45 protein-coding genes and 4 pseudogenes (1 of these 49 only partly in view) are annotated in these 56,758 nt (G+C 71.9%); 19 read left to right on the forward strand and 30 right to left on the reverse strand.

Annotated elements, in window-relative coordinates; translation table 11 throughout:
* From AC07DS_RS21600 to AC07DS_RS21610, 3 genes and pseudogenes are all read right to left on the reverse strand, one after another.
* On the reverse strand, positions 1–1,681 hold a 1,681-nt coding region (locus AC07DS_RS21600; protein ID WP_479147534.1), incomplete at its 3' end, for a putative T7SS-secreted protein.
* A gap of 190 nt (positions 1,682–1,871) precedes the next feature.
* Positions 1,872–2,272 (reverse strand): annotated as a pseudogene (locus AC07DS_RS21605) (helix-turn-helix domain-containing protein); the annotation flags it as partial.
* Positions 2,273–2,356: 84 nt separating this feature from the next.
* Positions 2,357–2,485, reverse strand: coding sequence for a hypothetical protein (locus AC07DS_RS21610; RefSeq protein ID WP_479147902.1), 129 nt, complete (start codon positions 2,483–2,485; stop codon positions 2,357–2,359).
* Positions 2,486–3,425: 940 nt separating this feature from the next.
* Here AC07DS_RS21610 and AC07DS_RS21615 point away from each other — a divergent pair.
* On the forward strand, positions 3,426–4,775 hold the full coding sequence (locus AC07DS_RS21615) for an FAD-binding oxidoreductase (protein WP_479147536.1): 1,350 nt from the start codon (positions 3,426–3,428) through the stop codon (positions 4,773–4,775).
* A gap of 209 nt (positions 4,776–4,984) precedes the next feature.
* Here AC07DS_RS21615 and AC07DS_RS21620 read toward each other — a convergent pair.
* Positions 4,985–5,191 (reverse strand): annotated as a pseudogene (locus AC07DS_RS21620) (hypothetical protein); the annotation flags it as partial.
* A 256-nt stretch (positions 5,192–5,447) separates the two neighbouring features.
* On the opposite strand from AC07DS_RS21620, the gene AC07DS_RS21625 reads away from it, so the two are divergent.
* On the forward strand, positions 5,448–6,572 hold the full coding sequence (locus tag AC07DS_RS21625) for a helix-turn-helix transcriptional regulator (RefSeq protein ID WP_479147538.1): 1,125 nt from the start codon (positions 5,448–5,450) through the stop codon (positions 6,570–6,572).
* Between the two features lie 44 nt (positions 6,573–6,616).
* Here the strand turns inward: AC07DS_RS21625 and AC07DS_RS21630 are convergent.
* Positions 6,617–7,016, reverse strand: a pseudogene (locus AC07DS_RS21630) (ATP-binding protein); the annotation flags it as partial.
* A 118-nt stretch (positions 7,017–7,134) separates the two neighbouring features.
* Here AC07DS_RS21630 and AC07DS_RS21635 point away from each other — a divergent pair.
* Positions 7,135–7,770 carry a hypothetical protein gene (locus AC07DS_RS21635; RefSeq protein ID WP_479147541.1) on the forward strand — a complete coding sequence of 212 codons (636 nt, stop codon included), beginning with the start codon at positions 7,135–7,137 and terminating at the stop codon, positions 7,768–7,770.
* Positions 7,771–7,773: 3 nt separating this feature from the next.
* Positions 7,774–8,936, forward strand: a pseudogene (locus AC07DS_RS21640) (hypothetical protein).
* Between the two features lie 42 nt (positions 8,937–8,978).
* Here AC07DS_RS21640 and AC07DS_RS21645 read toward each other — a convergent pair.
* From AC07DS_RS21645 to AC07DS_RS21670, 6 genes are all read right to left on the reverse strand, one after another.
* Positions 8,979–9,302, reverse strand: a complete 324-nt coding sequence (locus tag AC07DS_RS21645) for a hypothetical protein (protein WP_145885305.1) — start codon at positions 9,300–9,302, stop codon at positions 8,979–8,981.
* Between the two features lie 45 nt (positions 9,303–9,347).
* Positions 9,348–10,814 carry a hypothetical protein gene (locus AC07DS_RS21650; protein WP_479147543.1) on the reverse strand — a complete coding sequence of 489 codons (1,467 nt, stop codon included), beginning with the start codon at positions 10,812–10,814 and terminating at the stop codon, positions 9,348–9,350.
* Positions 10,815–11,108: 294 nt separating this feature from the next.
* A complete protein-coding gene (locus AC07DS_RS21655) occupies positions 11,109–11,750 on the reverse strand; it encodes a mycothiol-dependent nitroreductase Rv2466c family protein (protein ID WP_479147545.1) in 642 nt (213 codons plus the stop codon).
* A gap of 55 nt (positions 11,751–11,805) precedes the next feature.
* Positions 11,806–12,717, reverse strand: a complete 912-nt coding sequence (locus AC07DS_RS21660) for a sigma-70 family RNA polymerase sigma factor (RefSeq protein ID WP_479147547.1) — start codon at positions 12,715–12,717, stop codon at positions 11,806–11,808.
* 157 nt (positions 12,718–12,874) lie between these two features.
* Positions 12,875–13,894, reverse strand: coding sequence for a ketopantoate reductase family protein (locus tag AC07DS_RS21665; RefSeq protein WP_479147549.1), 1,020 nt, complete (start codon positions 13,892–13,894; stop codon positions 12,875–12,877).
* A 48-nt stretch (positions 13,895–13,942) separates the two neighbouring features.
* Entirely contained in the window at positions 13,943–14,494 is a 552-nt protein-coding gene (locus tag AC07DS_RS21670) for a DUF1697 domain-containing protein (protein ID WP_479147551.1), read from the reverse strand.
* A gap of 388 nt (positions 14,495–14,882) precedes the next feature.
* Between AC07DS_RS21670 and AC07DS_RS21675 the strand changes: the two genes are divergently transcribed.
* Positions 14,883–17,135 carry an MMPL family transporter gene (locus AC07DS_RS21675; RefSeq protein WP_479147552.1) on the forward strand — a complete coding sequence of 751 codons (2,253 nt, stop codon included), beginning with the start codon at positions 14,883–14,885 and terminating at the stop codon, positions 17,133–17,135.
* Between the two features lie 136 nt (positions 17,136–17,271).
* On the opposite strand, the gene mgt is transcribed toward AC07DS_RS21675, so the two are convergent.
* Positions 17,272–18,471, reverse strand: a complete 1,200-nt coding sequence (mgt, locus tag AC07DS_RS21680; RefSeq protein ID WP_479147553.1) for a macrolide-inactivating glycosyltransferase — start codon at positions 18,469–18,471, stop codon at positions 17,272–17,274.
* Between the two features lie 242 nt (positions 18,472–18,713).
* Between mgt and AC07DS_RS21685 the strand changes: the two genes are divergently transcribed.
* Together AC07DS_RS21685 and AC07DS_RS21690 are read left to right on the forward strand one after the other, a co-directional pair.
* Entirely contained in the window at positions 18,714–19,229 is a 516-nt protein-coding gene (locus tag AC07DS_RS21685; protein ID WP_479147554.1) for a hypothetical protein, read from the forward strand.
* Between the two features lie 119 nt (positions 19,230–19,348).
* Positions 19,349–20,212, forward strand: coding sequence for a phosphotransferase (locus tag AC07DS_RS21690; RefSeq protein ID WP_479147555.1), 864 nt, complete (start codon positions 19,349–19,351; stop codon positions 20,210–20,212).
* Positions 20,213–20,233: 21 nt separating this feature from the next.
* On the opposite strand, the gene AC07DS_RS21695 is transcribed toward AC07DS_RS21690, so the two are convergent.
* A complete protein-coding gene (locus AC07DS_RS21695; protein ID WP_479147557.1) occupies positions 20,234–21,142 on the reverse strand; it encodes a LysR family transcriptional regulator in 909 nt (302 codons plus the stop codon).
* A gap of 94 nt (positions 21,143–21,236) precedes the next feature.
* Between AC07DS_RS21695 and AC07DS_RS21700 the strand changes: the two genes are divergently transcribed.
* Both AC07DS_RS21700 and AC07DS_RS21705 read left to right on the forward strand, forming a co-directional pair.
* Positions 21,237–22,232 (forward strand): DMT family transporter, encoded by a 996-nt coding sequence (locus AC07DS_RS21700; RefSeq protein ID WP_479147559.1) that lies wholly within the window; start codon positions 21,237–21,239, stop codon positions 22,230–22,232.
* On the forward strand, positions 22,202–22,699 hold the full coding sequence (locus tag AC07DS_RS21705) for a YbaK/EbsC family protein (protein WP_479147562.1): 498 nt from the start codon (positions 22,202–22,204) through the stop codon (positions 22,697–22,699). The genes AC07DS_RS21700 and AC07DS_RS21705 overlap by 31 nt, the downstream gene beginning before the upstream one ends.
* 10 nt (positions 22,700–22,709) lie before the next feature.
* Here the strand turns inward: AC07DS_RS21705 and AC07DS_RS21710 are convergent, their stop codons facing one another.
* The 4 genes from AC07DS_RS21710 to AC07DS_RS21725 all read right to left on the reverse strand — a co-directional run bounded on the left by AC07DS_RS21710 (position 22,710) and on the right by AC07DS_RS21725 (position 27,079).
* Complete coding sequence (locus tag AC07DS_RS21710) at positions 22,710–23,441, reverse strand: exonuclease domain-containing protein (RefSeq protein WP_479147563.1); 732 nt, start codon at positions 23,439–23,441, stop codon at positions 22,710–22,712.
* Positions 23,442–23,543: 102 nt separating this feature from the next.
* Positions 23,544–24,785 (reverse strand): SAV2148 family HEPN domain-containing protein, encoded by a 1,242-nt coding sequence (locus AC07DS_RS21715; protein WP_479147565.1) that lies wholly within the window; start codon positions 24,783–24,785, stop codon positions 23,544–23,546.
* A 103-nt stretch (positions 24,786–24,888) separates the two neighbouring features.
* On the reverse strand, positions 24,889–26,208 hold the full coding sequence (locus AC07DS_RS21720) for a copper amine oxidase (protein ID WP_479147567.1): 1,320 nt from the start codon (positions 26,206–26,208) through the stop codon (positions 24,889–24,891).
* 61 nt (positions 26,209–26,269) lie between these two features.
* Positions 26,270–27,079 (reverse strand): Tat pathway signal sequence domain protein, encoded by an 810-nt coding sequence (locus tag AC07DS_RS21725; protein WP_479147569.1) that lies wholly within the window; start codon positions 27,077–27,079, stop codon positions 26,270–26,272.
* Between the two features lie 197 nt (positions 27,080–27,276).
* On the opposite strand from AC07DS_RS21725, the gene glgX reads away from it, so the two are divergent.
* Positions 27,277–29,421 carry a glycogen debranching protein GlgX gene (glgX, locus tag AC07DS_RS21730; protein WP_479147571.1) on the forward strand — a complete coding sequence of 715 codons (2,145 nt, stop codon included), beginning with the start codon at positions 27,277–27,279 and terminating at the stop codon, positions 29,419–29,421.
* Positions 29,422–29,548: 127 nt separating this feature from the next.
* Here the strand turns inward: glgX and AC07DS_RS21735 are convergent, their stop codons facing one another.
* Positions 29,549–30,937: an MFS transporter gene (locus AC07DS_RS21735; protein WP_479147573.1), complete on the reverse strand. Its 1,389-nt coding sequence runs from the start codon at positions 30,935–30,937 to the stop codon at positions 29,549–29,551.
* Between the two features lie 81 nt (positions 30,938–31,018).
* On the opposite strand from AC07DS_RS21735, the gene treY reads away from it, so the two are divergent.
* Positions 31,019–33,388, forward strand: a complete 2,370-nt coding sequence (treY, locus tag AC07DS_RS21740; RefSeq protein WP_479147575.1) for a malto-oligosyltrehalose synthase — start codon at positions 31,019–31,021, stop codon at positions 33,386–33,388.
* A gap of 115 nt (positions 33,389–33,503) precedes the next feature.
* Here the strand turns inward: treY and AC07DS_RS21745 are convergent, their stop codons facing one another.
* Positions 33,504–34,445: a LysR family transcriptional regulator gene (locus AC07DS_RS21745; protein WP_479147577.1), complete on the reverse strand. Its 942-nt coding sequence runs from the start codon at positions 34,443–34,445 to the stop codon at positions 33,504–33,506.
* A gap of 142 nt (positions 34,446–34,587) precedes the next feature.
* On the opposite strand from AC07DS_RS21745, the gene lpdA reads away from it, so the two are divergent.
* Positions 34,588–36,066 (forward strand): dihydrolipoyl dehydrogenase, encoded by a 1,479-nt coding sequence (gene lpdA, locus AC07DS_RS21750; protein WP_479147882.1) that lies wholly within the window; start codon positions 34,588–34,590, stop codon positions 36,064–36,066.
* Between the two features lie 134 nt (positions 36,067–36,200).
* Positions 36,201–37,451: a M14 family zinc carboxypeptidase gene (locus AC07DS_RS21755; protein ID WP_479147579.1), complete on the forward strand. Its 1,251-nt coding sequence runs from the start codon at positions 36,201–36,203 to the stop codon at positions 37,449–37,451.
* A gap of 75 nt (positions 37,452–37,526) precedes the next feature.
* On the opposite strand, the gene AC07DS_RS21760 is transcribed toward AC07DS_RS21755, so the two are convergent.
* Positions 37,527–37,940, reverse strand: coding sequence for an SSI family serine proteinase inhibitor (locus AC07DS_RS21760; RefSeq protein ID WP_479147580.1), 414 nt, complete (start codon positions 37,938–37,940; stop codon positions 37,527–37,529).
* A gap of 103 nt (positions 37,941–38,043) precedes the next feature.
* The gene (locus AC07DS_RS21765; RefSeq protein ID WP_479147582.1) at positions 38,044–38,595 is read right to left on the reverse strand and encodes an FHA domain-containing protein; all 552 of its coding nucleotides are present in this window, start codon (positions 38,593–38,595) and stop codon (positions 38,044–38,046) included.
* 174 nt (positions 38,596–38,769) lie between these two features.
* Here AC07DS_RS21765 and treZ point away from each other — a divergent pair, with 174 nt between their 5' ends.
* Positions 38,770–40,515 carry a malto-oligosyltrehalose trehalohydrolase gene (treZ, locus tag AC07DS_RS21770; RefSeq protein ID WP_479147584.1) on the forward strand — a complete coding sequence of 582 codons (1,746 nt, stop codon included), beginning with the start codon at positions 38,770–38,772 and terminating at the stop codon, positions 40,513–40,515.
* A gap of 18 nt (positions 40,516–40,533) precedes the next feature.
* On the opposite strand, the gene AC07DS_RS21775 is transcribed toward treZ, so the two are convergent.
* The 4 genes from AC07DS_RS21775 to AC07DS_RS21790 all read right to left on the reverse strand — a co-directional run bounded on the left by AC07DS_RS21775 (position 40,534) and on the right by AC07DS_RS21790 (position 44,420).
* On the reverse strand, positions 40,534–41,478 hold the full coding sequence (locus AC07DS_RS21775) for an aminoglycoside phosphotransferase family protein (RefSeq protein ID WP_479147585.1): 945 nt from the start codon (positions 41,476–41,478) through the stop codon (positions 40,534–40,536).
* Positions 41,479–41,532: 54 nt separating this feature from the next.
* Complete coding sequence (locus AC07DS_RS21780; RefSeq protein WP_479147587.1) at positions 41,533–42,660, reverse strand: M24 family metallopeptidase; 1,128 nt, start codon at positions 42,658–42,660, stop codon at positions 41,533–41,535.
* Positions 42,661–42,874: 214 nt separating this feature from the next.
* Positions 42,875–43,426 carry a PDZ domain-containing protein gene (locus AC07DS_RS21785; protein WP_479147589.1) on the reverse strand — a complete coding sequence of 184 codons (552 nt, stop codon included), beginning with the start codon at positions 43,424–43,426 and terminating at the stop codon, positions 42,875–42,877.
* Positions 43,427–43,553: 127 nt separating this feature from the next.
* Positions 43,554–44,420, reverse strand: coding sequence for a LysR family transcriptional regulator (locus AC07DS_RS21790; RefSeq protein ID WP_479147591.1), 867 nt, complete (start codon positions 44,418–44,420; stop codon positions 43,554–43,556).
* Between the two features lie 93 nt (positions 44,421–44,513).
* Here AC07DS_RS21790 and AC07DS_RS21795 point away from each other — a divergent pair, with 93 nt between their 5' ends.
* On the forward strand, positions 44,514–45,248 hold the full coding sequence (locus tag AC07DS_RS21795; protein WP_479147593.1) for a CTP synthase C-terminal region-related (seleno)protein: 735 nt from the start codon (positions 44,514–44,516) through the stop codon (positions 45,246–45,248).
* 11 nt (positions 45,249–45,259) lie between these two features.
* Here AC07DS_RS21795 and phsA read toward each other — a convergent pair whose 3' ends face one another.
* Together phsA and cyc2 are read right to left on the reverse strand one after the other, a co-directional pair.
* Entirely contained in the window at positions 45,260–47,149 is a 1,890-nt protein-coding gene (gene phsA / locus AC07DS_RS21800) for an O-aminophenol oxidase PhsA (RefSeq protein WP_479147595.1), read from the reverse strand.
* Positions 47,150–47,270: 121 nt separating this feature from the next.
* Positions 47,271–49,427, reverse strand: a complete 2,157-nt coding sequence (cyc2, locus tag AC07DS_RS21805) for a germacradienol/geosmin synthase Cyc2 (protein WP_479147596.1) — start codon at positions 49,425–49,427, stop codon at positions 47,271–47,273.
* A gap of 221 nt (positions 49,428–49,648) precedes the next feature.
* Between cyc2 and AC07DS_RS21810 the strand changes: the two genes are divergently transcribed.
* Both AC07DS_RS21810 and AC07DS_RS21815 read left to right on the forward strand, forming a co-directional pair.
* The gene (locus AC07DS_RS21810; RefSeq protein ID WP_479147598.1) at positions 49,649–50,431 is read left to right on the forward strand and encodes an alpha/beta fold hydrolase; all 783 of its coding nucleotides are present in this window, start codon (positions 49,649–49,651) and stop codon (positions 50,429–50,431) included.
* Positions 50,428–51,702, forward strand: a complete 1,275-nt coding sequence (locus tag AC07DS_RS21815; protein ID WP_479147600.1) for a cytochrome P450 — start codon at positions 50,428–50,430, stop codon at positions 51,700–51,702. The genes AC07DS_RS21810 and AC07DS_RS21815 overlap by 4 nt, the downstream gene beginning before the upstream one ends.
* Here AC07DS_RS21815 and AC07DS_RS21820 read toward each other — a convergent pair.
* A complete protein-coding gene (locus AC07DS_RS21820) occupies positions 51,679–52,887 on the reverse strand; it encodes a damage-control phosphatase ARMT1 family protein (protein ID WP_479147602.1) in 1,209 nt (402 codons plus the stop codon). The two genes, AC07DS_RS21815 and AC07DS_RS21820, sit on opposite strands and share 24 nt — an antisense overlap.
* Positions 52,888–52,909: 22 nt before the next feature.
* Entirely contained in the window at positions 52,910–53,557 is a 648-nt protein-coding gene (locus AC07DS_RS21825) for a ScbR family autoregulator-binding transcription factor (protein WP_479147603.1), read from the reverse strand.
* A gap of 437 nt (positions 53,558–53,994) precedes the next feature.
* Between AC07DS_RS21825 and AC07DS_RS21830 the strand changes: the two genes are divergently transcribed.
* Positions 53,995–54,951 carry a lytic polysaccharide monooxygenase auxiliary activity family 9 protein gene (locus AC07DS_RS21830; protein WP_479147606.1) on the forward strand — a complete coding sequence of 319 codons (957 nt, stop codon included), beginning with the start codon at positions 53,995–53,997 and terminating at the stop codon, positions 54,949–54,951.
* 18 nt (positions 54,952–54,969) lie between these two features.
* Here AC07DS_RS21830 and AC07DS_RS21835 read toward each other — a convergent pair whose 3' ends face one another.
* The gene (locus AC07DS_RS21835; RefSeq protein ID WP_392282188.1) at positions 54,970–55,623 is read right to left on the reverse strand and encodes a Tat pathway signal sequence domain protein; all 654 of its coding nucleotides are present in this window, start codon (positions 55,621–55,623) and stop codon (positions 54,970–54,972) included.
* Positions 55,624–56,346: 723 nt separating this feature from the next.
* On the opposite strand from AC07DS_RS21835, the gene AC07DS_RS21840 reads away from it, so the two are divergent.
* Positions 56,347–56,758 carry the 5' portion of a DUF6230 family protein gene (locus AC07DS_RS21840; protein ID WP_479147608.1) on the forward strand. Its footprint extends 287 nt past the window's final position, so only the first 412 of its 699 coding nucleotides appear in the window; its start codon is at positions 56,347–56,349; its stop codon lies beyond the right edge, outside the window.

A 56,758-nucleotide genomic window follows, 5' to 3' on the forward strand; every position in this document is an offset into this window, starting at 1 on the left:
CCCCCGGCACCGGACTCGACGGACGCGACCCAACCGGCGACACCGGACTCGACGAACCCGACCCACTCGCCGGATCCCCCGGCACCGGACTCGACGAACCCGACCCACTCGCCGGATCCCCCGGCACCGGACTCGACGGACGCGACCCAACCGGCGACACCGGACTCGACGAACCCGACCCACTCGCCGGATCCCCCGGCACCGGACTCGACGGACGCGACCCAACCGGCGACACCGGACTCGACCCGGCCGACGGCCTGGGGCTGCCCTTGACGGGGATCTTGTCGGTGAGGCCGTCGATCGTACGGCCGAAGCCTGACTTTCCGACCGGGCCCGCGCCGAGCTTCGGTGCGGAGTTGGCGATCTCGCCGGCCGCGACCTCGTTGAGGTCGCCGCCCTGGGCGACGCCCACGCCGATCTTGGTGCCGAGGGCGGCGCCCTCCTCGACGAAGCCGCCGACCTGGTCCGCGGCCCGCTTGCCCACGGTGTCCCCGGCCGCGGGTGCCGTGGTGTCGCCGAACCGGCCGCCCTTGCCCCCCTGCACCAGCGGGTTCCCGCGGGCCTTCCCGACCTTGTCGATGCCGCCCTTGAAGGCGGCCCCGGCCACTGCCCCGGCCGCGGCCCCCGCGAACACGCCCGCGGCCGTGATCTTGTCGTGGTTGGCCGCCTTGGCGCCCACTTCCAGCGCCGAGTTCTTCAGGAAGTCGCCGGTGATCTCCGCGCCCACCTTGCCGACGGGGTTGGCGAGGACACCGCTCACGACCTTGCTGTTAGTGAAGGACTCCCCGATCTTGGTGATCGAGGCGGTGCTCTTGGCGATGAAGCCGGAGTTCTTCACAGCGGCCACGGCGGCCGGAGCGATCGCCTCGATCGCCCTGCCGCCGAGCTTCAGCAGGGAGCCGCCGGGGACGATCCCGAGCAGACCGACGACGAAGTCACCGGCCTTGATCCCGCCGGTCTGACTGGCCACGACTTGGTTGAAGAGGAACAGTGCTCCGGCGAGCAGTGCCCCGACCACCGGGAAGAACACCGCCACGACGGCGACCAGGGCGGCCAGCAGGATCTGGACGAACGGGAAGTCCTTGAAGAAGTCAGCGATCTTCTGGAAGACGTTCCGCTCCGGAATCGCCTCCTTCGCGGCTCGGTCCAGTACGTCGGCGCACTGGCGCTGCGCGCTCTCCCGCATGGACTTGGCCTGTTCGGCCAGGCTCTTGGCCGCGCTCAGCTCGGCCTGGCCGGCGTCGATGGCGTCCTGGGTCCTGCGTGCCTCGGACTTCTCCTGGTCCGTGGGGTTGGCGCCGAGTTCCTTGGGCGCCTGGTTCGCCTGTGATGCGGCGGACCGCGCCTGCTCCACCGCCCGGTCGAAGGTGTCCTGGGCCTCGCGCAGCCGCGGCATGTAGTCGCTGTAGGCCTGGGCTGCGTCGTGGTAGGAGGTCATGGTCTTGGTCAGCTTGTCGGGAAGATCGTCGCCGATCTTCTCCTTCAGCTGGTCCATCGCCGAACCGCGGCCCTGCGAGATGGTGCCGTCCTTCTTCAGGACGTTCAGCGCCTTCTCCGCGGCGTCCCCGATGTCCCGGTACCGCTGCATCACTCCCTGGATCAGGTCAGGGTCGCCGGGTGTCGGGTCCGAGTCCATGCCAACGAGCTGGAAGTTCTCGGGACTCGCGTGCCGACGTGCCATTGGGATCCCCCGTCCGGTTCCTGTGTGTGCTGTTCGCCAGTTACACGGGGTCGGGCTCACGAAAGGTTCAAACCGAGTTCTAGCCGTAGCCCGCCTCGCACCCAGATCCGACGTCGCTTCGGACTCTTTCGCCAGTCGGTTCCGTGAAGTCGGTGCAACGGAACCAGAGGGGGCAGACCACGGGTCCGGTGCCCTTGGCCTGGGCATAGGCGAACACGTCCTCCAGGGTCCGAAGCCGCAGGCCGGGCCCGTCGGGAACCGGGAACAGCAAAGCCCCGATCGGCAAGCAGCCGACGCATCTCACCGACGGCTCGGGTAACTGTCGAGCGATCGACGCTGAACAGCACAGCCAAGACCGCGTGAGGTAGATCGTGTCGCAGGTGGATCCGCGTGTTCATCAGCCGGCCGATGAACACCAGCCGGTACTGAGACCCGGCACCCGCCGTTCGTCTCCGCGCTCCACCACGCACTCGCCCCGACTGCTCTCCGCCGCAGCTGCCCACTGCGGGACCAACTTCTCAACCAACGAGGCCAAATGCACCCTCGAGACAGCGTGAGCAACGGATGCGCCGTCACCGCCTGATCGACCATGCCCCTCACCACGAGAGCATGTCTCCACCCGCTCTCACGCACCAACTCGTAAGCGTTCGCAGAGAATCAACGTGTTGATTTGATCTACGTGGGACTGCCGTTCGCGAGGAACTTGGTGACGTCAGCGGGCGTCCGGAACTTGGCTGTCGATGGCGGGATGGCGTAGACGCGCTCGGTCAGGAGGGACTCGCGGTCACCGTGCTCGACGAGCAAGGCGGTGAGTTGGGCGAAGCCAACGGCATCGTCACCGGTTCGCTGCTTGGCGAGCTGATTCCCGCCGGCGCTGGCCGGTGGAGGCCGAGGACGCGTGCTTCCGCATGGTCTACCTGCCGGTAAACGATGAGACCCAACGCGCCCCGGATCGCCCACCGCTGGGCGCCCCCCCCCAGGAGACGCTCCCGATGACCGAGGCAGACCTCCTGCACGGGCGGGCGCACTTCGAAGAGCCCGACGCGGCGGAGCCGGGAGGCCGCAGGGCCGCCAACCGGTGGCCGTCGTTCGCGTGACTGTCTCGGCCAACACGGTGTGACTCGGCTCTGGGGGCTGGGTCCTTGGTCAGCCATGCGCGCACCCTGAAAACTCGACGACGCAGCCCTGCCGAACGTACCCGCCAGCCCGCAAAGATCCGCCGGACAGGCCCTAACCATGGACGGATCGGATGCCCCGCCGCCGAGCCTAGAGTTGCTGGTCGCGGTCGCCACCAGTAGCAGTTAATCGTCGAGCCCCCACTCCAGGTGCAAGTTGCGGGTGAAGTGGGCAGATAGTTCCGCGTGATCGGCGGCCTCGGCTGACAGAGAGGCGACCAAGCCGGCCTTTGATCCGTCATGCCGTTGCGGAGCGGTGGGCTGGGCCCACGCAGCCACGAGCTGCTCGAACGTATGGCGCAGGACACCAGGCTGAGTGCGAAGTGGGCGAGCCCACGCGTCCAAGCCGACAACCGCCGACTACGTGAGGGGCATGCGGATCCGACCCGCATGCGTTATCGGCATGAACCGCGCTGTGCACGCCGGAGAGCCAAGTTGCGTACCTCCAGATTTCTGGGGCGTTGATTCCCCTCCGCCCTGGGATACAACTCGCTCGGGGCGGGGGCGAGGGTGAGGCACGTGACCGGTGTCCGATCCGTGGCACCTACATGGACGAAAGAGCCTGCGAGATGACTACTGCCTTGGGGACCGAAGAGCTGTCGGCCGTATTGGATGGACGCCTGCTGACAGAGCCGGACTTCGTGGCGTTCAATCCGGCCTTCCCGCTGCGTCCGGCAGTCCTGGTGTCGGCTGCGAACACTCAGGACGTAGCCTCCGCGGTGGCATGGGCCGCGGGTCGGCGCCTGCGGGTGGCCGTGATGGCCACCGGGCACGGAACCAATGCCTCCGTCGATGGCAGCATGCTGATCACCACCGAACGGATGGCCGGAGTGAGGGTCGATCCCAGCACACGTACTGCCACCGTCCAGGCCGGCACTAGGTGGGCGCAGGTCATCGAAGCCGCCGCGGCCTATGGTCTGGCCCCGATCAACGGCTCGTCCAGCGCGGTTGGCGCCGTCGGCTACACACTCGGGGGTGGCAGCGGTCCGCTGTCGCGCACGTACGGGTTCGCCGCCGATCATGTTCATCGCGCCCGCCTGGTCGACGGCGAGGGTATGGTCCGCGACATCGATGTTGACTGCGACCCGGAACTGTTCTGGGCACTGCGCGGCGGCAAGGGAAACTTCGGGATCGTGACCGAGCTGGAGCTCGGGCTAATGCCAGTGGCAAGCCTCTACGGCGGTTCGGTGTTCTATCCGGGCGCTGCTGCTCATGACGTTCTGCACGCCTTCGCCGATTGGTCGTCCGGCTTGTCCGAGCGGGTATCCACCACTTCGGTGGCGATCCTGCGTCTGCCGCCGCTGCCGGAGCTCCCCGAGCCGTTGCGTGGCCAGTGTGTGGTGCAGCTCCGCTACGCCCACCTCGACGGTCCCGGGCCCGGCGCCGCGGCGCTCGAGCCGATGCGGAAGGTGGCCGAACCCCTCATCGACGGCGTCCAGGAGATCCCCTACACCGCGGTCGACTCCATCCACCAGGACCCCACCGATCCGATGCCGTTCTGGGACGGCGGGACTGGTCTGACCAGCTTTCCGGACGCCGCTGTCGATTCCCTCCTCGAAGCCGCCGGGCCCGGACTTGACATCCCGATCCCGCTGGTCGAGGTACGCCTGCAGGGCGGGGCGATGGCCCGGCCGGCAGCGATCCCCAACGCGGTGTCCGGCCGTGACGCCGCCTACGCCCTCTCGGTCGTCGGTCTGATGACGGAAGAGACCGCCCCGGTCGTTCCCGGCTTCGTCGACGGCATCCTCGACGCCGTCTCCCCCTGGCGTGCCGCTTCGGACCCGTTCAACTTCATCGGCCCCGCCTCCCCCGCCCGGGTCGCGGGCCTGTGGAGCGAGCAGGACAGAGATCGACTCCTGGCCGTCAAGCGCCGTCTGGATCCGGCGGGCATGTTCGGCGCTGGCCACACGCTGACCTGAGCAGGCACAACGACCATAACCGCCAGGCTGTGGTTGAACCGGTGGAGGCCATAACCGCGGCGAGCACCAGACTGGACCAGGATGCCTCCGCCCTTGGCCGCATATGCTGACACAACGTCAGCCTAACCTGCGACTAACAGGCTGTTCTCTATCCGCTCTCGTGGTCGGTGGCGCTCGAACAGCGCCTGGTTCGGGTGAGTCGGCCGGTCCGAAAGGTCCTCGACCCCGGCCGAGTTCTCCCGATGAGGCACCGCGCGTCGCGGTCCGACCGGCTTCCTCTGCGACCCGCTGACCACCACGGCGGGCGCTTCCTCCTCAGCCGGCGCCTCCAGATACTGCTCGAGGCCGATCACTCGGCGCCTGAGTACCTCTTCCGCGACAGCTACGATCTCATGTCTGGCCAGCGGAATCCGCACACGAGGTTCGGAAAGAGAACGACCTTTAACCCGTGGGCTATAAGGGAAACGATGATTCCTGTGCGCAATCGCAGCGCAATTCACCTCGGCGGTCCTGACATGGAGTGAACGGCGCCAGGATGGTCCTGAGTCAAGAGCGGTCACGGCCTCACTTGGCAAGCCCCCTTCCGGGGAAGTGAACCCAACAGACGCCGAGAACCGGCACCCCAGGACTCTGGGAGTGCACAACCGGTCTCGTATAGGGCATATTCAGACCATGCTCACGACATACGCCGACGGGGTCCGCGCGCACCTCGCGCAACTGGCCTCTACCGGTCTGGACGTGCGTTCCTTCACCAGTTCCGCCCTCGGCCTGATGGTTCGCACCATCCCTTTCGGATCGGCGTGCATGGCCACCGCCGACCCTGCCACACATCTCCTCACTGGCACCACCAAGTGGGGCGACCTCGGGAAAGCCTGTGACATCGAATGGGCGCGCTTCGAATACCAGGTACCCGATGTGTACGACTTTCGCGGTGTCGCCCAGCGGCCCGGCCAGGTCACATCTCTTCGGGCGGAAACCGCCGAGCATCCCGAAAGATCCACGCGTTTCGCCAACTACCTGAAGCCGGTGTGGGGATTCAACGACGAGTTGCGCGCCGCCCTGCAGACCGACGACGGCACACTTTGGGGCTACCTGGCTCTATACCGCAGCGACAGCACGTCCTTCAGCTACGCTGACCAGCAGTTTGTCAGCGCCGTCGCCCCTGTGCTGGCAGCCGGACTACGCGCCGGTCTGCTTGCCGCGGCAGCCACCGCCCCAACGCTGAACGGCCCCGTGGTCCTGATCATCGATGCCGATGGCCAGGTCATCCAGACCGGACCCGGCGCCGAGGAACTGGCAGCCGACCTGGACGCAGGCCCCCTGGACGGGCCGCTACTCCCGGTAGCCCTGCGTTCGCTCATCGATGCCGCACATGCCGTCCGCGACCACATGCGGCCTGCGGTCCCTCGCATGCGACTGCGCGGCCTGTCTGGCCAGTGGCTCGTTGCACATGCCGCCCCGCTGCGCTCCCGCGACGGGAACAGCCGCAACGTGGTGGTCACCATCGAGGAAGCCCGGCCCCCGGAGATCATCCCTCTCGTTGTCGCCGCTTTCGGCCTCACCTCGCGCGAACAGGACGTCGTCCGACTGGTACTGCAGGGTCAAAACACCGGCATGATCGCCAAAGCTCTGAGTCTGTCGCCCTACACGGTCCAGGACCACCTCAAGGTGATCTTCGACAAAACCGGTGTCCGTAGCCGCCGCGAGCTCAGCGCCAAGGTCTTCTACGACCAGTACGCACCGCGCATGGGCAGTAGCCTCGCCCCCAACGGCTGGTTCAACCCGCCCTCCCCCTGACCACGCCGCACCTCGCGCGCCGTTGCCCTGAACAAGGGGGACCGCAATGGTCTGGCCGGCCCGGCAGGCCGCGACAGCGAGCGAGACGGCGATATGTGTCTTGCCGACCCCGGGCGGTCCCAGCAGGGCGGCATTCGCCTTGGCGTCGACGAAGGAGAGGGTGGCGAGGTCCTCGACCTTGCGCGGGTCAAGCTCGGGCTGGAACGAGAAGTCGTACTCCTCCAGCGTCTTGTGGTGCGGCAAATTCGACAGCCGCAGGCCCTGGCGAAAGCGGCGGTCGTCGCGGACCGCCTGTTCCTCGGACAGCGCCAGGTCGACGAAGTCGAGACAGCCCATCTTCGCCTCGTCCGCCCGGCGGGTGTACTCGTTGATGGTCTCCGCCAGCTGAGGCAGGCCGAGCTTGCCAGCCGTGGTGAGGATGCGGTTGCCGGTCCGCTCGCTCAAGAGGATTCCTTCGTTGCGGAGTCGGTGGTGAAGGGACGGGTGCCGGTCAGCTCGTCATAGACCGACAGCGGGCGGCCGACCTCGACCCGGGTGGCCGCGGCCCGGTCCGGCCGTCGGCGTGGAGGCCGTACACGCCGTGCCCGGGCTCACCGTCGAGCGGCTGCCGGACGGGCAGGCGCGGATCACCCTCCACTGGCCCGAGGGCGTCGGGCACCTCGCGGTCGGCTGGGCGGCCCTGGACGGCGTGGGGAGCGGCGGGGAGCGGATCCTGACCGCGCACGCCTACCGGCGCGGCGGGCTGCTGCTGCCCGTGGGCCCGGGGGCCGTGCGGATCCGGGCGGCGACCGTGCCCCGGGTGCCGGGCGCCGTCGTGGTGGTGCCGGACGCGGCCGAGATGCTGCTGCCGCCCGACGCCGCCGTCCGGTACCAACTGATACGTGCGCCACGGCGGTTCCTGGGCCGGGGCGCCCGCACCCTGCTCCGGATCACCCTGGCCGCGCGCGGCGCGCCCGGGGACGTACCGGAGTTCGTGTGCGTCGCGCGCAACGGCATCCTGCCCCCGCGCAGCGCCGCCGGTGGCACGACCGTGCTGCGGATACCCGAGCCCGACCTGGCGCGGCACGGGACCATCGAACAGGAGCTGCCGGCCTCCCCCTGCCCGGCCCCCTACACCCTGCGCGGCTTCCTGCTCGGGGAGCACGCGGCCTCGGTGCGACTCGAAGAACCCTCTCTCGCCAGCCTGGTGGTGCGCTGAGCCATGACGACCGTGATCTGCCCCTACTGCTTCGCCCGCGCGTCGGCGGCCAAGCTGACGTACCGCTGTCTGATGACCCCGAGCGGGTGCGCGGCGGCGCGCCCTGCGGACCCGAACGTGACGACACCTGGGCCGGATTCATGGGTCCCGGCGTACCTCCGGCGGCCCGGATGCGCGGGCCCGTGTTCACCCCCGCGCGCAAGGTCGTCGGGCTCGGCGGCGCGGGCAGCAGCGTGCCCTGCCCGCAGTGCGGGGTGCCGACGCTCTTCTTCGATCCGGCCACCGGTGACGTGCTGGTCTGCGACAACGACAACGCGGTGGTGGAGGGTGACGCCAGCGGCATCTCGGGGACCATGGAGTTCATGGCGCCGGAGCTGGTGCGCGGCGCCCCGGGGGCGCGTCCCGGCACCCAGTCCGATCTGCACTCGCTCGCCGTACTGCTGTTCATGTTCCTGATGAACCATCATCCGCTGAAGGGCAGGCGGGAGTTGGGGATTCGCTGCCTGGACGAGGCGGCCGAGCGCAAGCTGTACGGCAGGAGCCCGCTGTTCGTGTTCGACCCGGCGGACGACTCCAACGCGCCGGACCCGATGGAACACGCGACCGTGCTGGCCACCTGGGACGCGGCGGCGGGGACGTTGCAGGAGCTGTTCCGGCGGTCCTTCACGGTCGGGCTGCGCGACCCGGCGGCCCGGGTGCGGGAGACCGAGTGGCGCAACGCGCTGCGCGCGGTGCTGGACTCGGTGGTCGAGTGCGCCTCCTGCGGGCGGCAGAACATGACCGAGCCGGGCGAGAACCCGCCGCCCCGGCCCTGTTGGGGCTGTGGGGCGCTGCTGGTGCTCCCGCCGCGGCTGACGGTGACCACTCCCCCACCCCGCACCGAGCACCACGTCCGGCTGCGCCGGGGTGCCCGGGTGCAGGAGCATCATCTGCTGCCCGAGCCGGCGCGGCACGACTGCTCGGATGCCGCGCTGGTCGCGGAGCTGGTCGAACACCCCAAGAAGCCGGGCCGGTTCGGCATCGCGAACCGGTCGCGGCAGACCTGGACGGGCACCCGCTCCGACGGCACCGCGCAGCAGGTCGAGCCCGGTCAGACCGTGCCGCTCAGGGCGGGCCTGGAACTGGACCTCGGTGACGGGGTACGGGCGGTGGTGCGGGCCGAGTGAGGTGTGGACGGGACCCCGTGACGGCGGCGGGGTCCCGTCCGCTCACAGGCCCATGACATGCATGAGCTGCTGGGTGAACGTGAGGCTGCCGGTGCCGGCGGCGGCGCCGATGCTGATGGCCTCCAGTGCGGAGCGGATGCGGCCGCGGTTCGGCGGACCGCCGTCCCCGACGGACTCCATCATCGCGCCCCGGATGGTCTCTCCGTGCCGCACGAGGCCCGGGTACTCGGCGTGCAGTTGCTCGAGCAGTCCGTCCGAGAGCCGGACCAGGGCCTCCGAGGCCGGCGCGTAGGGGTTGATCTCGATACGGCCGTGATCGCCGATGTTGGCGGGGCCGTTGATGTTCCCGAAGTTGTATGTGCTCATCGTCCTGTCCTGACTCCTGCTTCGTGAGGGCCGGCGGGGCTGAGGTTATGACGTGGGCGGGCCGGCGCCGGCGGGTCCCGGTCCGCCCTGGGGTCCCGGTCCGCCGTGCGGCCCGGGACCCTGCTGACCGCCCGTGGCGATCGTGCCGTTGTTGCCGAAGATGCTGGGACCGCTGACGTTACCGATGTTGTAGGTCTGTGTGCTGATGACCTGTAAAGCCTTGTCGTACGAGCTGGTGTCGACATGGTGGTCCCGGAGGAAGCGCTCCGTGGCGACGAGGACGCCCTGCTGGAGCCGGAACAGGAAGTCCTGCGCGTCGGTCCGCTCGGTGTAGCCCGCCTCGTCCCAGGCGCCCAGGTCCTCGCGCAGGCTGCCCCTGGCTCCGTAGTCGTGGCGGACGTGCTGCCTGGTGATCGCCTTGCGCTGCCTGGTCAGCCATCGGTCCTGGTCATGCCGCCAGCGGCGGTGCGCGGTCAACCGGCCCAAGGCCGCGCGCAGTTGCGGGCCGGTGTGGGAGGTGGCGTACCTGACGAGGTCCCACCAGCGCTCGCGAGGGGCCACCGGAAGGCGGTCCACGCGGTGGAAGCGGCCGTCCAGCGGGGGTATCGCGTAGGCGGCGACCTCCCAGGTCAGGCTGGGTGGCTGCAGGATCGCCCGCAGGTACATGGAGACGATCATCCGGCCGCCCTCGCCGATGCGTTCCAGGCAGAGGTGGGTGCGCATGCCCGCGCCGGGGCTCTGCAGCCCTGCCTGCACCAGCTGCCTGGGTATCCGGGCGCGGGGTCTGCGGGTGCTGTCGGGGACCAGTTCGGGCAGGTAGCAGGCGTTGCTCCCGATGACGTAGAGCCGGTTCTGCGCCCGCAGGTCCGGCAGCCCGGAGATGGTCTCCAGGTGGCGGGCCACGTAGGTGTGCAGGTCGACGGCGTCGGAGGGCAGCAGCGGGAGCTTGCCGCCTGCGGGGTCGTCGGCGGGTCTGCTGACGTCGATGGGCTGCCAGACCAGCTCCTTGATCTTCTCGCCGCTGCCGACGAACGGCTTGGTCTGCGCGGACGCGTCCGTGTACGGCAGGACGTTGGCGCGTTTCAGCTCGTTCAGCCAGTCCTCCGCCCCGGCCTCCACGGGCGGCGCCGTCCGCTCGGGCTTCTCGGCGGAGTGGAACACCTCGCGTGCCGTGTCACGCCCCACGGACTCCTTGTGGTGGACCAGGGCCCAGGCGATCACGTACGCGCCGAGAGGGCCGAAAATCGCCACCCATCCGAGTGATCCGTGCCCGTTGACCAGAGCCCACCCTCCTGCCAGAACGGCGACCGGCACGACCACCGCGAGACACGCGAGGCGGCGGTCGAGTGCGGCTCGGCGGCGGGTGGCCACGCGCGCGTGCCGGGCGAGGGCGACCAGGTTGATGCCGAGGCTCAGCCCCAGGGCGTCCAGCCGGTCCCCGGTGAGCGCCCGGTCCACGTACAGGGCGAAGTCGTCGTCGAGGTGCACCGAGGCGCACAGGCGCCGGGTCACCGAGTCCTTCCGGTACTGCGGCAGCGTGGGTAATGGTCTTCCCGACACCCTCATCCGCCCCCCTCGGCCGTTCCGCGCGCTTCACCCTAGGGACAACCCGTGGGGTTTGTCGCGGGGTTCCGGGGAGCCGGGCCGCCGCGGTCCGGCGCTCCCCTGTGACGTCGGACCGCGGTCGGCTCTTGGTTCTGCGTCGTCCGGGCCGGATGTGTCACTGGCAAGGTGAGTCCAGCGCACCGGACGGGTGTATATCAGCCAACCCTCCCTCTCCGCCGCGCAGTTGCCGCGCCGGTCCGGTCAGTCGAAGCGGAGGCCTCCCGTGCGGGTGCGCTTGAGTTCGAAGAAGTCGGGGTGACGGGCCAGCACCCGGAAGCTGTCGAAGAGTTCGGCCGCTTCGGCGCCGCGCGGAATCGCGCGCAGGACGGGGCCGAACCACACCGTGCCGTCGACGTGGATCGTGGGTGTGCCCACGTAGGCACCCGAGTCCGCTTCGGCGCCCGCCTCATGGCTGCGGCGCACCGCGTCGTCGTACGACGGATCGTGCGCGGCGGCCGACAGGTCTGCGGGGAGACCGAGTTCGGCCAGGGACTCGGTGATCACGGCGTCGAAGTCCTTGTTCCCCCGCTCGTGGATCCGGCTGCCGAACGCGGTGTACAGGTCGCACAGCACCTTCTCGCCGTGCCGCTCGGCGGCGGCCACCGCGACCCGGACCGGCCCGATCGAACGGTCGACCAAGTCCCGGTACCAGTCCGGGAGTTCGTTGCCGATGTTGTGCAGATACAGGCTCATGGCGTGGAAGCGGAGGTCGAGCGGCCGGGAGCGCTCGACCTCCAGCAGCCAGCGCGAGGTGATCCAGGCGAAGGGGCAGGCGGGGTCGAAGTAGAAGTCGACACGGGTCGGGTCGGGGTTCGTCGTACGGCTGTGCTCGCTGCGCGTCATGGCGTCGACGCTAGTCGGCCAATGGCGCAGAATCCCGACCCAATCCGATCCTCTCTCAGTGGTCCATTTTCCACTCCCCCGGGGCGGTGATCTCGATCTCCCGCAGCCGGTCGGGCTCGGCCACGACCTCGACCCGGGTGATCCGGCCGTCGTCACCGAAGGTGAAGGCCAGGACCACCCGCGGCCGGCCGTACGGCGCCATGACGAGGCCGAACCGGCCGTCCAGCAGGGCGAGACCGGTGAACTTGGCGCGGGCCACGGCGGCCATGGCTCCCTGGGCGACGGGCTCGGCGCCGTGGACCGTGACCGGTTCGGGCGTGGGGACGACCCGGGCGTCGGCGTGCAGCACCACGTCCGGGGCGAGCAGGGCGACCAGGGCCGCGAAGTCGCCGCCCCGGGTCGCGGCCAGGAAGGTCTCGACGGCCTCCCGGCGGCGGCCCGCGTCCGCGGTGGGCGCGGGGGTCCGGCCCCGGACCCGGCGGCGGGCCCGGCTGGCCAGCTGCCGGGTGGCGGCCGGGGTCTTCTCCAGCAGCGGGGCGATGTCGTCGAAGGGCACGTCGAACAGGTCGTGCAGGACGAAGGCGACCCGCTCGGCGGGGGCCAGGGTGTCCAGGACGACGAGCAGGGCGACACCGACCTCGTCGGCCAGCAGCGCCTCACGGGCCGGGTCGCCCGCGGCGCCGCCCTGGGCCGCGTCCGGATCCCGGTGGTCGAGGGGGTCCTCCCGGCGGTTGCGGCGCGTGCGCAGCTGGTTCAGGCACACCCGGGTCACCACGGTGGTCAGCCAGCCGGTGAGGTTCTCGACCTCGCCGAGGTCGGCCTGCTGGACGCGCAGCCAGGCGTCCTGCAGGGCGTCGTCCGCCTCGGCGGCCGAGCCGAGCAGCCGGTACGCCACGGCCGCGAGATGCGGCCGGTCCGCCTGGAACCGTGCCGCAAGCCGTGCGCTGTCCCCCGTGACGCCGTCCACCGTGTCCCCGTCCCTTCCTTCGCGCCCGCGCGCCGCGAGCCCGCGGGACACGAAACGCCAACCCGGCCGGAAGATCAACCGCCTTTGCGGTCAGTGGCACACCGGCCGGCGGCTCACAAGTCGGCCGCTCACCGCTCGTCCGCACCCGGCCGGCAGCTCACAAGTCGGCCGCCCGCTGTGCCTCTTCGGCCAGGCGTGCCAACTCCGCGACCGGCAAGGAGCCCGCCGGCCGGTGTTCCCGGGCGAACCGGTTGGCGAGGCGCTGCAGCAGTTCGTTCAGCGGGGTCGGTACGCCGTGCAGGCGGCCGAGAAGGACGATCTCGCCGTTGAGGTGGTCCGCCTCGATGGTGCCGGTGCCGCGGACGAGGGACTGCCAGGAGGAGCCGCCGCCGCGCGTGGCCCCGTCGAGCGGGACCAGGGTGACCTTGTCCCCGCGCGCCTCCTTCTGCTCCTCGGCGCTCGCGTACCCGATCCCGGCGGCGTCGAGCACGGCCTCCCCCTCGGCCCGCACGCTCGCGTACAGGGCCCTGGCCTGCTCGCTGTCGACGGGACCGCTGACGGCCTCCAGGGCGTTGCCGAGGTTGCCGAGCAGCTTGGCGTACTGCCAGCGGGCCACGTCCGGCACGACCGGCGCCTCGAAGCGGGCGGCCGCCAGGTCGGCGGCGATGCGCCGGGCGGTGTCGTCGGTGCCGTGCGGATACCGGCCCAGGTGCAGGATGCCGGTGAGCGGGGTGCCGGCGGCGGAGACGACTCCGGGTTCCACGAAGGTCGAGGGCAGCCAGACGCAGACGCCGTACACGTGCCGGAAGCGGCGCAGCGCCAGGCGCGGGCTCTCCACACCGTTCTGCAGGCAGACCAGCGGCAGCTTCTCCGCCGCCGTCCCGCCGCCCGCGACCGGGGCCTCGCCCCAGGTCTCCAGGGCGGCCACGGTGTCCTGTGTCTTCACGGCCAGGACGAGGACGTCGTCGGCGCGCAGTTCGCCGAGCCGGTCCGGTCCGTCGACGGCGGGCAGCCGGAACGTCGACTCGCCCTCCGGTACCCGCAGCCTCAGCCCCCGCTCGGCGAGTGCCGCCAGGTGCCGGCCGCGGGCGACGAGCGCGACCTCACGCCCGGCCTCGGCCAGCCGCCCGCCGACGGTGCCGCCGACCGCCCCTGCCCCGATGATGACGTAACGCATGGGGCAGAGCCTCGCACACCGGCCGGCGCCCCCGGTCCGGGGCTCCCGTCACGCTTGCGGAGCGGTCAACTCGACCAGCTTGAGCACGGTGTTCCAGTTCCGGCTGGTGGCGATCACGTCCTTGGTGATCCGCGGCCGTGACAGGGCCTCGCCGAGCTTGGAGCGGCCGAGCCCGTCCGGGGCGTACAGGTACAGGCACCGGTCGCCGAGGCGGAACTCCTCGGGGAGATGGGCGGCGGGGTCGATCTCCGCGAAGCGCTCCGCGGTGACCGGTGCGGAGAAGTACGTGACGTGCAGCTGCTTGGCCTCCAGTTCGGCGGCCGGGAACGGGCAGGCCTCGGCCACCGCCCGCAGATAGGTGTGGTCGAGCACGATGACGTCCACCTTGAAGCCGAACCGCTCCTCGACCGCCCGGGCCAACTCGGCCGCCAGGGACTCCTCGTCACCCCGGCCGGTGGTGAAGACGGCCTGCCCGCTCTGCAGATGGGTCCGTACGCCGTCGTGGCCGAGGCCGGTCATGAGCGTGCGCAGATCGGCCATCGGGAGCTTCTTGCTGCCGCCGACGTTGATTCCGCGCAGCAGCGCCGCATAGGTCGTCATCCGGCCAGCCTAGAGCGGCCGCCGTGCCCCGTGGGGGTGGGCACGGCGGCCGTACCCGTGCGTACGCCGGGCTGCACGAAACTCTGTCCGATCCGGAGGGTGCGGATCAACTCCTGAACACAGCTGTGACTTGTTCAACAACCTTTCGTAATCACAAAGTGGATCTCTGTCGGCGGATCGGACATCCCTGAGCCCCGCCCCCGAGAACCGACCGCGACAACCCCGATAGATGTAAGGGGCCGTTGTCCTCCCCAGCGGTGACCCGGGCGCCCGGCACTTCACCGGGCAGCACGACGAGACGTCCTTATCCGGCCCATACCGTCGAAGTCGAGCAAGTGAAGACGTGGCGGCAGGGGGCCGTCACCGCACACGAGGGGGACATCCCGTCATGGGGAACACGGACGTGCGCGTGCGGGGCCTGGCCGCCCGTGCCGGCGGCTGGAGCGCCCGGCACCGCTGGGCCGCCGTCGGCATATGGGTGTTGTTCGTCGTCCTGGCCATGGGACTCGGCTCGGCGGCAGGCCGGGTCGATGTGGACGAGAGCGACCAGCTCAAGGGCGAGACGCACACCGCCGCACGCATCATCGACGACGCGGGCATCAAGCAGCCGGCCGGGGAGACCGTGCTGATCCAGTCCGGGGACGGCGCCGTGAAGGCCACGAGCGGCGAGTTCCGGGCCGCCGTCACCGACGTCGTCAAGGCCGTCGGCGCCACCGGCAAGGTCATCGACGTGACGTCGCCGTACGACACCCGCACCATCTCCCGGGACGGCCGCAGCGCGCTGGTGCAGTTCGACATGCGCGGCGACGCGGACACCGCCGCCGACCGGGTCGAGCCGGTGCTGAAGGCCGTGGCCGGGGTCCAGAAGGACCATGGCTCGCTGCGGATCGAGGAGATCGGCGGCGCCAGTATGAAGAAGCAGTACGACGACGCGTTCGGCAATGACTTCCAGCAGGCCGAGTACTCGGCCGTGCCGGTGGCCCTCGGCATCTTGCTGATCGCCTTCGGCGCGCTGGTGGCCGCGCTGCTGCCGGTGGGGCTGGCGATCACCGCGATCATGGCGACGATGGGTCTGATGGGCCTGATCAGCCATGTGCAGCCGATGAGCGACACCGCCAACTCCGTGATGCTGCTGGTCGGTATGGCCGTCGGTGTCGACTACTGCCTGTTCTACCTGCGCCGCGAGCGCGAGGAGCGGGACGCCGGGCGGGACCCGGGCACCGCGCTCAGGATCGCCGCCGCCACCAGCGGCCGCGCGGTCATCGTCTCCGGTGTCACGGTGTGCGTGGCCATGGCGGGCATGCTGTTCACCGGTCTCGCCACGTTCGAGGCGATGGGCCTGGCCTCGCTGATGGTGGTGGCCGTGGCCATGGTCGGCTCGGTGACGGTGCTCCCCGCGCTGCTGTCGCTGCTTGGCGAGCGGGTCGAGAAGGGCCGTATCCCGTTCCTGGGCCGGCGTCGGCGCCGGCAGGGCGCGCCCGCGGAGAGCCGGTTCTGGACGGCCGTCCTGCGGGGCGTGCTCGCCAGGCCCCTGGTCTCCGTCGTCGTCGCGGCCGGCGCGCTGCTTGCGGTGGCCGCGCCCGCACTGGGCATGAAGACCCAGCAGCTCACGCTGGACCAGGAGTTCGGCGACACGCTGCCGATCGTGCAGACCTACAACCGCATCAACGACGCGTTCCCGGGCGGCTCCGAGCCCGCCCAGGTGGTCGTCAGGGCCAAGGACATCAACGCACCCGAGGTGCGGCGGGCGCTGGCCGACTTCAAGCAGCAGGCGATCTCCTCGGGCGCCTCGCGCGGCCCGGTCGACGTCAAGGTGCACGAGGCGCAGAACGTCGCCCTGGTCTCCGTGCCGCTGGTCGGCGGTTCCGACATGGACCAGGCGGTCAAGAGCCTCGACAGGCTGCGCGACGAGGTACGGCCCGCCACCCTCGGCAAGGTCGCCGGCGTCGAGGCGCCGGTCACGGGTCAGGTCGCGGGCAACAAGGACTTCAACGACCAGCTGCTCGGCTCGGTCGTCCCGGTCTTCGCGTTCGTGGTCGTCTTCGCCTTCCTGCTGATGCTGCTGTCGTTCCGCTCGCTGACCGTCGCGATCACGTCGATCGTGCTCAACCTGCTGTCGGTGGGCGCCGCCTACGGCATCCTCGTCGCCGTCTTCCAGCACGGCTGGGGCGCCTCGCTGGTGGGCGCGGAGGGCGTGGGCGCGGTCGTCACCTGGCTGCCGCTGTTCCTCTTCGTGATCCTGTTCGGCCTGTCCATGGACTACCACGTGTTCGTGGTCTCCCGGATCCGCGAGGCACGGATGCGCGGCCGTACGACGAAGGAGGCCATCCAGCACGGTGTGGTCACCACGGCCGGTGTCGTCACCAGCGCCGCGGTCATCATGGTCGCCGTGTTCGCGATCTTCGGCACGTTGTCCATGCAGTCCATGAAGCAGATGGGCGTGGGCCTGGCCGCCGCCGTCCTCATCGACGCGACGATCATCCGCGGCGTGCTGCTGCCGGCCGTGATGGCGCTGCTCGGCGAGCGCAACTGGTACCTGCCCAAGTGGCTGCACCGGCTGCCCGACCTGACCCACGACGAGTCGCCGGAACCGGTCGCGACGGCCCCGGTGCGCGGTGAGGGCGAGCGACTGAGTGTCTGATCGCGCCCGCTGACACAGGGCCCGTTGGTTTCCGGGGGAACCAACGGGCCCTGGCACGCCGGTGTCTTCCGGCGTCGGAACTCGACCGGGTCACCTCCCGGCCGGTCGTCCACGGGGCACGCCTCGACGACTGCGGCTACCTCTGCCGGCGCAGCTCGGCCCCGATCAGGTCGGCCGCCCGCCGGGTGCCGCCCTCCCCGGCCATGCCCGCCCGGATCTCCTTCAGGCGCCGGGCCACCTCCGGGTCGCCGGAGAGGGCGAGGGCGGCTTCGCGGAGGCGGTCGGCGGTGGCCTCCTCGGTGGCCAGGCGGCGGGCGACGCCGAGGGACCGGAGCATGTCGGCGTTGCCGAACTGGTCGACGGCCTGCGGTACGGCGATCATCGGCGTGGCGGTGGCCAGCCCCTCCTGGCTGCCGCCCGCACCGGCGTGCGTGACGAACAGGTCGGCCTGCCGCAGCACCGCCAACTGCGGTACCCAGCTGTGCACTTCGACGTTCGCGGGTACGTCGCCCAGCTCGGCCGGATCGATGTGCCGGCCGATCTGCAGGACCAGGTGCCAGCCAGGCAGGTCCGTGAACGCGCGCACGCACTCGCGGTAGAAGTCGGGCTGCTTGGTGAAGGCCGAGCCGAGGGAGACCAGGGCCACCTTCTCGGCGCCGGCGGGCCGCTGCCAGTCGCCCTGGTCGGCACGGTCCCCCTGGCAGGCGCCGACGAAGGTGTGCACCCGCTCGTCGACCCGGTCGGCGTTGGGCTGGAGCGCCTTCGGGATCAGGACCAGGGAGCGGGCGGGACGGCCGACGAACGGGTCCGGGTGCTCGGTGATCCCGTTCTGCGCCAGCCAGGCCTCGAAGCGGGCGTAGTAGGCCTGCCCGCGCTCGGTCTGCTTCGGCTCCGCCCACATGGGCTCGGCGACCTCCTCCTCGTATCCCTCCCAGGCGACGAGGTTCGGCGAGAGGGAGATCGCGGGGACGCCCCAGCGGCGGGCCAGGACTCGGGCCGGGTAGGAGGTGATGTCGTGCAGGACGAGGTCGGGCTCGTCACCCTCGTAGGCCCGGATCAGCTGTGGCAGTGCCTGGATCGCGTCCTCCAGGAAGGGTTCGACGTTGTCCAGCAGTGTGCTCCCCCAGGCCGCGGGATCGGCATCGGGCCCGGGCAGTGTGGAGGTGTACGGCACGGGCCGGGCCCCGGTCGCGGCCACCTTCTCCGCGAAGGCGGGTGGAATCGCGTACGTCACCCGGTGCCCCCGGGCGACGAGTTCACGGATCACCTCCAGGCTGGGGTTCACATGTCCGTGGGCGGCGATGGAGAACATGGCGATGTGGGCAGGTGTGTTCATGCCGCCAAGGCTAGGCGAGACGATACGTCTCGTTCAATCGAATTACCGCGGAGCGCATCGCGCCGGAGCGCCTCCCACCTACGCTGGTGGGGTGGACGACCGGCAGGCGGACTTCATCGGGCTGTCTCTCGTTGCGGAGATCCGGGCGTGGCAACGGGACGAGCTGCCTCAACTACGGACGATGCTGGGGAACTTCGTCGGGAACAACGCGACCTACGCGATCATCGAGGACCACGGCCGTCGTGATCGCTCTGGTGACCGTCCTGTTGGCGCTGCCCTGGCTCAGAGGCATGAACCTCGGCCTGCCGGACCTTCCCGGCCTGCCCGGCCCTCCCCATGACTCGGCCACCCCCGAACCACAGCCGACGGCGATCACAGCGCGCGCCCATGGGAGGGGCCCCTGGACGGTCCGTGGTTACGGGTACGAGTTCACCGTCTTGCGCATCTCGCACGAGATCGGCCCGTTCGGGCCCAACGAGGGGCGTCGTTGCCTGCGGGTGGTCGCGCGGGTCGAGCGGTTCGCCGAGGACGACCACCGTGCCATGAAGGTCACCGTCTTCGACGACCGCGGCCGGCTGCTGGGGCTCGACCCGTTCTCGAACCGGGGCACCCTCGAGCCGCCCATGCACCGCCGGACCGAGGCCCAGATGCTCGCGGTCCCGCAGGAGGGGGGCGCCCGGACTCTCTCCTTCAACCTCAGGGCCGCGTTCTGGCCCGACGGCAAGGACCTCTTCCTGGAAGATGTCCCGGTGCCCTGATGAGACCTCGACCCCGACGCCGGCACATGCTCCGACCTGTGTGAATGCGAGACTTGCCGAAGGCCGGACACGCACGGCACGGGACGCACGGCACGGGACGCACGGCACGGAGGCGGACGATGGACGAGGCACGGGCACGGGACGTACTGGCCGTGGCGCAGGTGCTGCCGGGCCCGGCGCGGGACGCGCGGCTCCTCGCCCTCGGTGAGAACGCGGTGTTCGCCGCCGGCGACCTCGTCGTCAAGGTGGGACGTGACGCCGAACTGCTGGAGCGGGCCCGGCGTGAGCTGGACATCGCCGGCTGGCTGGCGGAGGCGGACGTACCCGCGGTGCGGGCGGCCGAGCCGAAGCCGCTGCTGGTCGAGGGGCACCCGGTGACCGTGTGGCACCGGCTGGCCGAGCCGGTGCGGCCGGCCGAGCCCCGGGATCTCGCGCAGCTGCTGCGGATCGTGCACGCGCTCCCCTCGCCCCCCTTCGCGCTGCCGCCCCGCGATCTGCTGGGCGGTGTGGAGCGCTGGCTGCGGCTCGCGGGCACCGCGGTCGACCCCGAGGACGCGGCCTACCTGCGGGCCCGCCGGGACGGCTTCGCCGCGGCCGCGGCCGCGCTGACACCCCGTCTGGAGCCGGGGCCGATCCACGGCGACGCGCTGCCGCGCAACGTGCACGTCGGCCCCGCCGGCCCGGTCCTGGTCGACCTGGAGACCTTCTCCGCCGACCTGCGCGAGCACGACCTGGTGGTCATGGCTCTCTCCCGCGACCGCTACGGCCTGCCCGCCGAGGCGTACGACTCCTTCACCGGGACCTACGGCTGGGACGTACGGGAGTGGGAGGGCTGCGGGGTGCTCCGCGGCGCTCGTGAGACGGCCAGCTGTGCGTGGGTGGCCCAGCACGCGCCGAGCAACCCCAAGGCGCTGACCGAGTTCGAGCGCCGGGTGGCGTCCCTGCGGGAGGGGGACGAGACGGTGCGGTGGTATCCCTTCTGAGTGCCGGTCGACCCGGACCCCTCAGGGAGTCCCCTCGCCCTGGATCGTCCGCGCCGCCCGCCTCAGTTCCGTCAGGACCGTGCGCACCGCCCTCCTGGCCGTGCGCTCGGGGCGGCACAGGACGTCGATGTGCCGCGTCGCCCGGACGCCGCTGAGCGGCCGTAGGACCAGCGCCGGATGCGGGCGCATGGTCCAGCGCGGCATCAGCGCGATCCCGCCTCCGGCGGCGACGGCCTCGGCGACCACCGCGAACTCGTTGATGCGATGGGCCAGACGGAGCCGTCGGCCGGCCACCGCGGCGATGGCCTCGATGGTGGCCATGACCGGGAACCCGTCGTGCACGGTGATCCACGGCAGGTCGGCGACATCGCCCGGTGTCACCCGCCGCTTGGCGGCGAGCGGATGCCCGGCGGGCATCGCCACGTCGAGCGGCTCGTGCAGCAGGGTGGTCACGGTCACCGTGCGCGGCCAGGGCGGGGCGTGGTCCAGACGGTGGGCGAGGACGAGGTCGTAGGCACGGGTCAGCCGCGGGAAGTCCTCCTGCGGTACGTCCTCGTCGGCGAGCGCCACCGTCGGCGCGCCCGGCCCGGCGAGGCCGCGCAGCAGCAGTGGGAAGAACGCCGCGCCCGCGCTGTGGAACGCCGCCACCGACACCTCGCCGTCCGGCCTGCCGGCGAACTCCTCGACCGCGTGCCGGGCCCGGGCCAGCGCCGACTCCACCTCGACGGCCGCGTCCGCCAGCGCCTGGCCGGCGTCGGTGAGCACCAGGCGCCGCCCCTGCCGTTCGGTGAGCGGCACGGGGATCGAGCGCTGCAGCAACCGCAGCTGCTGCGAGATCGCCGACGGCGTCACCAGCAGCGCCTCGGCGACCGCGGTGACGCTGCCCAGCTCGCCCAGCTCCCGCAGGATCCTCAGCTGCCGTTCGTCCACGCCGTCAGTGTAGGACGACGATGAAGGTTCGCTAAAAGATCGTTTAAGGAAGTGGCTCTGGGCTTCAGATACCCCGGCGGTGCACCGTGGGCGGGTGACCGACGCACGCCGTACCGACGCGGTACTCCTGCTCGTCGCGCTCGTCTGGGGTTCCAGCTATCTGTCCGCCCAGACGGCCGCGAGTGCCCTGCCCGTCCTCCTCGTCCTGTTCGCGCGCTACGCCCTCGCCGCGCTCCCCTGCCTCGGTCTCGTCGCCGCGCGGGGCGGTCTGCGCGGGTGGACCCGCGACGAGGTGCGCGTGGGGCTGCCGCTCGGGGTCACCCAGGCCGCCGTCCTGGTCGTGGAGACGTACGGCGTCGCCCACACCACGGCCGCCAACGCGGGTCTGATCATCAGCCTCACCATCGTGCTCACCCCGCTCCTCGACCGCGCCGGGCGCCGTGGCGGTCCGCCTCCCGCCTTCTTCGCCGCGGCCGGCGTGTGTGTCCTGGCCGTCGGTCTGCTCATGTCCGGAAACGGCTTCCACGCACCGCGCCTCGGGGACCTGCTGATGCTCGCCGCGGCCGGCGTCCGGGCGGTGCACGTGGCCCTCGTGGGCCGGCTCACCGCGGGCCGGGCGATCCGTCCGCTGCACCTGACGACGGTGCAGACCCTGGTCGGCACCGCGCTGTTCCTCGTGCCCGCCGCCCGCGATCTGCCGGCGCTGGCCCGAGCCGACGCGGCGACCTGGACCCAGCTGGTCTATCTCGCCCTCTTCTGCAGCGTGTTCGCCTTCCTCGTCCAGACCTGGGCGGTGCAGCGCACCTCCGCCAGCCGGGCCAGTCTGCTGCTCGGCACCGAGCCCGTCTGGGCCGCGGCGGTGGGCATCGCCCTCGGCGGCGAACATCTCACCCCGCTCACCGCTTTGGGCGCGGCCCTGATGGTCACCGGCACATACTGGGGCCAGGCCGTGGAACGCACCCACCGGACCGCCGAGACCGCCCTCGGTCCCGGAACCACCGACACCGCCGGCGCATCCGCGCCCGCCACGTCCCCCGAGAGGACCGGAGCAGAAGCCCCATGCCGGACCACGACACCTACCAGCAGCTGATCTCCCTGCTCGACGCATCCCGCGTCGACTACCGCCTCATCGACCATGCGCCCGAGGGCGCCACCGAGACCGTCAGCGCGCTGCGCGGCCATCCGATGAGCGAGGCCGCGAAGTGCATCGTGCTGCGGGTCAAGGTCGACCGCCGCACCACGCGCCACGTCCTCGCGGTCGTGCCCGGGGACCGGCGGGTGGATCTGGACGCCGTGAAGGCGCTGTTCGAGGCACGGTACGTCGGCTTCAGCGACGCCGAGACCGCCGAGCGGCTCGCCCGCTCGGTGCCCGGCACCGTGCTGCCGTTCAGCTTCGATCCCGAACTGGAGCTCGTCGCCGATCCGGACGTCGTCGCCGGGCCGCGGCTGTACTTCAACGCCGCCCGGCTCGACCGCTCGCTGTGTCTCGCCGGCGCCGACTACGCGCGGCTCGCCGGCCCGCGGGTGGCCCGCATCGCGAGCCCCGCGCCCGCGTGACCTGCCCGGCTCAGACCTTCTCGTCCGCCAGGTCCGCCGGCTCCCGCAGCGGCCACACCCCGTCGACCACCGCGTCCGCGTCCCCCTTGCGGCGCAGGAACGCCTGGAAGTCCGCCGCCCACTCGGCATACCAGTCGATCTGTCTGCGGTGCAGTTCGGCCGGGCCCAGGGACGCGATCTTCGGGTGGCGGTCGGCTATCGCGGAGGCGAGCCGGGCCGCGGCGAGGGCGTCGGCCGAGGCGTTGTGGGCCGCGTCGAGGACTATGCCGTACTCGGCGCAGACCGCTTCCAGGTTCCGCTTGCCGCGGCGGTAGCGGTCGACCCAGCGGTCGATGGTGTAGGGGTCGACGACCGGGGCCGGGGCACCGCCGCCGAGCCGGTCGGAGAGCGAGGGCAGGCCGTACCTGCGCAGCTCAGCGGAGAGCAGGCTGAGGTCGAAGGCCGCGTTGTAGGCGACGACCGGGACGCCCGTCTTCCAGTAGGAGACCAGGACGTCCGCGATGGCGTCGGCCACCTGGTCGGCGGGGCTGCCCTCGGCGGCCGCGCGTTCGTTGCTGATGCCGTGGACCGCGACCGCGTCGGCCGGGATCTCCACGCCCGGATCCGCCAGCCATTCCCGGCGCCCGAGGGGCTCTCCGGCCCTGACTTCGATCACCGAACCGGTGACGATGCGCGCCTCGCGCGGATCGGTCCCGGTCGTCTCCAGGTCGAAGCCGATCAGCAGCTCCCGGTGCCAGCCCATGGGCGGCCCCCCTTCTTGGTGGTGCTTTCCCCCAGTGGCCTCCACCATCGCACGCGGCACTGACAATCCGAGGACCACGTTCCGCTTGCCGGGGTGGACAGTTCAGGACACCGGGCGCGAATCCGCCCAGGCCAGCTCGAATTCCTCGCGATATATCGGGAAGAGTCCGGTTTCGACCACATCGTTCGACTTGACCAGTCGGCTGCCGTTGCGCAGCACGAGCACCGGCGACTCCATCCCGCGCGCCCCGCGCAGATAGGACTGCACCACGGCGATGCCGTCGGCGCCGTCGCCGTCCACGAGGTAGGCGGTGAAGCGGGGCGTCTCGTCGTAGACCTGGATCTCGAAGGCGCCGGGGTCGCGCAGCCGGGACCGCACCCGGCGCATGTGCAGGATGTTCATCTCGACCGACCGGCTCAGTTCGCCCCGCTTCATCCCGAGCTCGCGCTCGCGGCGCTTCACCGCGCTGGAGGCCGGGTTGAGGAAGAGCAGCCGCACGCGGCAGCCGGACTCGGCGAGCCGGACCAGACGGCGTCCGGAGAAGTTCTGCACCAGCAGGTTGAGGCCGATACCGATGGCGTCGAGGCGGCGGGCGCCCCCGAAGATGTCCTCGGCCGGGAACTGACGCATCAGGCGCACCCGGTCGGGATGGACGGCCACGACGTCCGCGTACCGGTCGCCGACCAGGTCCTCGACCGCGTCGACGGGCAGCCGGCGCGCGGAGGGAACGTCGCCGCCCGCGCCCAGCGTCTCCAGCAGCCGGGCCGAGGCCCGCTCGGCCTGGTCCAGGACCGCGCCGGACAGCGCCCGGTTGCGGGAGACGACGTTACGGGTCACCTCCAGCTCGTCCAGGGCGAGTTCGAGGTCGCGGCGCTCGTCGAAGTACGGCTCGAAGCACGGCCAGTGCTGCACCATCAGCTCGCGCAGCTGCGGCAGCGTGAGGAAGCTGAGCACGTTGTCGTCGGCCGGGTCGAGCAGATAGCCCTTGCGGCGGCTGACCTCACGGACGGCGACGGCCCGCTGCACCCACTCCTGCCCGGCGGGCCCGGCCGCGGCCACCACCCACTCGTCGCCGTGGACGGGCTCGTAGATGGGGCGCAGCACGGCGGCCACGACCGCGCGCAGCCGCTGTTCGACGAGGTTCAGCCAGATGTAGGCCCGGCCCGCCCGCTGGGCGCGGGTGCGCACCTCGAGCCAGGCGTCGGCGTCCCAGTCCAGTTCCGGCCCGATGGACCCCGTGGCGTCCATCGGGCGCGCCAGGGACACCGCGCCGGGCGGGACGTCTGTGGAGTTTCCCTCGTGACCCTCGTCACCAGGGGGCAGCTCCAGCCCTCCCGAGCCCACCCGTGCACCGCCTTCCGCCACCCCGGGCCTTCCCCGTCTCAACGATCAAGGAAGGGTACTCCGGGAGCGGTCGGCGATGCAGCCGGATGGACAGGTCGGTTTCTCAACTACGCGGTCGCCAGTGGCCGTTCTGCCACGCCAACGCGTCCGGAGTGAGCGGATTCATAGCCGTGACGTCCCTCGGGGAGATGGCGAAACCCTGCCAGTGGATCGGCATGGGCTGCTGGTCCTCGTCCCGGGCGATGTGGTGGAAGCCGACGTTCATCCAGACCACCGGGTGAGTGAGCGTCTGGCCGTTGACCCACTTGTCGACGGACTTGCCCGCACCGGCCGGGCAGGCGCCCGGGTTGTTGCTGGCGAACTGCTCGCACTTGTTGTACTCGGTGAAGTACACGTCGTGCTTGGTGAAGCTGCGGCCCGGGTACTTCGTGGTGGGGCCGGGGACGATCTCGTACGAACGGGCGTGCCCGTCCTGGTTCTTGCCGGTCGCGCTGACCATCCGCCACCAGCGGTAGGTCTTGTAGTCGCCCGCGAGTTCCTTGGTGACCTTGGTGCGGGTGGTCTTGTTGGTGGGCGCCTGCTGGCCGTGCGCGGGGGCGGTGACGGCCGAGTCGTACTGCTCGACCTTCGTCTTGGAGGAGCCGTCGAGGCCGAAGTCCAGCCGCCAGAAGACGTTGTGGCTGTGGCTGGTGGCGTAGGCCTTGGCGCCCTTGCCGATGGGCCAGCCGCGTCCGTCGCCGGCGTCGTAGTCGTCGTAGGAGAGGCTGCCGGTGGCGCCGACGTTCATGTTGACGGTGCCGTCGTCCTGGAAGCGCCACTCGGTCATGTACTCGTACCAGCCGACCTGGTTGACCGTGTAGACGAGCAGGTCCTTGCCCTGTGCCTGGAAGACCTTGTTGGCGCTGTCGCCCTGCATGCGGTAGGCGTGGCCGCGCGAACGCGTCGTCGTGCACAGGCCGTTGACGTCCGGGTGCTGCGGGTCCCAGGCGTCCGGGACCCGGACGCTCTTGATGGTGCCGCCCGGACACTCGCCCGGCGCCAGGTTGACCAGGCCCTGGGCGAACCCGAAGCCGGTCAGGTCGTCGTACTCGACGCTGCCGTCGTCGTAGGGGACGTCGATCTGGGCGAGGCGGGCGCTGTTGAGGACCTTGATCGGCTTGGTCTCGCCCTTGGGCTGGTACGAGACGTTCTCCAGGACGAGGCCGGCCTTGCTGTCGTAGCGCCAGCACATCCGCCAGGTGGTGCCGCTGGAGAGTTTCTGCTCGATCTTGTAGGCCGTGCTGCAGTCGGCGGCCGCCGCGGGCGCGGACCTGGGCTGGGCGACGGCCGGTCCGGCACCGGCCGTGGCACCGGCGGCCAGTGCCGCCACGGTGACGCCGACGGCCGCCCGCGCGCGGGCACGGCTGATTCGGTTGACGGGCATGACGAAGAGGCTCCCTTGCAGGACGGGCAAGTTGGAAAAGTGAACGGTTGGCTGCCGTCGCTCAGCGGCGGTCGAGCTCGGCGACCTTGCGGGCGCTCAGGTCGACGACCAGCCACCGGGCGTCGATCCAGGGGCCGTTCTTGACCTTCGGGAACAGCCGCACACAGCGGTGTTCGCCGCACTTGTCGAGCGCGGCGGGCCGGCCGCCCGGAGTGGCCCGGTAGACGGCGCCGTTGAGCAGCAGCTGGTCCGGAGAGGTCAGCTCGTGGCCGGTGGCGTCCTTGTAGTCCGCCTTGAGGCCCGCGCCCAGCGGGTCGGCGATCAGCAGCTTCGCCGCCTCGGCGTTCTCGGCACGGCTCAGCGGCGGCTGGACGCCGTGCTGGGTGCCGGTCTGCTCGACCTTGCCGGTCTCCAGGTCGACCGTCTTGGTGACGAGCGTGTCGGTCTTGTAGTCGTAGAACGTCACGTCGGCCCGGCGCGGCGCGTTCGGGTCGTCCAGTTCGTTCGCTTCCGGGTCGGCCAGATCGACGCTCAACCGCTGCGGGCCGTGGCCGCCGTCGACGTTCTCGCCCGTGTTCAGCAGCTGCTGGTTCATGGCGAGCTTCGCGACGCGGTTGATCTCGTCGTCGGTCAGCGGGTCACGGCCCGTGCCCTTCTTCCCCTCGGCGGGCGCCTGCTCCACGACACCCGGCTGGACCGCGTCCGGGCCCTGTCCCGCCTGCTGCGCGGCCTGCGTGCCGTTCGGTCCTCCCGACTCGTCGGCCCCTGCCGTGCCCGGCAGGGTGATCCCCACCATCACCGCGGTCCCGGCCACTGCCAGGGCCGCACCCGCCACCACCTTGCCCAGATGGCGGTGCACTATCTCGCGCACATCTTCCCCCTACTCCCCCAACGTCCCCGGGAGTACGTGTCTGCCCCACTGGTTCGGCACACGGCAGGTAGTGCGTTCACCGCATGCACTGGTCGGCCGGTAAGAGGGGCGTAAGTCACAGGTGGTTCCCTCACTTTCGGGCAGACTCGGAGTCAACGCGGCCCCGGCGGGGCGGCCCACCTGAAAGAGTCGTGACCATGCAGGTCTGGCCTGGCGAGGCGTATCCGCTCGGCGCCACCTATGACGGCGCCGGAACCAACTTCGCGGCCTTCACGGAGGCCGCGGACCGAGTAGAGCTGTGTCTGCTCCACGACGACGGCTCGGAGACGGCGGTGGAACTGCGCGAGAGCGACGCGTTCGTGCGGCACGCGTACCTGCCGGGCGTCATGCCGGGACAGCGGTACGGGTTCCGGGTGCACGGCCCGTACGACCCCGGGCGCGGACTGCGCTGCAACTCGGCGAAGCTGCTGCTCGACCCGTACGCGAAGGCGATCAGCGGTGCCGTCCAGTGGGGCGAGGAGGTGTACGGCTACCACTTCGGGGCCCCGGAGCGGCGCAACGACCTGGACTCGGCGCCGCACACCATGACCTCGGTGGTGATCAACCCGTACTTCGACTGGGGCGACGACCGGCTCCCGCGCACCGAGTACCACCACACGGTGATCTACGAGGCCCATGTGAAGGGCCTGACCATGCGCCACCCGGGCCTGCCCGAGGAGCTGCGCGGCACGTACGCGGCGCTCGCGCACCCGGCGATCATCGAGCACCTGACCAAGCTGGGCGTGACGGCGCTGGAGCTGATGCCCGTACACCAGTTCGTGAACGACCACCGGCTGGCCGATCTGGGGCTGAGCAACTACTGGGGCTACAACACCATCGGCTTCTTCGCCCCGCACAACGCCTATGCCTCCTGGGGCGACCGCGGCCAGCAGGTCCTGGAGTTCAAGTCGGCGGTCCGCGCGCTGCACGAGGCGGGCATCGAGGTCATCCTGGACGTCGTCTACAACCACACCGCCGAGGGCAACCACCTGGGCCCGACGCTGTCCTTCAAGGGCCTCGACAACCCGTCGTACTACCGTCTCGCGAACGACCCCCGCTACTACACGGACACCACGGGCACCGGGAACTCGCTGCTCATGCGGTCCCCGCACGTCCTCCAGCTGATCATGGACTCGCTGCGCTACTGGGTCACCGAGATGCACGTCGACGGCTTCCGCTTCGACCTCGCGGCGACCCTGGCCCGGCAGTTCCACGAGGTGGACCGGCTGTCGTCGTTCTTCGACCTGGTGCAGCAGGACCCGGTGGTCTCCCAGGTGAAGCTGATCGCCGAACCGTGGGACGTGGGCGAGGGCGGCTACCAGGTGGGCAACTTCCCGCCGCTGTGGACCGAGTGGAACGGCAAGTACCGCGACACCGTCCGGGACCTGTGGCGGGGCGAGCCGCGGGCGCTCGCCGAGTTCGCCTCCCGGCTGACCGGCTCCTCGGACCTCTACCAGGACGACGGCCGCCGCCCGCTCGCCTCCATCAACTTCGTCACCTGCCACGACGGTTTCACGCTGCGCGACCTCGTCTCCTACAACGGCAAGCACAACAGGGCCAACGGCGAGGACGACCGGGACGGCGAGAGCCACAACCGGTCCTGGAACTGCGGTGCGGAGGGCGAGACCGACGACCCGGCCGTGCTCGGGCTGCGCGCCCGCCAGATGCGCAACTTCCTCGCCACGCTGATGCTCTCCCAGGGCGTGCCCATGGTGAGCCACGGCGACGAGTTCGCCCGCACCCAGCGCGGCAACAACAACGCCTACTGCCAGGACAACGAGCTGTCCTGGGTGGAGTGGCCCGGGGAAGGGGACGAGAAGGGGGACGAGGGCGGGGGCGAGGACGACGGCGACCTGCTGGAGTTCGTCCGCGCGATGGTCTGGCTGCGCCGGGACCACCCGGTGTTCCGCAGGCGGCGCTTCTTCCACGGGCGGCCGGTGGAGGGCACCCACGACGATCTGTCCGACATCGCCTGGTTCACGCCCGAGGGCGCCGAGATGACCCAGCGGGACTGGGACTCGGCGCAGGCGTCCGCGCTGACGGTGTTCCTCAACGGCAACGCGATCTCCGAGCCGGGTCCGCGCGGGGAGCGGATCGCCGACGACTCCTTCCTGCTGATGTTCAACGCCTCGCCCGGGCCGCTGGACTTCCTGGTGCCGGTCGACCACGGCCGGCAGTGGCAGATCGTCGTCGACACGGCCCGCACGGAGGGGGTGCCGCCGGGGACGGGCGCGAAGGTCGCGGCCGGCGACCGCATCACCCTGCCGGACCGGAGCCTGACGGTGCTGCAGCGGCCCGCCTGAGGAGGGGGTTCCGCGGGCATCGCAGGGTGCGTGTCCGCCCGGCGTCCGAACGGCGGCCGTCTCGACGCCGGGCGGCGACGGTCCCTGCTCCGCCGCGGCAGGGAACCGGACCGGGCCCTGCCGTTCGTCACCGATACGGCGGAGCCTCGGCATCCGCTGCGCCTGCGGCTGCCGGCGGAACGGACAGCGGCGCTCCCGCGGGCGGCGCCAGATCCGGCGCCACATCCGGCGCCACATCCGTCAGCTCGGCGTGCACGCTCGCGTGCGGGGCGCCTTCGGGCTGCCCCGAGTAGGCCGCCGGACGGGCCGTCAGGGCGACGGCGAAGGCGAGCGCGGCCGCCGTGCTCGCCGCCGCGAACGCCGCCGAGGGGCCGTACGACTCGGCGAGGCGGCCGGTGCCGGCGACCGCGAGGGCCTGGCCGCCGACCAGGGCGCTGGTCGCGAAGGCCATCGCCTCGGACAGCCGGGCGGGCGGCACCGTGCGCTCGGTGAGCCCGAAGACCGTGATCAGGTGCGGGGCGTAGGCGATCCCGAGGACGGTGACGACCGCGTACAGCCCGGTCATGCCGCCGGTGCGCAGCAGGGGCAGCGACAGCACGAAGGCGGCTCCGGTGGCCAGCCGCCAGCGCACCGGGAGCCCGATCCGCGCCGGTACGGCGGCCACGGCGAGCCCGGCCACGGCGCTCATCACCCCCATGGCGGCGTACACCAGCCCCGCCTGGTCCTCCTGCCCGAGCCGGGCCGTGAGCGCGGTGATCCCGGCCTGGCAGGCACCGAACATGGCGCCCTGGAGGGCGAGGGCGGCGCACAGGGCCCCGACGGAGCGGGGCACGGGGGCGCGGGCCGCGGTCGCGGCACGCGCACGTTGCGGACCGGGCCGGACGGCCCGGGCGGTCGGGTGCAGGGCGAAGCCGGTGCCGCAGGTGGCCACCAGGAGGGCCGCGCCGGCCAGCGCGTACGCCGGGTGGGCGAGGACCGCGGCCAGACCGACCAGGGCCGGGCCGAGGACGAAGGACAGTTCGTCCAGGGTGCTCTCGAAGGAGAGCGCGGCGCCGACGGTGGGCTCGGGGGCGCCCGCGCGGCGGGCGAGGGCGACCAGCCGGGTGCGGGCCAGCGGGCCGACGAGCGGCACGGAGGCGCCCGCCACCGCCCCCAGGAGGGCCAGGACGGGCGTGGACAGGCCGGTCAGGGCGCCGGCGACCAGGGCGGCCACGGCCAGTGCGTTGGCGAGCGAGAACGCGAGCACGACCGTCCGCTGGCCGTGCCGGTCCGCGAGCCGGCCCACCAGCGGCCCGCAGGCCACCTGGCCGAGGGCGAGCGCGCCGCCGGTCAGTCCCGCGGCGGTCAGCGAACCGCTCGTACGGGCGACGAGCAGCACACTGCCGAACTGGATGGTGGCGGTCGGCAGCCGGCCCAGGAACGACACGCAGGGCAGCAGCGGCCCCGTCAGGCCGATCACCTCGCGGTACGTGTCCAGCGTGCCGTGCCGTGTGCGGGGCCGTTCATTCACTCCCATCACTCGAAGCTAGGCACGCGCGCGCGGGTGCGTGCAGAGGGCGATGACACGAAAGACGGCGGGCTGGGTACGTAGGTTTCCATGACTTCTGCGCGACCCGGACCGGGGGTGCCCACGGCCACCTACCGGCTGCAACTCCAGCCCTCGTTCCCGTTCGACGCCGCCGCGGCGGCCGTACCGTACCTGGCCTCGCTCGGCGTCTCGCACGTGCATCTGTCCCCCGTCCTCGAGGCCGTCCCCGGCTCCACGCACGGCTACGACGTAGTGGACCACGCGCGCGTGCGCGAGGAACTGGGCGGCGAGGAGGGGCTGCGCGCGCTCTCGGACACCGCGCGGGAGCACGGCCTCGGTCTGGTGGTGGACATCGTGCCGAACCACATGGCCATGGCCCCCCGGCACAACCACGCCCTGTGGGAGGTGCTGCGCGAGGGACCCGGGTCACCGTACGCGCGCTGGTTCGACATCGACTGGAAGGCGCAGGGCGGACGCCTGCTGCTGCCCGTGCTCGGCGGTCCGCTCGGCACGCAGCTGGACCACCTGGTGGTCGACGGCGGCGTCCTGCGCTACCACGACCACGCGTTCCCGCTCCGCGAGGGCACCGAGGAACTGCCCCTGCCGCAGCTCCTGGACGCACAGTGGTACCGCCCCGTGTGGTGGCGGCTGGCCCGCACCGAGCTGAACTACCGGCGCTTCTTCAGCATCTCTGAGCTGATCGGGCTGCGGGTCGAGGACCCGGAGGTGTTCGACGCCACCCACGCCAAGATCCTGCAGCTGCTGGCGGAGGGCGTGGTCGACGGAGTGCGGATCGACCATCCCGACGGCCTCGCGGACCCCGACGGCTACCTGGAGCGGCTGCACGAGGCGACCGGCGGGCGCTGGACGGTCGTGGAGAAGATCCTCGCCGATGGCGAGCGGCTGCCCGCCTCCTGGCCCGTCGCGGGCACGACGGGCTACGACGCCCTGCGCCACGTCGACGGCCTGTTCACGGACCGCACAGGGGCCTGGCAACTGCTGGGGCGGTACCGGGCGTTCGCGGCGCCGCAGACGGACCGGGGCGGCAACTGGGAGGCCACGGTGCGGCGGGCCGCCTACAAGGTGATCACGCACGAGCTGGCCGCCGAGACCGACCGGCTCACCCGGGTGGCCGCCCGGCTGTGCGCCGCCTCCCCGGACCTCTCGCTGCGCGACCGCGCGCCCTGGGCGCTGCGCACGGCTCTGGAGGAGCTGCTGGTCCGCCTGCGGGTCTACCGTCCGTACGCCTCCGGGGACGCGGCCGCCGTCGTCACCGAGGAGGCCGCCGAGGAGGCCCGGCTGGCCTTCGTGGTGCCCGAGGAGGCCGAGGCCGTGGGCATCGTGCGCCGGCTGCTGGTCGAGACGCCCGGCGACCCGTCGGCGCCGGACCACGGCGACCGGGCAGAGTTCCGCGCCCGGTTCGCGCAGACCGCGTCGGCGCTGCGCGCCAAGGCCGTGGAGGACACGGCGTTCTACCGGTACGTGCCGCTGCTGTCGGCGGCCGAGGTGGGCGGCGACCCCGGCGCGCCCGGCGTGTCCCCGGAGGACTTCCACGCGTACTGCACGCGCGTGCAGCGCGACTGGCCCGGCACCGGCACGGCCGTGTCCACCCATGACACCAAGCGCAGCGCCGATGTGCGCGCCGCCATGGCCGTGCTCACCGAATGCCCGGACCGCTGGGCGGAGTTGCTGGCCGAGGTGACCCTGGCCGAGGAGGGCGTGCCCGACGGGCAGCTGGCCTGGGCGGCCTGGCAGACGGTCTTCGGGCTGGGCTCGGCGGAGGAGGAGCGGGTCCAGGGGGCGCTGCTGAAGCATGTGCGCGAGGCCGGCATGTACACGAGCTGGACGGAGCAGGAGCCGCCCTACGAGGACGCGGCGGCGGCCTTCGTCACGGCGGGGCCGTGCGGGCCCCCGGGAGAGCGTGTGGTGGCGTTCCGCAAGGCACTGGAGCCGCACGTCCGGGCGAACGTCCTCGGCACCGCGCTGGTCCATCTGACGATGCCGGGGGTGCCCGACCTGTACCAGGGCACGGAGGGCGAGTATCGGGCCCTGGTGGACCCGGACAACCGACGGCCGGTGTCGTTTCCCCCCTCGGCACCCGGTGAGAAGGACGAACTGACGGCGGCGGCCCTGCGGCTGCGCGCGCGGCGGCCCGGCGCCTTCGGCACGGCGGCCGCGTACGCCCCGCTCACCGCGGACGGACCGGCCGCGGAGCACTGCGTGGCGTTCACGCGCTCCGGCACGGTGGTCACGGCGGTGACCCGCCTGTCCCTGCGGCTGGCGGAGTCGGGCGGCTGGCGCGAGACACGGCTGGAGCTGCCGCCGGGCCGCTGGGCGGACGTGCTGACCCCAGGGCGGGAGTTCACCGGGCACGCGCGCGTGGCGGACCTCTTCGAGCGGCTGCCGGTGGCACTGCTGGAGCGGCAGGCCGAGGACTGAGGGACTGACACCCACAGGGCCGAGAGGCGGACGCCGCCCGCTCGCATGCCGGGCAGGGCGCAGACCTCGCACTCCTTTGGAGCGGACCGGTGAGGGCTGCGGGGACGGCGCCCGGTCAGCCGGCCTGTGCGGCGGGCAGGGTGTGGTCCTCGTGCTCCCGGGGGGCGACTCCTCCGAGCGAGGGCCAGGTGGTGCACAGAAGGTTCACGAAGGCCTTGGCCGCTCCGGTGGGCGGCACGCGCGCGTAGACCGTCAGGGCGCGTCTCCAGGCCGGGTCCGGGGTGAGGACGACGCAGTCATCGCCGACGGCGCCCCGCACGACGTGGGCGGGCGCCACGCACACCCCGACCCCGGCGGCGGCCATGCGCACGGCTGTGGAGGTGTGCTCGGTCCACACGGCGGTCCGGGGGCGGTATCCGGCCTGTCCGCACGCCCAGTCGAGGAAGCGCTCGCCGTGGACGACGGGTTCCATGGCGCAGCGGATCCAGGCACGGTCGGCGAGTTCCGGCAGCGTCACCCTCGTACGCCCCGCGAGCCGGTCGTCGAAGGGCACGACGAGGACGACTTCCTCCTCGCCGACCGGTACGACGGTGCCGGGCGCGCCGACGGGCTCGGGACCGATCGCGAGGTCCGCGGTGCCGCGCTGGACCGCTTCCTCCAGGGCCTCGGAGGTGGCGTACTCGTGCAGGCGCAGCAGGACCCTGGGGTGGGCCGTGCGCCAGCGGGCGAAGACGTCGGGGAGGGCGCCGACGGCGATGGAGTGCAGGGCCGCGATGTGCAGCTCGCCGCCCTCGGCGCCGGCGGCGGCGCGGGCCGCGCGGCGGGCCTGGGCGGCGCTGCGGACGGCCAGCTCTGCGTGCGGCAGGAAGGCGCGGCCCATCGGGGTGAGGCGCACTCCGCGCGGCATGCGCTCCAGCAGGGCTCCGCCGACCGTCTTCTCCAGGGCCTTGATCTGGTGCGAGAGCGCGGGCTGGGTGACATGCAGCAGCTCCGCCGCGCGCGTGAAGGACGCCTCCTCGACGACCGTCAGGAAGTACTCCATCTGCCGCAGGCTCACCGTGCCGCCTTCCCAGCCTTCCCATAAGGGCCCTGCATCGAATCCACAAAAACATTGCCTTGGACTCATGGCAAGGGACGGACGGAGGGTGGTGGTCATGAACACAGAGGTCATGGGCACAGGGGTCATGGGCACAGGGGTCATGGGCACAGGGGTGACGCACACGCCGGACGTCGTCGTCATCGGCGGCGGCACGGGCGGGTACAGCACCGCCCTGCGCGCCGCCGCCCTCGGTCTCGACGTCGTCCTCGTCGAACGCGACAAGGTCGGCGGCACCTGTCTGCACCGCGGCTGCATCCCCAGCAAGGCGATGCTGCACGCCGCCGAGCTCGTCGACGGCATCGTCGAGGCCCGCGAACGGTGGGGGGTGAAGGCCACGCTGGAGTCCGTCGACTGGCCGGCGCTGGTGGCCACACGGGACGACATCGTGGCGCGCAACCACAAGGGGGTGGAGGCGCATCTGGCACACGCGGGTGTAAGAGTGGTGCGAGGGAGTGCGCGGCTGGCAGGGGCCCGCACGGTGCGCGTGGAAAGCGTGCAGACCGACTCCGCGCTCGCACCTGCAGATGCCGTGCACGCCGAATCCGCGCGCGGTGCGCTCGACTTCACCGCACGCCGCGGGATCGTCCTCGCGACCGGCTCACGACCGCGCACGCTCCCGGGGCTCGTGCCCGACGGGCGGCGCGTGGTGACCAGTGACGACGCCTTGTTCGCGCCGGGGCTGCCGGGGTCCGTGCTGGTGCTGGGCGGAGGTGCGATCGGGGCGGAGTACGCCTCCTTCCACCGGTCGATGGGCGCGGAGGTCACCCTGGTCGAGGCCGCCGACCGGATCGTGCCGCTGGAGGACGCCGACGTGAGCCGGCATCTGACCCGCGGCCTGAAGAAGCGGGGCGTCGACGTGCAGGCGGGCGCACGGCTGCTGGACGCGGAGGTGCTGGAGAACGGCGTACGCGCGCGGGTGCGCACCGCCCGCGGGCAGACCCGGACCGTGGAGGCGGAGCGGCTGCTGGTCGCCGTCGGCCGCGCGCCGGTCACCGAGGGCCTGGACCTGGCCGTCGCCGGGCTGACGACGGACGAGCGGGGGTTCGTCGTACCGGCGGACTGGAGCCGGCTGGAGACGGCCGTACCGGGAATCCATGTGGTGGGCGACCTGCTGCCGCCGCCCTCGCTCGGTCTGGCCCACGCCTCCTTCGCGGAGGGCCTGCTGGTGGCCGAGACACTGGCCGGGCTGCCGTCGGCTCCGGTGGACTACGCGGCCGTGCCCCGGGTGACGTACTCGTCGCCGCAGACCGCCTCCGTGGGGCTCGGCGAGGCGGAGGCACGCGCGCGCGGTCACGAGGTGAACGTCAACACGATGCCGCTGACCGCCGTCGCCAAGGGGATGGTGCACGGGCAGGGCGGCATGGTGAAGGTCGTCGCCGAGGCCGGCGGCGGGCAGGTGCTCGGTGTGCACCTGGTCGGACCGAACGTGTCGGAGATGATCGCCGAGAGCCAGCTGATCGTCGGCTGGGACGCCCAGCCCTCGGACGTGGCCCGGCACGTGCACGCGCACCCCACGCTGTCGGAGGCGGTGGGCGAGGTGTTCCTGACGCTCGCCGGACGCGGACTGCACCAGCAGTGAGCCCCCGGGGCGCGGCGGTCCGGCACCGCCCGTGAATGCGTCCGGGCGCCCCCTGGAGCCTCCTGACCGTGCGCTTGACAGTTCACCCACGCCGTGCGGCACTGGGAGGGCGAAGCCGGGCGGACAAGTCGGGGGTGAGTCTCCTGCCGGAGCTGCGCTACCCCAGCGTTCCCGAACTGGTCGCCTCCGCACGAGCGTTGGCCGCTCAGGAGCCCGGGCTGTGTGCGCTCAGGCAGGTGGGCCTCTCGCGAGCCGGCCGGCCTCTGCACCTGCTGTCGGTGGGACACGCCCGGCGCGCCGTACTGGTCGTCGCGGGCGCCCACGCCAACGAGCCGACGGGCGGCTCCACCCTCCGGGTGCTGGCCGAACGGGTGCTGGCCGAGCGGGAGTTGCGGGCCGACACCTCCTGGCACTTCCTGCTGTGCGCCGACCCGGACGGCGCGAGCCTGCATGTCACCCCGGCGCCGCGCAGCCTGCTCGACTACCACCTCGGCTTCTACCGGCCGACCGGCGCCGAGCAGCCGGAGTGGTCCCCCGCGGTGCTCCCGCCGGACCGCCTGCCGCCCGAGACGCGGGCCCTGACCGGGGTGATCGACGAACTGCGCCCCTACCTCCAGGTGACCCTGCACGGCACCGATCTGGGCGGCAGCTGGGTGCAGTTGACGAAGGACGTGCCGGGCCTGGCGGAGCCGTTCGCCAAGTCCGCAGCCGAGCTGCACATCCCGGTCGAGACAGGTGCCTCGGACGCCGCGGGCTGGCCCGCCTCGGGGCCCGGGGTGCATGTGATGCCCGGACCGGAGACGGGCGTCGCCTACCCGAGCCTGCCGGACGACGCACGGCACAGCACCTGGTACCACGCGCACCGCTACGGCGGTCTGACGGCCGTGGTGGAGGTGCCGATGTGGGCCAGCGACCTGGTGGACGACCCAGCGCCGCACCCGGCACCGGCGGCGGCGATACGCCGCCTGGCCCAGCGGCTGCTGCGGGACTCGCTGGAGGTGGAGCGGGTGCTCGCCGAGGCGCTGCCCCGGCTGGAGGATGCGGACGGGCCGTTGCTGCGGGCCGCTCGGTGGGCGCTGGAGCTGATACCGGGCCTGGCGCAGGACTGGATCCACACACCGCCGGCCGGCACGACGATGGCGTACGTCGGCAGTGTGGACGCCTTCGGGCGGCGGCTGCCGCTGCGGGCGGCGGCGATGCTGCTGCGGGTGCTGCGGGAGACGGACGACCGGGCGGCGCCCCTGCTCGAACAGCTGGTCGCCTCCTGGTGCGAGGCGTTCGCGGAGCGCTTCCGGGCCCGCTGGGTGCCCTTGGAGAACCAGGTGGAGCACCAGTCCCGGACGGTGCTGGTGGCTGCCCAGCAGGCCCGGGAACGGGCGGCGTGAGGCCTCCGCGAAGCCTCCCGGGCCCGCCGTCTGCCGTACCCGCCGCGCCGGCCGCGCCGGCCGCGCGGGCCGGGCTCAGTCGTCCAGCGCGAAAACCTCTCCCGTCCGCCCGCTCATGACGCACTTGCTGGAGTACGTCTCCTGGAAGTCGACCGGCCGTCCGTGCCACCGCCCGCGCGCGTGGACGGTGACGGGAGCGAAGATCATCGTGCAGAAGATCTTCTTGGGCGGAATGCGGTCGATGTCGCCGTCGGCGGCCGAGAGTTCGGCACAGGCCTCGGCCGCGTGCGCGTGCCCGAGGGGCGGATCGCAGAGCAGCAGCGCGTGGCGTGTGTAACCGGTCTGGGCGTCGCCGCGGGTGACGGTGAGGTCGAGCCAGTTGCCGGTGAGCATGGGACGGGGTGCCGCCTGGGCCGGGCCCGCGGCGAGCAGGCCGACGGACGCCAGCAGGGCGCCTGCGGCCGCTGTCGCTCGGGTGATGTACGTCATTCCCGAAGCATCGGCGCGGCGGCCCGCGTTCCGCAGCCCGACTCACCCGAACGGGACCGTACGGGCGCACAGCGGTGCGTCAGTTCGAATGCGGGACGGTGTCTCAGTCCGCAGAGAGCCGGAAGGTTGTCCGCCCGAAGCCGACCTGGTCGCCCTCGCGGACCACGACGGCGCCCACCACGCGGCGGCCGTTTACCGTGGTGCCGTTGGTGGAGCCGAGGTCCCTGAGGACCCACATGTCGCCCTGGCGGCGGAGTTCGGCGTGCACGCGGGAGACGGTCTCGTGGTTCAGGCGCAGCCCGTTCGCGGGGTCGCGGCCGATGCGCAGCGGATGGCCGTTCGCCGGGTTCGGCAGCCGCAGCTTGGGCAGCCGCTCGGCCTGCCAGGCCCGGCGCAGTCGTACGGTGAAGCCGGAGACGGCCTCGACGGTGCCGAAGACCGCGCGGGAGAGGCGCTTCTCGCGGGGCAGGTCGGCGGTGAGGGCTTCGAGTTCGTCGGCGCGGCGCGCGACGAGCGCGAGTTCCATGCGGCGTACGAACGTGTCGTGCGACAGACGGCCCATGGCGACGCCGTCTCGCAGTACCTGCAGCGCCTTGTCGCGCTCCGCGTCGGACAGTCGCGCGGGGTACATGGGGATCTCGAAAGACGACGTCACGCTGGTGATTGTCGGGCAGTGAACCCCCGGTGTCCAGAAACGCGGAGAACGGTTACCGCACGCGCATAGTTCCACGACACCTGCAGGTAAAGGGCGGATTCGAAAGCGGATTGATCGCTTTCGCGGCACGATGGACGGGCTACATCACGGTGAGCAGACGAAGGGGAACCGTCCGTGCAGTTCGAGGTGTGGGCACCGCAGGCAGACAGTGTGACGCTCCATTGCGACAGCGCCACGCACACGTTGGAGCGCGACTCCGGGCGCGCCGGCTGGTGGACGGGGGAGGCACCGGCGCAGGACGGCTCGCGGTACGGGTTCGCACTGGACGGCGGTCCGGTGCTGCCGGACCCGCGTTCGCGCCGCCAGCCGGACGGCCCGGACGGCCTGAGCGCGCTCGTCGACCACGGGCGGTACACGTGGCGTTCCGCCTGGGCGGGGCGCGAGCTGCCCGGTGCGGTGCTCTACGAGCTGCACGTGGGCACGTACACCCGCGAGGGCACCCTGGACGCGGCCGCCGGGCGCCTCGGGTACCTGGTGGAACTGGGCGTCACCCACGTGGAGTTGATGCCGCTGTGTCCGTTCCCGGGACGGCACGGCTGGGGGTACGAGGGGGTGTCGCCGTGGGCGGTGCACGAGCCGTACGGCGGCCCCGAGGCGCTGAAGCGGTTCGTGGACCGGGCCCACGAACTGGGCCTGGGTGTCGTGCTGGACGTCGTGCACAACCACTTGGGGCCGTCCGGCAACCATCTGCCCCGGTTCGGGCCGTACTTCACGGAGACCCACCACACGCCGTGGGGCGCCGCCGTGAACCTGGACGCGCCCGGCTCGGACGAGGTGCGCGCGTACTTCGCGGGCAGCGCGCTGGCCTGGCTGCGGGACTACCGGATCGACGGGCTGCGCCTGGACGCGGTGCACGCGCTGCGCGACACGCGCGCGTGCCACTTCCTGGAGGAGCTGTCGGCGGCCGTCGACGGCCTCGCCGGCGAGCTGGGCCGCCCGCTGTTCCTGATCGCCGAGTCCGACCTGAACGACCCGCGGATCATCACCCCGCGCGCGGAGCACGGCATCGGGCTGCAGGCCCAGTGGAACGACGACTTCCATCACACCCTGCACTGCGCGCTGACCGGCGAGTCCCAGGGCTACTACACGGACTTCGCGCGCGCTCCCCTCGCCGGGCTCGCCAAGACGCTCACCGGCGGCTACTTCCACGACGGCACGTACTCGAGCTTCCGGGGCCGCGGCCACGGCCGGCCGCTGGACCGGGCGCAGGTGGCGGCGCACCGGCTGCTGGGCTACAGCCAGACCCACGACCAGGTCGGCAACCGCGCGCAGGGGGACCGCCTTTCGGCCCTGCTCTCCCCCGGTCTGCTGGCCTGCGCGGCCACGCTCACGCTGACCGCGCCGTTCACGCCGATGCTGTTCATGGGCGAGGAGTGGGCGGCCGGCACGCCCTGGCAGTTCTTCACCGACCACACGGACCCGGAGCTGGCGGACGCGGTACGGCGGGGCCGGCGGCGGGAGTTCGCTCAGCACGGCTGGGCCGAGGAGGACGTACCGGACCCGCAGGACCCGGCGACCCGGGAGCGTTCCTGCCTCGACTGGTCGGAGCCGGAACGCGAGCCCCACGCGCGCGTGCTGGCCTGGTACCGGCGGCTGATCGAGCTGCGCCGGGAGCAGCCGGACCTCACCGATCCCGACCTGGCCGACACGAAGGTGGCCTACGACGAGGAGGCCCGTTGGCTGGCGTTCCGGCGCGGGGACGTCAGGGTGGCGGTGAACCTGGGCAAGGAGCAGGCGGCGATCCCGCTGGGCACCGGGCGGGTGCAGGTCCTGGCCGCCTGGGAACCGGTGGCGGCGCCGGGCCGGGACGGACTGCTGCAGGTGCCCGGGGAGTCGTGCGTGGTGCTGGTCCAGCCCTGAGCCAGGGCCGGACATGCCCTACGGCTCCGCCCCGTCGTCCTTGAACTCGGTCACCCGCTCCAGCAGGATCGGCTCCCAGACGCGCCGCAGCTGGATCCGCAGCAGTGTCAGGGAGCCGGGGGCGCGGCCTTCGAGGTGGTCGGTGAGGCGGATGACGGTGTCGCAGCGGGCGAGCCACAGACCGCGCAGGCAGGGGCGGGCGCCGTAGCCGGCGAGGGTGGCGGCGCGGACGGCGGCCGGGGAGCCGACGGCGAGGGCGAGCCCGGCGATGTCCTCGGCGGGGTCGCCGAAGGCTGCCTCGGTCCAGTCCAGGATGCCGCGGACCCGTCCGTCGGCGCTGACCACCACGTGCTCGCCGGTGAGGCCGTGGTGGGTGAGGACGGCGGTACCCGTCTGCGCGGCGAGCTGGGCGGCACCGGGCGGGGTGAGCTGGAGCAGCCGGGCGGCGTCGAACTCGTCGGCGGCGGCGAGCCGTTCGGCCGCGTGCACGGCCATGCGGCGCAGCGCCTCCAGGGAGCGCGCGGCGGTCCGCGGCACACCGAGCGCCTCCGCCTGCCGTGCCGGCACGGCGCGCAGTCCGCTGAGCAGCCCGGCCAGGTCGGCCTCGCCGACGGCGGAGACGTCGTGCTCGTCGGCGGTGCCGCCGGGCAGTTTGGTGTCGAGCGTGTAGGCGAGGCCGGGCGCCCAGTCGCCGTGGGCGACGCTGGTCGGGACGGCGACGGGCACGTGCGGGCGGACCACGTCGCGCAGGCGCAGTTCGCGGCGGCGGCGGGCGGAGGCCTCCCGGTCGGGAGCGAGGCGCAGCACATGGCGGGTACCGACCCACCAGGTGTGCTCGCGGCCCTCGGTGACGGGCCGGACGTCGGGCCCCTCGGTGCCGCTCGCGGTCTCCTTGCTCTCCTTGAGCAGGGAACGGACCAGTCTGCGGACGGAGTCCGCGGTGGGTGTCGGTGCCTGGGTCATGGGTCGCGCCGTAGCCGTTCCGGGGTGTCGTCGAGGGTGTGTCTCCTGGGCCTCTCAGTCCACTATGACCATCTCACGGGTGGTGTCGTTGAGGCGGCGACCGCCGTCCTCGGTCACCGTGACGATGTCCTCGATGCGTACTCCGAAGCGGCCGGGCAGGTAGATGCCGGGCTCGACGGAGAAGCACATGCCGGGTACCAGGGGCTGTTCCTCGCCCTCGATCATGTACGGCGGCTCGTGCGTGGTGACGCCGATGCCGTGGCCGGTGCGGTGGATGAAGTACTCGCCGTACCCGGCGTCGGTGATCACCGCACGGGCTGCCCGGTCGACCTCCTGACAGGCGACGCCCGGCCGTACGGCCCGGAAGCCGGCCTCCTGGGCTGCGCGCACGATGTCGTGGACCGTGCGTTCCTCGTCGGTCGGCTCGCCGACGTGGACGGTGCGGGTGGTGTCGGAGCCGTAGCCGTCCTTGAGACCGCCGAAGTCTAGGACGACCATGTCGCCGTACCGGATGACGCGGTCGCCGACCTCGTGGTGCGGGTTGGCACCGTTGGGGCCCGAGCCGACGATGGTGAAGTCGACCTGGGAATGCCCGAAGCGGCGCAGCAGGTCGGCGAGGTCGTGGCCGACGTCGGACTCGCGGCGCCCGGCGAAGGGAACCTTCCGGATCTCCTCGAACGTTGCGTCGGCGGCGGCTCCCGCGGCTGCCAGGAGTTCCAGTTCGGCCGCGTCCTTGACGGCGCGCAGCATGGGCAGGGCGTCGGTCAGGGCGGCGTAGGAGGTGCCGGGCAGGGTGCGCTGGAGGCCCAGCAGGTGCATCGCCCAGGTGTTGTCGCTGATGCCGAAGCGGCCGTTGTGGTCGAGGAGGGCGGCGGTGACGGCGTAGGGGTCCTTGCCGTCGGTCCAGTCGCGCACGGTGAACGCGGGGGCGCCGGCCGCGTGCCCGGCGTCCGGGGCCTCCAGGGTGGGCACGACGAGCACGGGGTCGTGCCCCGGGGTGAGGACCAGCGCGGTGAGCCGTTCGGTGACCGCGGTGGGCGTGTAGCCGATGAGCCACACCATGTCCGGTCCCGGCGCCACGAGCAGTCCCGCGAGGCCGGCGTCGGCGGCGGCGTGCGCGGCGCGCTCCATACGGGCCCTGTAGTCGTCGGCGGTGAAGGGCGCGGGCGTGCTACCGGTCATCCGGGCCTCCGAGCGCGGTCGTGGTGACGGGGCGAATCGGTCTCGGGCAGCATCCTGCCCGGCCGGACAGGGCGGCGCGAGCCGATCGCGGAGTCCCGCGGTGGCGGTCCGCGGGGACGGGGCTCGGCATGGGGCCATCATGGCGGGTGGGGCGGGGTGCGACCAGCGGGTTTCCCGACGTGTCCGGACACGCGGGACCGCACGTCGGCCGCGGTCAGGTCACCACGCCCGGAACGACGGTCAGCTGCTGGTAGCCGCCGCTGGGGTGGCGCACGGTCAGGGTCACCTCCGTGCCGGGGCGGACGTGGGCGACGGCCCGGGCCAGGTCGGCGGCCGTGTCGACGCGGGCCCTGCCGAACTGCAGCAGGACGTCGCCGCGGACGAGGCCCGCGGTGTAGCCGGGGCCGGGTACGTGGACGCCCACCACCAGAGCGCCGGCCTTGTCGGCGTCGACGGCCTCCACGCCCAGGGTCGCACCGGTCCGGGCGTCCGAGGGGCTCGGCGAAGGGGCGGCCGAGGGGTGGTGCGGCGGGGCCTGGCGTTGCAGCTCGGCCAGCCTGCTCATGCCGATGACCGTGGCGCCGACCGTGCCGATGCCGACCCCGGAGAGCACCAGGACGGTGCCGGTGCACAGTCCGAACAGGAGGGTCCTGAGCCGCCGGCCGCGGCGGCGCGCGGCGTGCGGGTGCCGGACGGGGCCGGGGGTGCCGGTCCCCCGCCGCTCCTGGCCGGGCATCGGCTTGGGACGCAACGCAGTCTGATCCATGGTTCGCTCGCCTCCGGCTGGTGCTCTACCCGGGGCTCCGCTCCACGACGAGACACGAACGAGTGAGACTGGCCGGAGCGTGGCGGAGGGTAGTCATAGCCGACGAGGCGATGCACCGGAACCGCACTCAGGCACGGTCCACCAGCTGCCGGACCACCTCCGCCGCCGTTCCCGTCGGGGCACCGCCGTGCACGAGTTCGGTGCGGTGGACGAGCCGCGGCGCGGTGAGCGGGACGGCGACGGTGCCCGGGACGCCGGCCGCCGCCGAGTGCGGCAGCAGGGTGAGACCGTGTCCGGCGGCGGCGAGCGCGGTGAGGGTGCGCAGGTCGGTGCCCTCGTAGCGGAGGGCGGGCCGGAAGGCGCCGCCACCGCCGGCGGCACGCAGGTGGGCGAGGGGCAGGGCCGCGTCGGGTGCGTCCAGCCAGCGGGCGTCGGCGAGGTCGCCGAGGCGCAGGCCGGTTCGGCCGGCGAGGGGGTGGCCGGTGGGCAGCAGGACGCTGACGGGTTCCTCGGCGACACCGTGCGTGGTCAGCGGTGCCACGTCGGGCAGCCGCAGCGGATCGCTGGGGGCGGCGACGCCGTCGACCAGGCCGAGGTCGGCGGTGCCGGTGGCGACGGCGGCCGGGATCTCGTCGCGGGTGAGGACGCGCAGGGTCACGCCCGCGGCCGGGAGCGCGCCGAGGACGCCGGGTCCGAGGGCGGTCGGTGTGGTGGCGAGGGTCAGGCCGAAAGCGGGCGCGGCGGCCATGCGGGTCACGTCGGCGCGGGCCGCGTCCAGGCGCAGCAGCAACGGGCCCGCGTGCTCCAGGAGGCGTTCGCCCGCCGCTGTGGGTGCGACCGGACGCCGGGTGAGCAGGGGCGCCCCGAGGTCCTGTTCGAGGGCGGCGATGTGCTGGGACACCGCGGACTGGGTGTAGCCCAGCTCGCGGGCGGCCTCGGAGAAGGAGGCGAGACGCGCCACGGTGACGTAGGTGCGCAGCAGGTGCGGGTCCATGCGGAACAGGATCGCACTCCATCAGCAATGCTTATCGACTGTGCAGGAATCATCGTTGGACGTGAACGAAGGGTGCCGCCCAGGATGAACGGCATGACGAACACCGCGGCTCGTACCGCCACCCTCGCCCTCGTCGGGGACCGCTCCCCCAACGTCGTCTCGCACACCCGCGTCCCGCTCCTGCTGGACGCCCTCGCCGCACGCGACGGGCTGGTCCTGGACGCCTACTGGATCCCGTCCGAGGACGCGGCGGCCGCGGACGCGGTGCGCGGCTTCGACGCCGTCTGGGTGCTGCCGGGCAGCCCGTACCGCAGCGAGGCGGGCGTCCTCGCGGCCATCCGCACGGCGCGTGAGGAGGGCATCCCGTTCCTGGGCACCTGCGGCGGATTCCAGCACGCACTGCTGGAGTTCGCCCGGAACGTGTGCGGGCTGACCGGGACCGCGCACGCCGAGAACGACCCTGGCGCCGAGGACCTGCTCATCGAGCCGCTGGCCTGTTCGCTCGCCGGTCACGAGGCCGCGGTGACCCTGGAGCCGGGCTCGCTCGCCCATGGCGTGATCGGTGCGGAGCGGACGGTCGAGCGGTACCACTGCGCCTACGGCCCCTCCCGCCACCTCGACACCCTCCGCGCCCACGGTCTGCGGTTCTCCGGGCACGACGCGGACGGGCAGGTCCGCGTCGCCGAACTGCCGGGCCACCCCTTCTTCCTGGGCACCCTGTTCCAGCCGGAGCTGTCGGGCGACGGCTCGCGCCCGCACCCGGTGGTACGGGCGCTGGCGCGAGCCGCGGTCGAGCACGCGGGCCGGGTGGCGGACCTGCCCGCGTGACCTGACCGGGATCAGCCGGTGTGGCCCCCGCCGTGGCCGCCGTCATGACCGCCGTGCGCCGCGTGGTCGAACTTCATGGCCTCGGCCGGCATGACGACGAAGGGCCGCATCATGCCCATGTCCTCGTGCTCCAGCAGATGGCAGTGGTACATGAACCGGCCGTACGCCCCGTCGAACTTGCCCATGACGCGCAGGATCTGCCCGCCCGGGACGCGGAAGACGTCCTTGTGGCCCAGCTCGTTGGGCGCGAGCGGTATCCGGGTGCCCGCGTCGTACGCGATGGGGGTCCGGGTGCCGCCCACCGCCGGGTCGAAGCCCGAGACGTCGTACGCGTCCCGGCCCAGCAGCTGGAAGTCGGCCAGGTGGATGTGCATCGGGTGGACGATCGGCGCGAGGTTGAGGAAGCTCCACTGTTCGTAGCCGCCCTCGGCGATGGTGAAGCCGAGACCGTCGTTGAACGTCCGTGCCGTGCGCCGGTACGTCTTCGTGGTGCCGTCCGCTCCCGTGAGCTGGATGACGCCGTCGGCGGGGAGCTGGAGGCCGCTCGGGTCCGCCACCTCGGTCATCTCCCAGATCTCCGGGTGGCCGCCGGCGCCCTTGGTGGCGGGCGGCGTGAGCACGATCAGGCGGTGGCCGTGCTCGATGTCGTGCGTGAGGCGGCGGAAGGACCCGGAGAGCACCTCGGGCAGTTCGAAGGTGTCGCACGTCCCGGTCTCGCGGACGCGGAACTCCAGGACCGCCGGATAGCGCACGTCACCGGCCGGATCGGGTACGCCCGCCGGCTGGTTGCGGCCCTTGTTGACCAGCCGGAGCCTCCGGCCCGCCAGGCCCCGGAAGTCGACGAGCAGGTCGAACCGCTCGGCCGGGGCCGCGGTCAGCGTGGGCAGCGCCTCGTCGAAGTCGACCGGGACGGGCCGGGGCAGCAGCCCGCCGTCGCTGCCGATCTGGTGGATGACGCCCGGCACCGGGTTGTCGTCCTCGTCCACCAGGACGAGGTTGAAGATCCGCGCGTTGGACGCGTTGACCAGCCGGAAGCGGTACCAGGCGTCGTCGACGTCGGCGTACGGCCAGATGCGGCCGTTGACCGTGGTGTACGGGCCGCTGAACGGGATCGAGACCGGCTTGCCCGTCTCCGGGTTCTGCTGCTGGACGATCACCGTCTTGTGCAGCAGCCGGCCGTTGAGGCGGCCGTCCTCGTCCGTGTCGAGGTTGCGGTCGGCGAGCAGCAGCGGTATCTCCCGCTCCCCGGAGGGGAGGTGGAGGGCGTCCTCCTCGTCGTCACGGACGAGGTAGGTGCCGTACAGGCCCGTCATCACGTTCCACCGCGTGATGTTCATCGCGTGGTCGTGGTACCACCACTGCACCGCCTGATGGTCGTTCGGGTACTCGGACAGCTGGGCGTCGCCGTGTCCGACCGCGTTGTCCGCCCAGCCGTCGTTGCCGCCGCCGGTCTGGGCGCCGTGCAGGTGGGTCACCGTCCAGGCGGGCAGGGCGGCGACGTCCTTGTCCGGTTCGACGCCCTCGCGGCCGGGCTCGGTGGTGGCGGGCGGGCGGCCGTCGGTGCGCAGCGGCACCTCCACCGAGGTGACCGGGTACTCGCTCTCCTTCGGTATGCGGTTGGTCCAGGCGATGCGGATGCGCTGTCCGCGCCGCACCTCGATGGTCGGACCGGGCACCTGGCCGTCGTACCCCCACATCAGGGTCGGCGGCAGCTGCGGGTGCAGGCGGACCCAGGCGGGGCGCAGGGCGATCTCCGTCTCCTGCGTCACGTCGGCGGCCGCGGCCGCCGGGCGCAGGACGGGCGGGACCGGTAACCGGGCTGCGTACGGCGTCAGTTCGCCCGGTTCCGGCGCCTGCTTGCCCGCCGCGTCCTCGGTGATCCTCTCGATGATGTCGGTCAAGGTCGAACACCCCCGTGTTCTGTTGTCTGTTCCCCTTGCCCCAGAAGACTCCCGACGCCCCTCCCGGGTTCCCTGAATATCCCGTTCCGTACGAGAAGATTCCGAAACGGCCGGCTCGATGTCAGCCCGTGGGCAGCGCCGACCCCAGGTCCGGTACGAAGCCGTGGGTCCGGCGGGCGAGATAGCCGGCCTTGTAGCGGTCGACCTCCCGGTGCCAGTGCAGGACACCCGCCATCCAGTTCTGCAGGTCGGCCACGTAATGCCCCATGGCCTCGCGCGCCTCGGCCGACAGGCCGAAGTCGTCGTACAGGACGGGAAGTTCATGGCTGACGATGTGCTCGAACTGCTGCATGCGCTGGGTCATCAGATCGTGGACGATGCCGACCGCGGCCGGGTAGTCGCAGCCGAAGAAGTTCTGCACGACGAGGACCGCGTTGTGCAGCTCCCCCTCGTACTCGATCTCCTTCTGGTACGAGAAGACGTCGTTGATCAGGCCCCCGTAGTCCACGGCGGCGTTCTCCAGTGCCTGGACGGGGCCGCTGCGGTAGACCTCCGGCGGGATCGCGGGTCCCTGGCCCGCGCGGCAGAGGCTGAGGGTGAGGTCGGAGCCGAAGGTGGCGCGGCGCATCTCCAGGTAGTCGACCGGGTCGGGGATTCGGTTCTGCAGCTGGTTGGACAGCTCCCACACCCAGCTCTCGGTCATCGTGTCGACGGAGTCCCGCAGGCCGCGCATCTGGTCGGGGGTCATGTCGGCCGTGGTGCGGGCCCACAGGTCGATCAGGCCGCGCTCCATGCCGTTGACCGGGACGACGGTCGTCTCCTCGCCGTCGCAGGGCATGCAGGCAGACAGTCGGGCGGTGGTCAGCTGGGCGGCGGCCAGGTCGCGGCGGCCCCCGAAGACCAGCGGGTAGTAGTCGTCGGCGTAGGTGCCCCAGGCGAGCCAGCAGGCGCTGATGTCCAGGGCCTCCGGCGTGGCGTCGGGGTCGATTCCGGCCGAGCAGAGCGCGAGGTCGCAGGCGGCGAGCTTGTCCTCGTCCCAGACGCCCTCCTGCAGCATGCCCATGCGGTGCATCCACGCGGTCAGGCGAGTGCGGCACGCCTCCAGATGCGGGCTCAACCCGGTCCGGTAGGGCATGTGGAAGTCGGGCAGCAGCGACGGGCCGACCTTCTGGAAGGGCACGTGCGCGTAGGCGCGCAGGCGTTCCGCGGCGGCCGTGGCGAGCAGCGCGCCGATGTCGGCGGCGGAGGTGCCGGGACCGGTCAGCTTCTGCCACGGCGCGACGGTGGTGGCGCCCTGGTTCATGTAGCGGCTGGAGCGCAGGTGCCACTCGTGGCCGCCGGACTGCCAGTCCTGAAGTCCCTTGGTGTAGGCGGCGACCGCGGCGGCCTCGTCGGGCCCGAGTCCCTTCTCCAGGGCGACGGCGGGCACTTCGGTGAGCGCGGTGTGCTCGAACTGGTGCAGACGTGAGGTGAGGATGTCGTTGACGGTCTCGGCGGCCTCCTGGGTCGTGCAGCCGAAGAAGGTCTCCAGCACCAGCACGCCGTTGCTGTTCTCGCCCTCGTCCTCGACCTCCCGCTGGTAGGAGAAGAGGTCGTTGCGCAGGTGGACCGCGTCGGCGAACGTCTCCATGAGCACCCTGAGCGGCCGGGTCCCGGCGACGGCGGCCGGCACCTCAGCGGTCGCGTACTCCACGAGCCCCGCCGACCAGGGGGCACCGCCCACCTTGCGCCGCATCTCGATGTACTCGACCGGGTTGGCGATCCGCCCCTCGTCGATGTTGGACAGCTCCCACATGGACTCGTTCAGCAGGTGCTCGGTGGCCAGGGAGAAGCGCCGGCGCCAGTCGACGGACATCGACGGCACCGTCCGCCTCCACAGGTCCGCGAGGCCCGCCTCGACCGGGTTCTCCGGCTCCGGCACCGGGGTGGCCGGGTCCAGGGGCATGAACAGGGGGAGGCGGTCCAGGTGGGCCTTTCCGGCGGCGCGGTCCGGGGTGCGCTTGTACATGTCGAGGAAGTGGTCGTCGAAGAAGAACACCCAGACGTACCAGTCGGTGATCAGCGAGAGGGCCGGGCCGTCGCAGTCGGGGTGGGTGTAGGCGCACAGGAGCCCGTAGTCGTGCGCCTCCAGGTCGGCCTGCTCCCAGATCCCGGAGCCCTCCAGCATGCCCATCTCGCGCGCCCACGCCGTCGAGTGGGCACGCGCCTCGTCGACATGCGGGTTGAGCCGCGCGGGATACGGCATGTAGAAGTGCGGGAGTTCGAACGGCTGCGTCATGGCCGGGCCCTACCCGGGGCCAGGAAGGGCCATCCGCCCCCCGGGCGATGATCACACCATCGCGTGAACCACCCGTAAAACAGGGAACTTCCATGGCTTTCTGTGGCGTTGGCCCTGAGCCGCGCGAGTCCCGTCCGGTGCGCGGTGCGACATCGGCTCGCCCGCCGCCCTGTCCCGTCCGTGCCCTTGCCGAGCCCCCGCGCGCGGGTCACGGTAGGCGCATGACCTCCTTCGTACTGCCCCATGAGGTGCACGGCGACGGCACCCACAAGGTGTTCGCCGTGCACGGCTGGTTCGCCGACCGCTCCGCCTACGAGACCGTCCTGCCGGATCTCGACCGGACCGCCTTCACCTACGCGCTGGTCGATCTGCGCGGTTACGGAGCGGCCCGGGACGCCGTGGGCTCGTACACGACGACCGAGGCGGCCGTGGACCTGGTGGAGCTGGCCGACCGGCTGGGCTGGGGGCGGTTCTCGGTGATCGGGCACTCCATGGGCGGTGCGGTGGCACAGCGGCTGCTGTCGGTCGCCCCGCACCGGCTGCGCCGGATCGTCGGGGTCTCCCCCGTGCCCGCCTCGGGTCTGCCGCTGCCCGGCGAGCAGGGCGTGCTGTTCGCGGACGCGGCGCACCGGCCGGAGAACCGGCGCACGATCATCGACTTCACGAGCGGGAGCCGCCGTCCCGCCGCCTGGCTCGACCGGATGGTGGACCGCTCGCTGGAGCGCAGCGACGCGAAGGCGTTCCGGGCCTGGCTCGACTCCTGGGCGGGCGAGGACTTCCGCGCCGATGTCGAGGGCAGCGAGGTGCCCGCACTGGCGGTGGCCGGCGAACTCGACCCGGCGCTGCCGGCCTCGCTGATGCGGGAGACGTGGATGTCCTGGTATCCGCGCGCCGAACTCGTGGGGCTGCCCGGTGCCGGGCACTACGCCATGGACGAGACTCCGCTGGAGCTGATCCGCACGGTGGAGGACTTTCTGCGGGCGGACGAGGGCGAGCCGGCGTGAGCGCACGGGAGGAGGCCGAGCCGGTGCCCGGCGTCCCCGACGTCTTCGACCCGCGCCAATACGCCGCCGGGGTGCCGTACGCCGACTACCGCGTCCTGCGCGACCACCATCCGGTGGCCTGGCAGGACGAGCCCGAGGTGCTGGGCTGGCCGGCCGGACCCGGGTTCTGGGCGGTGACCCGGCACGCCGACGTGGTCCGCGTGCTCAGGGACTCGGCGACGTACTCCTCGCACCTCGGCGCCACCCAGATCCGTGATCCCGACCCGGACGACCTGCCGTTCATCCGTCGCATGATGCTCAACCAGGATCCGCCGCGGCACGGCCGGCTGCGGCGGCTGGTGAGCCGGGCGTTCACTCCGGGGCGCGTCGACCGGTTCACGGCGGTCGCGCGCGAGCGGGCCCGGACCCTGCTCGACCGGGCGGTGGACGAAGCCCGGACGGGCGACGGCACGATCGATCTGGTCGCCGCCGTCACCAACGAGTACGCCCTGCTCAACCTGACGGATCTGCTGGGGGTACCGGAGAGCGACCGGCGGCTGCTGCTGCACTGGACGCAGCGGGTCATCGGCTACCAGGACCCGGACGAGGCCGGCCCCGCGGTGCTGGACGGGGCGGGCAAGCCGGTCAACCCGCGTTCGCCTGCGATGCTGCGGGACATGTTCGCGTACGCCGGGCAGTTGGCCGCGTACAAGAGGCGGCATCCCTGCGACGACATCATGACCACACTGGGTCATGACCCCGAACTCGCGGACGCCGAACTGGAGATGTTCTTCTTCCTGCTCACCGTCGCGGGCAACGACACCGTGCGCAGCGCGGCGCCCGGCGGGCTGCTGGCCCTGGCGGAGCATCCGGAGGCGTACGAGCTGTTGCGTGCGGGGAAGACCGAAATGCAGTACGCGATCGACGAGTTGTTGCGCTGGCACCCGCCGGTGCTGACCTTCCGCCGGACCGCCGCACAGGACACCGAGCTGGCCGGCCGCCGGATCCGGGCGGGCGACAAGGTCGTGGTGTTCCATGCCGCGGCCAACCGTGACGAGCGGGTCTTCACCGAGCCCGAACGGCTGGACCTGTCCCGCACACCCAACCCGCACGTGTCCTTCGGGGACGGCCCGCATGTGTGCCTGGGTGCCCACTTCGCCCGGCTGCAGCTGCGGATGCTCTACGAGGAGGTGCTGCGGACCCTGCCCGGCCTGCGCCCCGCGGGACCGGCCGGACATCTGGTGTCCAACTTCATCAACGGCCTCAAGTCACTTCCCGTGCACATCGCTTGAGACCCTCGAGGCGTTCACCTGGATGAGCGCGTGGGTGCCGCCGGTGCGCCAGCGCTGCCCCTCGGCCGCGACCAGCGCGCCCTCGGTGGCTGCGGTCAGTCCGGTGATCACATCGGACTTCAGGGTGCGCAGGGCGGCGACCGGACCGGGGAAGTAGGCGGTCACCTCCTGGAAGGAGGTGGTGGGCGGCCACAGCCGGTCGCCCACCAGACGCCGGTAGTTGAGGTCTCCCTTGAAGACGGTCAGCGTGGCCGAGGCGAACTCGGCGCGCAGGTCGTCCGGTTGGTCCGCGTACGGCAGTGGGGCGCAGGAGAAGGGGTGGGCGCGTACCGTGAGGCGGCCGTCGGCCATCGCCGACCAGAGCGTGCGACCGTACCCGGCGGCCGCGCCCGGTGCCGCGGTGAGGCGCTGCAGGGCGTCGACCACGTCGGCGGTCGTGGCGTCGGAGACGTAGTAGGGATACGGCTTGACGTGCAGGACCGCCCGGCCGATCCGGCCCTCGGTGAGGAGATGGGCGACGAGGAGCAGGTCGGGGACGAGTTCGCGGCCCGCGTTGTCCGCGACCAGCACGAGCGTGCCCGTGCCGGAGGGCGGCAGCAGCGACCACAGGGTCGCGCTGTCGTCGGCGACCAGAGCGGGGGCCGGCTCCGCGGCCTCGGCGCCCGCGGCGGAGAGCCGGAAGCCGAGGTCGGCGCGGTTGCCCCACAGCGAGCCGTGCAGCAGGGCGCGGGCCCGCTCCGGCTCCGGACGGTCCTGGAGCTCGTCGAGCGCGGCGAGTTCCTCGTCGGTCTCCGGCGCGTCGAGTTCGGCACGCTTGAAGGTACGGAACGGGTCGACGCCCTGCCAGGCACCCGGGCCGAACCAGCCGACGGCGTCGAGCAGCCGACGGTAGAAGTGGCTCTCGGACCACAGCCACGGCACGTCGAACCAGGACCTGCCGACGTAGCCGTCAAGCCCCCAGGCCCGCCACAGGTCCCGGTCACCGGCACCCCCGGGCAGCGGTTCGATCACGCCTTCGGTGCAGCTCTTCAGCAGCTCGTCCAGCGCCCGGTGCTGCCCGGGGGTGTACGGGAACGCGTCCCGCACCTGCCGGACGATCGCGGGGTGCCGCTCGGCCAGCACACTGTGCGGGAACGAGCCGGGTTCGTCGCCGAGGATGACGGGTGCCGTGGGGGTGTCGGGCATGGGCGTCACCGTATCGCGCGGGTCAGCCGGTTCTCGTCTCCCGTTCCAGCTGCGTGGCGAGGGTCAGATAGCGGGGACGGCGGTGCACCGGCACCAGGCCCCGGACCATCAGGTGCCACATCTCCGCCACCCGGCGGGGCAGCCGTCCGACCGGCTCCAGGGAGCGGCCGGCGACCCGGGTGCCGATGAAGAAACACACGAGGGAATGGGCGACGACACCGACATCGGTCTCGGCGTGCACGTCCGCCTCCTTCACGGCGCCGTTGAACTTACGGGCGGCGAACTCCAGCCACTCCGTGAAGGGGTGTCTCAACGGCGGCCGTACGGTGACGTCCGCGGTGGCCAGGCGGAGTCCGGCGCGCGGCACCGGATCCTCCACGGCCAGCCGGGCGATGGCGAACGTGGCACGCATCAGGGCCTCCAGCGAGGTGTAACCCCGGCCCTCCACGTCTGCCACCACCTGCTGCGCGGCTCTGGCCTGCAGTTCCAGGATGGCGTGGGCCAGATCCTCCTTCGCGGCGAAGTGGAAGTACAACGCCCCCTTGGTGACCTGCGCATGGCCCACGATGTCGCTCAAACTGGTGGATTCGTAGCCCTGTCGGTCGAACAGATCGGCGGCAGCAGTGATGATCGTCGCCCGGGTCTGCTCAGCGCGTAATTGCCTCGCCATCGACTGACCCCTCCTTGCAGCTCTACCGAACGGGACACGCGGTTTGTTTTGACCCCACGCATACGATAACTCACCAAGTGCCAAAGGGAGTCAGCCGGTCGTACTTCCATCTGTCACAGGTTCCACTCACCCGCACGACGCCGGGCCAGGGCATGACACTCCGCAAACGGACGGCCCCGGAACGCACTCCCCCCACCACTTCTGAGTGTTTCCGGAAGCCAAGTCACTGTGTTCACCTTGCCCTTGGCCACCGCGGCGGGCGGCTCCTGGCGCGCGTTCCGCCCGATCCTCACAGCGGCCGGCAAAAACAGTCTGACCGGTCGGGTGCTGTGCGCCGGGCGGCTCCGGGGACACAGGAGTGGTTGAACGCGACGGACATGAGTCCCGTACTGGACTCAGCAGACCCCGTTCCCGCGCCCGCCGAGGAGAAGTCCCGGATGACTCGGATGACCGCCCGCCTGAGCGTCACGGCGGTCGCTGCGGCGACCCCACTCCTGCTCCTGCCGTGGACGGCGGGGTCCGCCCAGGCGCACGGCGCGCCGACGGACCCGGTCAGCCGGGTGTACGCCTGCTCGCCCGAGGGCGGCAGCGCGAACCGGTCGGCGGCCTGTCGCGCGGCGATCGGCGCGAACGGCGCCCCGTTCACCGCGTGGGACAACCTGCGCGTGGCGGGGGTGAACGGCCGGGACCGGCAGGTGATTCCGGACGGCAGGCTGTGCAGCGGAAACCTGCCCGCCTACCGGGGCCTCGATCTGGCCCGGCGGGACTGGCCTGCGACCCGGCTGACGCCCGGCGGCAGGCTGACGATGACGTACGCCTCGACGATCGCGCACACGGGCACGTTCAGGCTGTACCTCACCAAGCCCGATTACGACCCGTCGAAGCCGCTGAAGTGGGCCGACCTGCCCACACGCCCCTTCGCCGAGGTCACGGACCCGCCGCTGACGAACGGGGCGTACCACATCCGGGCGACCCTGCCGTCGGACCGGACGGGTCGTCAGATGCTCTACACGATCTGGCAGAACAGCAGCACGCCGGACACCTACTACTCGTGTTCCGACGTGGTGTTTCCAGGAGGGAGCAAGGGGACCGGCTCGGGGACGGGCTCCGGTTCGGAATCGGGTGCGGCGAAGGCAACGGAGACCGCCACCGCCTCGCGGGCGCCGGCGAGCCCTCACCCCGCACGGACGGAGGCTGTACAGCCGTCGTCCGGAACGCCGAACGCCGACGGGAAGAGGGGAACTTCGGCCGGCACCACCGACGACGGCACGCCGGTGGCCGAGGCCACCCGCGCGGACGCGGGCCCCTCGGCGCCGTTGCTGGCGGGCGGCGCTGCCGCGGTGCTGGTGCTCACCGGGGGCGCCGCCCTGGTTCTGCGTCTCCGCCGACGTTGAACGCCGTGCCTGCGAAGGTCAGTTGACGTAGACCGGGACGCCCGCGTCGGTGACCGGGGCGTACTTGGCCGTGAAGTAGCCGTTCGCGAAGCACAGTGACGACCCGGAGCTCTTCGTGAACTGCTGGTTGGTGAAGGCGATGCTGCTGTCGCTGTTGTCGGCCTTACCCGTCAGGCTCGGCGCCTGGTAGACACAGGTGATGGTGCCCAGCAGGGTGCGCAGCTTCACCGTGGTCTGGATGGTGGAGCCACTGGCCGGCGAGACGGTGAGGGTGCCGTCGGAGGCGACCGTCGCACTGTAGGGCAGGTTGTCGACCGTGATGCTGCTGACGCCGAGCACACCGGTGACGTTGCTGGTGCAGCTGCTGCTGTTGAAGGTGTGTCCGGTGACCGACTCGGTGGCCGTACCGGGTGCGGTCGGGTTGCCCGTGACCGTGGCGGTGAACTGCGACGACGTGCAGGTGACCCCACTGGTGCCGGTCGCGCTGGAGTAGAGCGTCGCGGTCGTACCGGCGGCCAGCGGTGCGGTCAGGGTGTCGCCGACCGCGGCGGCGGGGCCGCCGGCGCTGCCCGTGGTCAGGACGGCACTTCCGTCCGCGGAGGCGGGGACGGCCACGGCGACGGTGAGCGCGGTGACGGTGCCGGCGAGGGCAAGGAGGGATCGCGTGCGCATGCGGGTGCCTCATTTCTGGGGTGGGGGGCAACGTGAGGTGACGTGGGGGGTGTGGGTGACGTGGGGGGTGGCGCTGTGGGGGCGGTGACGCGACATGGGGTGCGCGCCGTGGAGCCGGGGCTGATGCGGGGTGGGCGGGCCGCCGTCGCCGGGCCGTGACGCCTTCTCCGTACGTGACGGACCGGCGACGGCGGCACGCCGGACACCGGTCGAAGACCTCGGGGGAAGGCCTCCGGCCGGGCCGGACAAGGGGCGGCCGGGCACGGACCGAGGAGGGAAGCGACCGTGCCGATGCCGCGCTGGTGCGGTGCGGTTGTCGAAAGAAGGAAGGCAGAGCGGTTACCGAGATGAAGGCCGGGAACGCGGCCGATGCCGCTCGGCGGATCCGGCGCCACGGATCCGGGGAAACCAGGGAGAGTTGTAGACCTGCTCAACCATCAACGTCAAGGCGCAGCAAGGGAGTTGCTGTTCATCGGGGGCGGTGGGACATCGCTTCGGAACGCGGCTCGTCAGCACCCGCGCACATCCAACACCCTTTTTTCACAACTCCCTTGACCCTTCAAAGTAACCGGCGGTAACTTCCTCGAAGGCTACTGCCGCGTAACGAGAAAGCCCTTGCATCCGCCGGGAGTGCGAGGAGACGTGTGCGGCAGCCGCTGTCCGCGCCAGGACAACGCGCCACTGAAGCCCAACCCGCATTGATCTATGCCCATGGGAGCAGACATGGCCTCGTCCCCGGACCTCTCGTCCGCCGACAACACCCCGGAGAGCCCGGGAAGCGGTTCCCCTTCCGAAGCCCCAGCCGCGTCCGGGACCGCCGCCGGCGGCGAAAGACGAGGCCGGGTACGACTGCGCAGGGCCGCTGTCATGGCGGTGCCCGCCACGATGGTCGCCGCGGGCCTCGCGGTCCTCACCGCGCAGGGCGCTCTCGGTGTGCAGTTCGCGATCTCCGGTATGCCGTTCACCGTCACCGCGACGGAACTCAACGGCACCGGCTTCGAGCAGTTCGGCGGGCTCGACAACATGGCGGACGGCAGCCCGAACGCCGGGGACACCGGCGGACAGGTGCTCATCGTCACCTCCGCGATCAAGAACGCCACGCTCACCAAGCTGTGCCAGAGCGTCGACCTGGGCG

This window comes from Streptomyces sp. NPDC044064 (assembly GCF_056434245.1).

What these genes read in the sequence shown, in the direction of transcription:
- AC07DS_RS21615 (WP_479147536.1), top strand. Translation starts at nt 3,426, where the DNA reads ATGACTACTGCCTTGGGGACCGAAGAGCTGTCGGCCGTATTGGATGGA.
- AC07DS_RS21625 (WP_479147538.1), top strand. Translation starts at nt 5,448, where the DNA reads ATGCTCACGACATACGCCGACGGGGTCCGCGCGCACCTCGCGCAACTG.
- AC07DS_RS21645 (WP_145885305.1), bottom strand. Translation starts at nt 9,302, where the DNA reads ATGAGCACATACAACTTCGGGAACATCAACGGCCCCGCCAACATCGGC.
- AC07DS_RS21655 (WP_479147545.1), bottom strand. Translation starts at nt 11,750, where the DNA reads ATGACGCGCAGCGAGCACAGCCGTACGACGAACCCCGACCCGACCCGT.
- AC07DS_RS21665 (WP_479147549.1), bottom strand. Translation starts at nt 13,894, where the DNA reads ATGCGTTACGTCATCATCGGGGCAGGGGCGGTCGGCGGCACCGTCGGC.
- AC07DS_RS21670 (WP_479147551.1), bottom strand. Translation starts at nt 14,494, where the DNA reads ATGACGACCTATGCGGCGCTGCTGCGCGGAATCAACGTCGGCGGCAGC.
- AC07DS_RS21675 (WP_479147552.1), top strand. Translation starts at nt 14,883, where the DNA reads ATGGGGAACACGGACGTGCGCGTGCGGGGCCTGGCCGCCCGTGCCGGC.
- mgt (WP_479147553.1), bottom strand. Translation starts at nt 18,471, where the DNA reads ATGAACACACCTGCCCACATCGCCATGTTCTCCATCGCCGCCCACGGA.
- AC07DS_RS21690 (WP_479147555.1), top strand. Translation starts at nt 19,349, where the DNA reads ATGGACGAGGCACGGGCACGGGACGTACTGGCCGTGGCGCAGGTGCTG.
- AC07DS_RS21705 (WP_479147562.1), top strand. Translation starts at nt 22,202, where the DNA reads ATGCCGGACCACGACACCTACCAGCAGCTGATCTCCCTGCTCGACGCA.
- AC07DS_RS21710 (WP_479147563.1), bottom strand. Translation starts at nt 23,441, where the DNA reads ATGGGCTGGCACCGGGAGCTGCTGATCGGCTTCGACCTGGAGACGACC.
- AC07DS_RS21720 (WP_479147567.1), bottom strand. Translation starts at nt 26,208, where the DNA reads ATGCCCGTCAACCGAATCAGCCGTGCCCGCGCGCGGGCGGCCGTCGGC.
- glgX (WP_479147571.1), top strand. Translation starts at nt 27,277, where the DNA reads ATGCAGGTCTGGCCTGGCGAGGCGTATCCGCTCGGCGCCACCTATGAC.
- AC07DS_RS21735 (WP_479147573.1), bottom strand. Translation starts at nt 30,937, where the DNA reads ATGGGAGTGAATGAACGGCCCCGCACACGGCACGGCACGCTGGACACG.
- treY (WP_479147575.1), top strand. Translation starts at nt 31,019, where the DNA reads ATGACTTCTGCGCGACCCGGACCGGGGGTGCCCACGGCCACCTACCGG.
- lpdA (WP_479147882.1), top strand. Translation starts at nt 34,588, where the DNA reads ATGGGCACAGGGGTGACGCACACGCCGGACGTCGTCGTCATCGGCGGC.
- AC07DS_RS21760 (WP_479147580.1), bottom strand. Translation starts at nt 37,940, where the DNA reads ATGACGTACATCACCCGAGCGACAGCGGCCGCAGGCGCCCTGCTGGCG.
- AC07DS_RS21775 (WP_479147585.1), bottom strand. Translation starts at nt 41,478, where the DNA reads ATGACCCAGGCACCGACACCCACCGCGGACTCCGTCCGCAGACTGGTC.
- AC07DS_RS21780 (WP_479147587.1), bottom strand. Translation starts at nt 42,660, where the DNA reads ATGACCGGTAGCACGCCCGCGCCCTTCACCGCCGACGACTACAGGGCC.
- AC07DS_RS21785 (WP_479147589.1), bottom strand. Translation starts at nt 43,426, where the DNA reads ATGGATCAGACTGCGTTGCGTCCCAAGCCGATGCCCGGCCAGGAGCGG.
- AC07DS_RS21790 (WP_479147591.1), bottom strand. Translation starts at nt 44,420, where the DNA reads ATGGACCCGCACCTGCTGCGCACCTACGTCACCGTGGCGCGTCTCGCC.
- AC07DS_RS21795 (WP_479147593.1), top strand. Translation starts at nt 44,514, where the DNA reads ATGACGAACACCGCGGCTCGTACCGCCACCCTCGCCCTCGTCGGGGAC.
- cyc2 (WP_479147596.1), bottom strand. Translation starts at nt 49,427, where the DNA reads ATGACGCAGCCGTTCGAACTCCCGCACTTCTACATGCCGTATCCCGCG.
- AC07DS_RS21810 (WP_479147598.1), top strand. Translation starts at nt 49,649, where the DNA reads ATGACCTCCTTCGTACTGCCCCATGAGGTGCACGGCGACGGCACCCAC.
- AC07DS_RS21820 (WP_479147602.1), bottom strand. Translation starts at nt 52,887, where the DNA reads ATGCCCGACACCCCCACGGCACCCGTCATCCTCGGCGACGAACCCGGC.
- AC07DS_RS21825 (WP_479147603.1), bottom strand. Translation starts at nt 53,557, where the DNA reads ATGGCGAGGCAATTACGCGCTGAGCAGACCCGGGCGACGATCATCACT.
- AC07DS_RS21830 (WP_479147606.1), top strand. Translation starts at nt 53,995, where the DNA reads ATGACTCGGATGACCGCCCGCCTGAGCGTCACGGCGGTCGCTGCGGCG.
- AC07DS_RS21835 (WP_392282188.1), bottom strand. Translation starts at nt 55,623, where the DNA reads ATGCGCACGCGATCCCTCCTTGCCCTCGCCGGCACCGTCACCGCGCTC.